At 39.8% G+C, this 40,980-nt stretch carries 37 protein-coding genes and 4 riboswitches; of the genes, 28 read left to right on the plus strand and 9 right to left on the minus strand.

The genetic code is table 11. From position 1 onward, the window contains the following. Positions 1 to 177: 177 nt before the first annotated feature. Entirely contained in the window at positions 178 to 336 is a 159-nt protein-coding gene (locus tag LMF89_RS20785) for a helix-turn-helix domain-containing protein (protein ID WP_229536752.1), read from the minus strand. Further along, complete coding sequence (locus LMF89_RS20790; RefSeq protein WP_229536753.1) at positions 285 to 884, minus strand: Crp/Fnr family transcriptional regulator; 600 nt, start codon at positions 882 to 884, stop codon at positions 285 to 287. Before LMF89_RS20790 ends, LMF89_RS20785 begins: the two co-directional genes overlap by 52 nt. A 201-nt stretch (positions 885 to 1,085) precedes the next feature. Between LMF89_RS20790 and LMF89_RS20795 the strand changes: the two genes are divergently transcribed. The 4 genes from LMF89_RS20795 to LMF89_RS20810 all read left to right on the plus strand — a co-directional run bounded on the left by LMF89_RS20795 (position 1,086) and on the right by LMF89_RS20810 (position 5,461). Then, a complete protein-coding gene (locus LMF89_RS20795) occupies positions 1,086 to 1,865 on the plus strand; it encodes an SDR family NAD(P)-dependent oxidoreductase (RefSeq protein WP_229536754.1) in 780 nt (259 codons plus the stop codon). A 303-nt stretch (positions 1,866 to 2,168) separates the two neighbouring features. After that, positions 2,169 to 3,467 (plus strand): NCS2 family permease, encoded by a 1,299-nt coding sequence (locus tag LMF89_RS20800; RefSeq protein WP_229536755.1) that lies wholly within the window; start codon positions 2,169 to 2,171, stop codon positions 3,465 to 3,467. Between the two features lie 194 nt (positions 3,468 to 3,661). Continuing rightward, complete coding sequence (locus LMF89_RS20805) at positions 3,662 to 5,005, plus strand: DEAD/DEAH box helicase (RefSeq protein WP_229536756.1); 1,344 nt, start codon at positions 3,662 to 3,664, stop codon at positions 5,003 to 5,005. A 93-nt stretch (positions 5,006 to 5,098) separates the two neighbouring features. Beyond that, complete coding sequence (locus tag LMF89_RS20810) at positions 5,099 to 5,461, plus strand: VOC family protein (RefSeq protein WP_229536757.1); 363 nt, start codon at positions 5,099 to 5,101, stop codon at positions 5,459 to 5,461. Between the two features lie 218 nt (positions 5,462 to 5,679). Here the strand turns inward: LMF89_RS20810 and LMF89_RS20815 are convergent, their stop codons facing one another. Beyond that, positions 5,680 to 6,816 carry an HD-GYP domain-containing protein gene (locus LMF89_RS20815; RefSeq protein WP_229536758.1) on the minus strand — a complete coding sequence of 379 codons (1,137 nt, stop codon included), beginning with the start codon at positions 6,814 to 6,816 and terminating at the stop codon, positions 5,680 to 5,682. Between the two features lie 195 nt (positions 6,817 to 7,011). Here LMF89_RS20815 and LMF89_RS20820 point away from each other — a divergent pair, with 195 nt between their 5' ends. The 5 genes from LMF89_RS20820 to LMF89_RS20840 all read left to right on the plus strand — a co-directional run bounded on the left by LMF89_RS20820 (position 7,012) and on the right by LMF89_RS20840 (position 11,554). Next, positions 7,012 to 9,045 carry an LTA synthase family protein gene (locus LMF89_RS20820; protein WP_369412669.1) on the plus strand — a complete coding sequence of 678 codons (2,034 nt, stop codon included), beginning with the start codon at positions 7,012 to 7,014 and terminating at the stop codon, positions 9,043 to 9,045. 80 nt (positions 9,046 to 9,125) lie between these two features. Beyond that, positions 9,126 to 9,326 carry a hypothetical protein gene (locus tag LMF89_RS20825; protein WP_007937084.1) on the plus strand — a complete coding sequence of 67 codons (201 nt, stop codon included), beginning with the start codon at positions 9,126 to 9,128 and terminating at the stop codon, positions 9,324 to 9,326. 55 nt (positions 9,327 to 9,381) lie between these two features. Then, positions 9,382 to 9,579, plus strand: a complete 198-nt coding sequence (locus tag LMF89_RS20830) for a YwbE family protein (RefSeq protein ID WP_007955975.1) — start codon at positions 9,382 to 9,384, stop codon at positions 9,577 to 9,579. Between the two features lie 104 nt (positions 9,580 to 9,683). Next, positions 9,684 to 10,037, plus strand: a complete 354-nt coding sequence (locus LMF89_RS20835) for a poly-beta-1,6-N-acetyl-D-glucosamine biosynthesis protein PgaD (RefSeq protein ID WP_229536760.1) — start codon at positions 9,684 to 9,686, stop codon at positions 10,035 to 10,037. Positions 10,038 to 10,180: 143 nt separating this feature from the next. Next, complete coding sequence (locus LMF89_RS20840; protein ID WP_229536761.1) at positions 10,181 to 11,554, plus strand: MATE family efflux transporter; 1,374 nt, start codon at positions 10,181 to 10,183, stop codon at positions 11,552 to 11,554. A gap of 175 nt (positions 11,555 to 11,729) precedes the next feature. Here the strand turns inward: LMF89_RS20840 and LMF89_RS20845 are convergent, their stop codons facing one another. Continuing rightward, positions 11,730 to 12,548 carry a MetQ/NlpA family ABC transporter substrate-binding protein gene (locus LMF89_RS20845; protein WP_229536762.1) on the minus strand — a complete coding sequence of 273 codons (819 nt, stop codon included), beginning with the start codon at positions 12,546 to 12,548 and terminating at the stop codon, positions 11,730 to 11,732. A gap of 26 nt (positions 12,549 to 12,574) precedes the next feature. Beyond that, on the minus strand, positions 12,575 to 13,765 hold the full coding sequence (locus LMF89_RS20850) for a pyridoxal phosphate-dependent aminotransferase (protein WP_229536763.1): 1,191 nt from the start codon (positions 13,763 to 13,765) through the stop codon (positions 12,575 to 12,577). Positions 13,766 to 13,839: 74 nt separating this feature from the next. Then, positions 13,840 to 13,944: riboswitch (SAM riboswitch) on the minus strand. A gap of 173 nt (positions 13,945 to 14,117) precedes the next feature. Between LMF89_RS20850 and LMF89_RS20855 the strand changes: the two genes are divergently transcribed. From LMF89_RS20855 to LMF89_RS20880, 6 genes are all read left to right on the plus strand, one after another. Beyond that, positions 14,118 to 15,404 carry an MFS transporter gene (locus tag LMF89_RS20855; protein ID WP_229536764.1) on the plus strand — a complete coding sequence of 429 codons (1,287 nt, stop codon included), beginning with the start codon at positions 14,118 to 14,120 and terminating at the stop codon, positions 15,402 to 15,404. Between the two features lie 12 nt (positions 15,405 to 15,416). Then, entirely contained in the window at positions 15,417 to 16,712 is a 1,296-nt protein-coding gene (gene larAH10 / locus LMF89_RS20860) for an NPN-dependent 2-hydroxyacid racemase, LarAH10 family (RefSeq protein WP_229536765.1), read from the plus strand. Positions 16,713 to 17,004: 292 nt separating this feature from the next. Beyond that, positions 17,005 to 18,390, plus strand: coding sequence for a class II fumarate hydratase (gene fumC / locus LMF89_RS20865; protein WP_229536766.1), 1,386 nt, complete (start codon positions 17,005 to 17,007; stop codon positions 18,388 to 18,390). An 80-nt stretch (positions 18,391 to 18,470) separates the two neighbouring features. After that, positions 18,471 to 18,643, plus strand: a riboswitch (Lysine riboswitch). Positions 18,644 to 18,789: 146 nt separating this feature from the next. After that, a complete protein-coding gene (locus LMF89_RS20870) occupies positions 18,790 to 20,073 on the plus strand; it encodes a diaminopimelate decarboxylase family protein (RefSeq protein ID WP_007955963.1) in 1,284 nt (427 codons plus the stop codon). Positions 20,074 to 20,400: 327 nt separating this feature from the next. Next, on the plus strand, positions 20,401 to 21,489 hold the full coding sequence (gene buk / locus LMF89_RS20875) for a butyrate kinase (protein WP_229536767.1): 1,089 nt from the start codon (positions 20,401 to 20,403) through the stop codon (positions 21,487 to 21,489). Positions 21,490 to 21,533: 44 nt separating this feature from the next. Continuing rightward, positions 21,534 to 22,436: a phosphate acyltransferase gene (locus LMF89_RS20880; RefSeq protein ID WP_229536768.1), complete on the plus strand. Its 903-nt coding sequence runs from the start codon at positions 21,534 to 21,536 to the stop codon at positions 22,434 to 22,436. Between the two features lie 67 nt (positions 22,437 to 22,503). Here LMF89_RS20880 and LMF89_RS20885 read toward each other — a convergent pair whose 3' ends face one another. Then, the gene (locus LMF89_RS20885) at positions 22,504 to 23,571 is read right to left on the minus strand and encodes an HD-GYP domain-containing protein (protein ID WP_229536769.1); all 1,068 of its coding nucleotides are present in this window, start codon (positions 23,569 to 23,571) and stop codon (positions 22,504 to 22,506) included. Positions 23,572 to 23,691: 120 nt separating this feature from the next. Beyond that, positions 23,692 to 23,778, minus strand: a riboswitch (cyclic di-GMP riboswitch). 170 nt (positions 23,779 to 23,948) lie between these two features. Here LMF89_RS20885 and LMF89_RS20890 point away from each other — a divergent pair. Together LMF89_RS20890 and LMF89_RS25935 are read left to right on the plus strand one after the other, a co-directional pair. Continuing rightward, a complete protein-coding gene (locus LMF89_RS20890) occupies positions 23,949 to 24,377 on the plus strand; it encodes a metal-dependent transcriptional regulator (protein ID WP_229536770.1) in 429 nt (142 codons plus the stop codon). Next, the gene (locus LMF89_RS25935) at positions 24,374 to 24,499 is read left to right on the plus strand and encodes a hypothetical protein (RefSeq protein WP_255711563.1); all 126 of its coding nucleotides are present in this window, start codon (positions 24,374 to 24,376) and stop codon (positions 24,497 to 24,499) included. Before LMF89_RS20890 ends, LMF89_RS25935 begins: the two co-directional genes overlap by 4 nt. Before the next feature lie 92 nt (positions 24,500 to 24,591). Here the strand turns inward: LMF89_RS25935 and LMF89_RS20895 are convergent, their stop codons facing one another. Genes LMF89_RS20895 through LMF89_RS20905 form a run of 3 tightly spaced genes read right to left on the minus strand, consistent with a single transcriptional unit; the run spans position 24,592 to position 27,063 of the window. Then, a complete protein-coding gene (locus LMF89_RS20895; RefSeq protein ID WP_229536771.1) occupies positions 24,592 to 25,995 on the minus strand; it encodes a nucleoside recognition domain-containing protein in 1,404 nt (467 codons plus the stop codon). Then, positions 25,992 to 26,771 carry a FeoB small GTPase domain-containing protein gene (locus tag LMF89_RS20900; RefSeq protein ID WP_229536772.1) on the minus strand — a complete coding sequence of 260 codons (780 nt, stop codon included), beginning with the start codon at positions 26,769 to 26,771 and terminating at the stop codon, positions 25,992 to 25,994. The genes LMF89_RS20895 and LMF89_RS20900 overlap by 4 nt, the downstream gene beginning before the upstream one ends. Before the next feature lie 46 nt (positions 26,772 to 26,817). After that, positions 26,818 to 27,063 carry a FeoA family protein gene (locus tag LMF89_RS20905; RefSeq protein WP_007955951.1) on the minus strand — a complete coding sequence of 82 codons (246 nt, stop codon included), beginning with the start codon at positions 27,061 to 27,063 and terminating at the stop codon, positions 26,818 to 26,820. Between the two features lie 292 nt (positions 27,064 to 27,355). Between LMF89_RS20905 and LMF89_RS20910 the strand changes: the two genes are divergently transcribed. From LMF89_RS20910 to LMF89_RS20960, 11 genes are all read left to right on the plus strand, one after another. After that, positions 27,356 to 27,616 carry an STAS domain-containing protein gene (locus tag LMF89_RS20910; RefSeq protein WP_007936964.1) on the plus strand — a complete coding sequence of 87 codons (261 nt, stop codon included), beginning with the start codon at positions 27,356 to 27,358 and terminating at the stop codon, positions 27,614 to 27,616. Between the two features lie 142 nt (positions 27,617 to 27,758). After that, a riboswitch (cobalamin riboswitch) is annotated at positions 27,759 to 27,939 on the plus strand. 119 nt (positions 27,940 to 28,058) lie between these two features. Continuing rightward, complete coding sequence (locus tag LMF89_RS20915) at positions 28,059 to 29,609, plus strand: ABC transporter substrate-binding protein (RefSeq protein WP_229536773.1); 1,551 nt, start codon at positions 28,059 to 28,061, stop codon at positions 29,607 to 29,609. After that, on the plus strand, positions 29,557 to 30,546 hold the full coding sequence (nikB, locus tag LMF89_RS20920; RefSeq protein ID WP_229536774.1) for a nickel ABC transporter permease: 990 nt from the start codon (positions 29,557 to 29,559) through the stop codon (positions 30,544 to 30,546). Before LMF89_RS20915 ends, nikB begins: the two co-directional genes overlap by 53 nt. Further along, positions 30,543 to 31,376 carry a nickel transporter permease gene (gene nikC / locus LMF89_RS20925; protein WP_229536775.1) on the plus strand — a complete coding sequence of 278 codons (834 nt, stop codon included), beginning with the start codon at positions 30,543 to 30,545 and terminating at the stop codon, positions 31,374 to 31,376. The genes nikB and nikC overlap by 4 nt, the downstream gene beginning before the upstream one ends. Beyond that, positions 31,354 to 32,205: an ATP-binding cassette domain-containing protein gene (locus tag LMF89_RS20930; RefSeq protein WP_229536776.1), complete on the plus strand. Its 852-nt coding sequence runs from the start codon at positions 31,354 to 31,356 to the stop codon at positions 32,203 to 32,205. The genes nikC and LMF89_RS20930 overlap by 23 nt, the downstream gene beginning before the upstream one ends. Then, positions 32,183 to 32,989 carry an ABC transporter ATP-binding protein gene (locus LMF89_RS20935; protein WP_229536777.1) on the plus strand — a complete coding sequence of 269 codons (807 nt, stop codon included), beginning with the start codon at positions 32,183 to 32,185 and terminating at the stop codon, positions 32,987 to 32,989. Before LMF89_RS20930 ends, LMF89_RS20935 begins: the two co-directional genes overlap by 23 nt. Before the next feature lie 36 nt (positions 32,990 to 33,025). Next, entirely contained in the window at positions 33,026 to 33,544 is a 519-nt protein-coding gene (locus LMF89_RS20940) for a GNAT family N-acetyltransferase (RefSeq protein ID WP_229536778.1), read from the plus strand. Positions 33,545 to 33,853: 309 nt separating this feature from the next. Beyond that, entirely contained in the window at positions 33,854 to 34,042 is a 189-nt protein-coding gene (locus LMF89_RS20945) for a hypothetical protein (RefSeq protein WP_229536779.1), read from the plus strand. A 51-nt stretch (positions 34,043 to 34,093) separates the two neighbouring features. After that, entirely contained in the window at positions 34,094 to 34,729 is a 636-nt protein-coding gene (locus LMF89_RS20950; protein ID WP_229536780.1) for a P-loop NTPase family protein, read from the plus strand. 287 nt (positions 34,730 to 35,016) lie between these two features. Beyond that, entirely contained in the window at positions 35,017 to 36,759 is a 1,743-nt protein-coding gene (locus LMF89_RS20955; RefSeq protein ID WP_229536781.1) for a ShlB/FhaC/HecB family hemolysin secretion/activation protein, read from the plus strand. Between the two features lie 59 nt (positions 36,760 to 36,818). Continuing rightward, on the plus strand, positions 36,819 to 40,980 hold a 4,162-nt coding region (locus LMF89_RS20960; RefSeq protein WP_229536782.1), incomplete at its 3' end, for a two-partner secretion domain-containing protein.

Raw genomic sequence — 40,980 nt, forward strand, 5'->3', positions numbered from 1 at the left:
ATTGAATGAGATATGTTAAGGCTCATGTCTAAAAATAGGGGGTTAGACCGGTTCAAAACGGTTATGTTTTAGAAAGTATTATTGTTTCTCTTCCATCTTTTCTCTATGTTCTCTGCGTCTCTGTGGTTTCTTGCTGTTTTACATGTTTTAAAGAATGTAAAGATCACATAATATATATTAATTTTCCAGTGTAGAATGATGCCTTAGTTTATCGAGAATTAGTAGTTGTTTGGGGCTGATGATTGTTATGAAACCTTCTGTTTGTAGTTTGGAAAACTTACGGCTTAATGTTTCTCTTGTAGTGCCGAATAAGTTAGCCAGTTCATGTCTTGGCAAGTTATGGTGAGTCGGATACCTTGAGGTGTGACAACCCCTTCTTTTTCTCCCATAATGAGCAGCCAAGTAATCAGGCGCTGTTCGATGGTTTGTAAGGTAAGATTGCTGATGAATTTTTCTGCATAAACGAGTCTTTCGGTCAATGCTTGCATAATACGGGTTGAAATCTCTGGATTTTGGTGCATAATCATTTTTAAATCATCACGAGACAGAAGACAAATTCCAGTATCATCTAATGTTTCTGCATTTAGAAAATAGTGTTGTTCATCCATAAATAAAGCGAGTTCACCAAAAAAATCACCAGGTTCTAATAGACGCACGATTTGCTGTCGCCCATCCTCTGACATTTCATAGACTTTTACCCGACCAAAGCGCACAATATAAAGATGCTTAGCTAGATCTCCCTTCGTAAAAAGAATTTTACCCTTTTCATAGCTTTTCTTCTTGATCAAGGTATTAATTTTTTGTAATTCCGTAAGATGCAGCATCTTGAAAATAGGAACAATACTCGCGCAGATATGCTCTTGAGAATTTGTACATGTATCCATAGTCATACCTCAATTATTTAATCTTTTTACTTATATTATAACGTGAATGATTCATAGTAAAAAGTTTATTTTCAAAATCGATTTGTATCACGTTTGATCTTTATTTCACTTTTTTGGGTATGGCAGGAAATTAAGTAATTATGTAGAAAGATAACCAACAAGGTAGAGGTAATGATATATAAGTAGAAGGAGATTTGTCGAATGAAAACATTGAAAAATAAAATTGTCTTTATTAGTGGTGCCAGCGGTGGTATCGGCAAAGCTTGCGCTGACTTATTTGCAAAAGCAGGGGCAAAACTAATTATATCTGCAAGAACTGTAGAAAAGGTCCAAGAAGTAGCTAATGAAATAAAAGAGAAGTATCAAACAGAAGTATTGGCGCTGCAATTGGATGTGCAAGATAAAAAGGCTGTCAATGAACTCATCGATACATTGCCTTTGGATTGGCAGAAAATTGATATACTCGTCAATAATGCTGGTTTAGCCCGAGGCTTGGACAAACTTCACGAAGGAGATCCAGCAGATTGGGAAGCTATGATTGATACAAATGTAAAAGGATTATTGTATCTTACCAGAAAGATTGTTCCTGAGATGTTAAAACATAATTTAAATGGTCATGTTATTAATATTGGTTCTACTGCAGGGATTATAGCTTATTCTGGGGGAACGGTATATTGTGCTACGAAAGCAGCGGTTAAGTTCATTAGTGATGGACTTAGAATGGATGTCGTAGATACTCCAATACGAGTAACTAATATTCAGCCAGGTATGGTAGAAACTAATTTTAGTGTAATTCGTTTCCATGGCAACCAGCAGCAAGCAGATAATGTATATAATGGTATTGAGCCATTAGTAGCGGAAGATATTGCTGATATTGTTGTTTATGCAGCCAGTGCACCAGCTCATGTACAAATATGCGAGGTAACCGTCACTCCTACCCATCAGGCAACAGGCGGTATTGTACATAAAGAGAAAAAATAAAAAAGACTAGGGTCACGATGACTGTAGTCATCAGATCCGTTTGTTTGTAAGGTAACCATTTAGATATAATCGTCTAAATGGTTATCTTTTTTATAGTCTAGAAAGTAGGAGTATTTAAGTGCGAAAAATAGATTTTATGAACCACAAAGGCGCAATTAGTTTTATTTTCTTTAGGGGGCGTCAGCATTTTCTTATTTCACAAAAAATTCTTTGTATACAAGGGTACGTCAATGTGATAAAATAAATTTTGGTCTTTTGGAGAAGATAATGAAAGCAAGAAAATAGAATAGAGGTGTTTCATGCGTGGATTCATGGTTTAAATTAGAAGAGCGAGGGACAACGGTATCTACAGAGATAATGGCAGGTATTACGACTTTTTTGACAATGGTATATATCGTTATTGTCAATCCTGCGGTTTTACATATTGCTGGTATGGATTTTGATGGTGTTTTTATGGCTACCATTTTAGCAAGTGCATTGGCTACTTTGATTATGGGGATATTCGCCAACTATCCTATTGCTATAGCACCAGGAATGGGAATGAATGCATACTTTTCTTATAGTGTTGTATTAGCAGGGGGACATTCATGGCAGGTCGCATTAGGAGCAGTATTTCTAACCGGGATTATCTTTTTGCTTCTTTCCTTAACAAAATTTCGTTATATTTTGATTGATTCGATTCCGACAAGTTTAAAACATGCGATTACCGCAGGAATTGGCTTATTTATATCTTTCATTGGATTACAAAATGCGAAAATTGTCATTGCATCGCCCGCGACATTAGTTACTCTAGGAAATTTGGCAGAACCGATTACCTTAATGACAATTATCGGTCTTGTGATCTCCTTGATATTAATGGTCTATCGTGTGCAGGGAGCCTTATTTGCTGGCATGCTGATTACTTCCGTTATCGCCTATTATAAAGGAATGTTGGTGCTGCCAGAAAGTTTGTTTATGCTGCCCCATGGTTTAGAGAATACTGCCTGGCAAATGAATGTATCTGGAGTTTTTGAACAAGGACTCTATGCAGTCGTATTTACCTTTTTACTAATTACCTTATTTGATACTACAGGAACGATGCTTGGTGTGGCAGAGCAAGCAGGATTACTAAAGGATGGCAAGTTTCCTCGCGTGCGGGGAGCACTGCTGGCAGATGCTGTTGGAACTACCGTTGGTGCTGCTCTTGGTACAAGTCCTACTTCCGCATATGTTGAGTCAAGTTCAGGAGTTGCTGTAGGCGGACGAACCGGTCTGACGGCTGTAGTTACTGCCATCCTGTTATTAATTACTTTGTTTTTTGCTCCTATTGCCAAAATGTTGGCTAGCATTCCTGCAGTTACTGCGCCTGCTTTGATTATTGTCGGTTTCTTTATGATGAGCGGTTTGCGCAGTATTGATTGGAATGATCTGGAGGAAGCTTTTCCCGCCTTTTTGATTGTAATTGCCATGCCTTTGACATATAGTATTGCTACAGGGATTGGTGTTGGCTTTATTGTATATCCTATTTTAAAGGTGCTAAGAGGTAAAGGTAGAACCGTTCACCCGATCTTATATGTATTCGCTATATTGTTCTTTATACAGTTAGGCTTTTTTAGCCATTAGGAAAAAGAGTGTTAGGCCATGAGACTAACACTCTTTTTCTAAAGAGGTATTGTAATATTTCCAGGAAATATAGCGAAGATTTTTTGTAAACAATTAATATTCATGTTTTTAAATACATTGTATCGTATATTTTTGAAATCAGATCTGCTGTTTAGTGAAACATATCGTCTATACGGATAAGAAGAGGTGTTTATATGCAAAAGGATTTTACAGCCCTAGGTATTCGACGGGAAATAGGTGCGATTCTAACTGAGAATGGTATTACAAAGCCCACAGAAATACAAGTTCAGGCTATTCCTGCGATCATGTCCGGCAAGGATGTTGTTGGGCAGTCTCAGACAGGAACAGGCAAAACATTAGCCTTTATACTGCCGATTTTAGAAAAAATTGAAATCAGCAAACCTATCGTACAAGCATTAATTATTACACCAACCCGGGAATTAGCCCTCCAGATTACCCGAGAAGTGGCAAAGTTAGCTGATCAATTAGGAATACAGGTGTTATCTGTATATGGTGGACAAGATGTGGATCGACAAATTAAGAAGTTAAAAGGCGGAGCCCAAATCGTCATTGGTACTCCAGGACGATTAATGGATCATCTGCGGCGAGAAACGATTCAGCTTGAAAATGTTACGAAACTCGTTTTGGATGAAGCGGATCAAATGCTGCATATGGGTTTTTTGGAGGATGTGGAGGAATTAGTTCGACAAACTTCGAGTAAACGCCAAACTATGCTGTTTTCAGCAACGATGCCTTCTAAAATTCGCGGATTAGCCGACCGTTACATGCGAAAACCATTGGATATACGCATACAAACAAAAAATATTACATTAGATGAAATCAAACAGATTATGGTAGAAGTACCTGAGTCCGAAAAAATTGCCAAGCTAAGTAGTATGATTGATGAATATCGACCCTATTTAGCAATTGTTTTTTGTCATACCAAAAAGCGTGCAATAGCCGTAAATATGGCTCTTAGTCAAAAGGGTTATGAAACAGATGAACTTCATGGAGAATTGTCCCAGCCGAAACGGGAACAGGTTATGAAGCGTTTTCGTGAAGCTAAAATACAAATTCTAGTGGCTACTGATATTGCTGCCAGAGGTCTGGATGTAGAAGGTGTTACTCATATATTTAATTACGATATACCTCATGATGTAGACAGCTACATTCATCGTATCGGACGTACAGGGCGTGCAGGGCAAGCTGGTATGGCCATTACACTGATTGATCCTCACGAGCAGCCTTATGTAAGATTGATCGAGCAAGGTATTCGCGCAGCAATCGAAAAGCATAAAGTCAATGATCAAAAAGTGGTTAGTACCGATAAAAGAAGACTGTTTAATGCAAAAGGTGAAGAGGGAAAAGCAGGAGTAGAAAAAAAAGAGAAAAAAAGAGCCTTCGTTTTTGGAAAAACGGATAAGAAAAAAACGGGAAACCACAGCGGAGCAAATTCAAGAAGCCGCCGCAAGCCAAAAGAGAATGAAAAAGGTGAACAGCAGGTTCAGCCAGGAAGAGAAAAAAGAAAAAATAGATAAAGGTAATCGAAAAAGAGTGGTAATTGTGTAATACCTTGACAATTACTCACTCTTTTCTTATATAATGTAGATAACAACAAAGGAGGTAGAATTGTGAATTTTAAATTAGCACATAATAATATTAATGTCTTGGATCTAGAGCGAAGCATGAATTTTTACAGTAAGGCTCTTGGGTTGGTTGAGACATCCAGGAAGGATATGGATGGATTTACCTTGGTTTACCTGGGAGATAGACAGACTCCTCATAAACTGGAATTAACATGGATGAAAGACCGAAAAACTGCTTATGATTTAGGTGAAAATGAGTTTCATTTGGCCTTTATCACAGATGATATGGAAAAGGCACATACTTTACATAAAGAAATGAATTGTATCTGTTATGAAAATAAGGCGATGAATCTTTATTTCATTCAAGATCCAGACGGTTACTGGCTGGAGATTATGCCAGAGCGATAAATACATGATCAGTAAAGAGGACAGGGTTGTTAAACGTTAACAATCCTGTCCTCTTTACTGGTTTTCCTACTATAGAATTTATGAACCACAAAGGCACAATGCCGCTAACGCGGCACGCAAAGGAGTGCACAAAAAATAAATAAACCCCCTTTGTGTCCTTTGCGTCTTTGTGGTTCCATTCGTTTTATCGGTTTTTTAAAGGACGCATAGCGTTTTTCTTACACTACTAATTTTGCAATAAAGAGATCTTTATTTTTGCTGAGGTCAATAAATTCACCATTAGCAGTACGTACAACAAGAGACATATAAAAAGGATGATTATAAACGACTTCTGCTGTACGGCCATCGTTTAGTTCTACATTCACATTGAATACAAAGCTTTCTAAATAATGGTCAAAAGTGTCAATGATAGCAGTGTCAAACTTAGTGGCACCATCTTGGGTTAACCTTTTGCGAATCGCAAAGAAATTAGGCGGCGTATTCTTTTCATGAAGCAGAGAATCAAAGAAGTTGGCAAATGCAACAATTTGGGCGTATGAATGAATCTTAGTAGTGGCTAAATGCAGAGGAAACCCGCTGCCGTCTTGATATTCATGGTGCTGCAGCAAAATCAGATTGGCTTCTCTAGGCAATCTCAAACTTTTAATGATTTCATAGCCAGCTTGTACATGACTTTGATATTGTAATTCTTCTTCCGCTGACTGACAGTCACTCTTATAAAAGATAGTTTCTGGCAGCTTTATTTTGCCGATGTCATGGAGTAATGCCCCTAAGGCAATGATATGTATTACTTCGTCAGGATGCCCTAATAGTTTAGCGATTTTGGCAGAAATAATGGCCACCGATATGCTATGATTTGCCAAATTCTCCTGCCTGGAAGGAGTGATTTCTCTTTTGAGTGTATAAGCAAGCACTCCTACGGTCGTTGCTGCATAGTGGCAGATGATATTTGCCATGACGGTAAGAGGCATAATATCTTTTGTTTGTGGCAGCTCAAATAGTATTTTTGAGAATTTATCAGAAATATCATGATACTGTTGAGTGGATTTTTTATTAAAGATGGTAGGCAGCTCTTCTACAGGAGGAGAATCACTGTCAGCTATTTTTTTAATTTTATCAAAAAGCTGAGAATTTTTGGAGACAATTTCATCGAATTGTAAGGATAGGCGAATGTCATCATCTGTATCTTTTTCTTCTCGTACTCTGATTTCTTGTATCTCCCATAGTTTTAATAAACTGATGGTTTTATCAGTGAGACTGGTGCCAGCTGCTAGTAAGACTTGTCCTTCGGGATTTAAGATATGCTCGGCGATGACATCTCCCTTTTTAAGTTCATTTATTTTGACTTTTAACATATTTATATCCTCCTAAGTTAAAAAATCAGTAAGAGTGTCTGCTTTGTAGTTCTTTTTTCTAGAGTGAAACTAATTCTATCTAAAATAATATAACAAAATATAAGAATTGGCGAGAAAAAAATCTAAAATCAAGCAAACTTTAATGTCTAAAGATACTCTATAAAGGATAAAAAAGTAGAAAAATGCAGGATAATGATGAAAAAAGTAGAAATGAAGGAGGAATATGCTTATGAGGGGATGTTTTTTTTAGTGTCAAGGTGGGAAGAATTATTTAAAAATATTCAGCAGGATATAAAGCTATTTGTGTTTGTATTGGGAATATTTTGCTTATTTCGTATTGGCTTTATTATTATATTAAATTCTTATATTAGCGAAGCTGCAACCTTTCAGGATATTGCTATGGCGCTTTATTATGGGATACGGATTAGTTTAAAGAGCACGGGTTTAGTGGTTGCAGCTTCTTTTATACTTTGTACCTTACTCAATGTATTTAATAAAGGTGCCATAGGAATCAATCTACGTTATATTCTGGGCTGTACTTATATTAGCCTTCTTAGCTTATTATTTTATGCTAGGATTCCTTACTATGAACAATTTCATATGGGGTTTAATCAATTGTTATTTAATACGTTTAATGATGATGTTCATGCACTGTTTTATACCTTGGTAGAGCAATATAAATTGCCTGTACGTTTGCTATTGACTGGAGTGACAGCACTGGCATTATGCCGCTTATTGAAAGTATGGCTGGGAACAAAGACATACCATCTGCCGTGTTTTTCCAAGTGGTACGGCAATATTGCTTTTCGTACTGCGCTCCTAATTATCGCATATTATCTCGTTCTCTTTATTCGCTTTGGCGGCAGCATGACCTATGCCTATAACATTGACTGGGAAAATTCAGGCGTCACTAAGGATGAATTTTTAAATGAAGCCATTTTAGATGATGTTCAAGCCTTATATCGGGCTTATACACTCCATGAGCGGATAATGGCATCAACAGGGTTAGATATGGACCCACAGAGGATGGTAGAGTATGGAACGTATGTGGCTGGTCATCCAGTAGACTCCCAAAAGGTAGACGATTTCTTAAAAAAAGAAGCCCAGGGAGGAAAGATTAAGAAACCGCAGCATGTGTTTTTAATCATAGGGGAAAGCTATGCCAATTGGCCGCTGCTGCCTCAATATAAAGATCTGAATATCGCTAATGGTATGCGAAATATTATAGCTCAAGAGGATGCGGCCTATGTGCCTGCTTTTCTGCCCAATGGCATGAGCACTATTTCAGGAATCATGGGAATTGTTACAGGTCTGGCAGAGGCGAATCTGTATCTTACTTATTTGCCAGAGTCTTACAAGGAACCTTATTCCACATCTCTTGCTCCTCAAATGAAAAAACTTGGCTATAAGCCTCGGTTCTGGTATGCGGGACCCACATCTTGGGAGCGAGTAAAGGACTTTACCTTAGCTCAAGGATTTGAGGAATTCTATGGCATGGGGGATATAACGAGCCAGTCTGGTAATGTTTGGGGCTGTGACGATAAATATTTATTCCAAGCGGTTGCCTCTGGTGTAGATCATCCCACGCCAACTTTTGATGTGATTATGAATATTTCCAATCATGCTCCTTATACAGTGGATTTAGAGAAAGAGGGATTTGATAGGGACAGTGTAATTAGTGGATTACCTGATAATGTAAAAGAAGATCAGGAGCTTATAAAAAAACTAGGACATTTTTGGTATGCTGATAAGGTTATGGCTGAGTTTATTAGGGATATGCGCCAGCAATACCCCGATAGCCTGTTTATTATTGTCGGTGATCATGCAGACCGACTCAATATCCAATTGAATCCTAGCTTATATGAACGTTATGGGATTCCCTTCATTGTCTATGGAAAAGGAATTGATAAGAATGTGTTTTCTAAAGAAGTGGCAGGCAGTCATATTAATGTGTCACCTACGATCCTAGAATTACTGTCTCCTCCCGGCTTTGTTTATTATTCACTAGGGGAAAGCATGACACGGGGGAATGGAGTAGGTTTTAATTACGGGTTTTGGGTTACTCATGATTCTATAGGGAAAATTGGCAGCGATAGCAAAGAAAGTATGGAGGGAATAAAAATGACGTCTGCTTTGGAGGAGAATTTCATTCAACGGGATATTGATGCGAGAAGGGCGATGTCTTGGTGGCGTATAAAAAATGGAAAGAATATGAAAATCATAGAATAACATACAGGACTTAGCAAGGATAATGTGGAATAAATATAGTTAAGCCAAAGAATGATCAATTGCAGAGAGGAAGAATATGAATGACAAGATCCTTTACGTTATATCGTGATCAATTAAAAAAACTCTTAGCGCAAGTGGAAAACAATGTTGAAAAAAATCCGTTGGCTACTGATGGGATTACGATTATGATTTCAGATAATGATCGTTGTTTAAAAGTGTTTCAAAAGGTTGGGCATGATTGGATTTACTTGGATCAAGAAGAATTCTGTGAGTGGTATTAAAATAAACCCCGTTCATTTCCTTTATGAGCAGGATCCAAAGTGATAGGAGGAAGCTATGCTGAGTGGAACAGAGCGTAAAAATATAAAAGCAGGCAGCAGAGTAAAAGTTGTACAAAAACAACATCAAGGTACTGGACAACTGACAGAAGGTGTGGTAAAAGATCTGCTTACTAATAGTGCGATTCATCATCGGGGCATTAAAGTTCGATTGGAAAATGGCACGGTAGGCAGGGTTCAAGAAGTGATTCGATAGTTTGTTATAGACTAGTATATTACGTCATTTAGAACATTAGATAAGTGCAAAATTACCATTGCTTTTAGGTGACGTAATGTAAGTATCAAGGAAGGACCAAAGGCATGAGGGATATAGTTGTTACCCAGTCAAGAAGAAGTCGTAAAAATAAGGAATTGGCAATTGGCAGGAGAGCATTATTTGGTGGTGTGAAATCGATATTATACATTGCAGCCTGGGCCTTCTTATTATATGTATTGCAGCCTTTTATTACGGCGGTAGCATGGTGGAAGGGGCATCAAATGATGATGGAGAATGTCTTGTCTTTATCTGTAATTAATACAATTTTTACTGTAATGGAATATATCGTTTGCTTTGGTATGGTTACCCTTTTCGCAATGCTCTCCTGGTCAGAATGGAATCATTGGCGTTTATCCCGCCCTGTACAAAGTAGTTTATTTGTAAGATTACAAAAATAAGTGAGGCAGGAGAAATAAAAGAAACTCCTGTCTCACTTATTTCTTTTAGTAGCTCAATGATGTGATGTGCTTTTGATTAGGGAAAAAATATAGTAGAGTCAGAATCTTAAGTTATAAGATTCTAGAATAAATAGGTGTGAGAGATGGAACAAACATATTCCTTACGGGAAAAAGTAAATCAATTCTTAATTATTTTATTACCGATTTTAGTAACACAAGTATGTATGTGCGCTATGACGTTTTTTGATACGATGATGTCGGGACGTGTCAGTCCCAATGACCTAGTTGGTGTTGCCATTGGATCTAGTATATGGATGCCTGTTTTTACAGGGCTAAATGGGATTCTTTTTGCTATAGTTCCTATTATTGCCCACTTTTTGGGAGCGCAAAAAAAAGAAAAGGTGCCCTTTGCGGTCATTCAAGCCGTATATTTAGCCATAGCAATATCCATTGTAGTTATTATTTGCGGCTTTTATGTGATACATCCTATATTGAATAAAATGGAACTCAATGCTTTATCCTATCAAATTGCTCATGATTTTCTAGCAGCAATTTCTTTTGGGATTATTCCACTGTTTATTTCCACAGTTCTTCGCTGTTTTATTGATACCTTAGGTTATACAAGGGTAACGATGCTAATTTCTATGGTAGCATTACCAATCAATGTACTGCTTAATTATGTATTGGTTTTTGGTAATTTCGGTTTTCCCCAGTTGGGTGGTGTTGGAGCAGGATGGGCTTCTGCTATTACCTATTGGTGCATTGCCATTATTAGCGTGTGTGTTATTCAAAGCAGAGAACCTTTTAAATCCCATCAGATATTTAGCTCTTGGTATCGCTTTTCTTTAGCGGCCTTAAAAGAGCAGTTAAAGATTGGTATACCAATTGGTATCGCGATTTTTTGTGAAACGAGTATATTTGCAGTGATTACTTTGCTAATGAGTGAATTTAGTGAAGTCACAATTGCAGCCTATCAAGTAGCCATTAATGTGGCGGCCCTAATTTATATGATGCCACTGAGTATTTCTATGGCTTTAACAATTGTAGTAGGCTTTGAAGCAGGGGCTAAGCGGTATCAAGATGCTAAACAATATGGCTATCTGGGTATTGGAATTGCATTGCTTATGGCAGTCATGGCTGCCATCATATTATATTTTGGTAACGAGCAGATATCCAGTTTATATACAGCGGATATGGATATTAGGCATCTTGCGGAGCAATTCTTGCTATATGCGATTTTTTTTCAATTATCAGATGCTATCGCAACACCGGTCCAAGGCTGCTTGCGGGGCTATAAAGATGTTCGGGTTACATTTATTATGGCAATGATTTCTTACTGGGTTCTTGGATTGCCCCTAGGGTATGTATTATCCCATCATTCCGGGTTGGGAGCCTTTGGTTATTGGATCGGTTTGATTGTAGGTCTAGCCTTTGGTGCAACTTGTTTATTGGCAAGACTAATGAGAGTGCAGCGTAAGTATGGTGAGATTTTAAAAAAAATCGTCTCCCTGTTATAAGGGAGACGATTTCTTTTAAAGCTAAAGTTTATAAGTTTTAGAAGGAAACGTTGAACACAGTGAGCACAGAGTATGCAGAGGACACTGAGGCGATTTTATTATCATATCTATCTTTTCTCTATGTTCTCTGTGGTTCGGCTCTATTATAGGGTGGTTAAAGGGTGCACGACTTTTCTTACCAGGCTGCTGCTACAGAACCTTTAAAGTGCTCATTAATGAAGGATTTTACTTCATCAGAGTGATAGGCTTTGATGAATTTTTGTACAGCTGGATTTTCTTTATCTTTAGAACGGACAGCAATAATATTAGCATAAGGAGAGTTGATATCTTCAATGGCAATTGCATCTTTAGTCGGTACTAAACCAGCGGTAATTGCGTAATTGGTGTTAATGGCGGCAACATCCGTATCAGCTAGGGAGCGGGGGATTTGTGCTGCATCTAACTCTTTGATTACTATTTTTTTAGGATTTTCAGTAATATCAGTAACAGCCGCTTTCAGTCCGATTCCCGGTTTTAATTTAATAAGACCAATTTTCTCTAGCAATAATAAAGCTCGTCCTCCATTGGTTGGATCGTTAGGAATGGCAACGATGGCTCCTGCTTGTATATCCGCTATATTTTTCAGCTTGCTTGAATAAATACCCATTGGAAAAATGACTGTGTTGCCCACTGAGACGATATCATAATTGCGGTCTTTAATAATATTGTCAAGGTAAGGTTTATGTTGGAAACTATTGACATCAATATCACCTTGGTTTAATGCTACATTCGGTTGAATATAGTCATTAAATTCAACGACTTCGATCTTTAAGCCATCCTTTTCGGCAATTTTCTTTACTACGTCCATTACTTCAGCATGAGGGCCGGCTGTAACACCAACTTTTAGTGTTTTCTGTTCTACTTTTGCAGTACTTTGTTGACCGCAGCCAGTTGCTAAACCTAGAATAAAGACAAGGGATAGGAAAAGGGAAATGGATTTTATGGATTTTTTCATTTATATGCCTCCTAAAAATATATGATTTATTTCAATTTTTGCAGTCTTTCGATTGCTGCTTCTAATGTTGCAAATTGTTTGCAGAAACAAAAACGGATAAAACGATGTTTGTCATTGGCATCGTCCTGATAAAAACTAGATCCCGGTACGACTGCAACCCCTACTTTTTCAGCTAAATGACGGGCAAAGTCTACATCATTCTTCCAGCCAAAAGGCGCTATGTCTGCCATAATATAATAAGCTCCGGCTGGGCGAATGCAATTAAAACCGATAGCAGCCAATTCCTTTAACATAAAGTCGCGACGCTTACTGTAAAAATCTGCTAACTTTTCATAATAGGTGGTGGGAAAGTTTAAGGCCTGGGCGGCGGCTACTTGCAGGGGAGCGGCTGCTCCTACCGTCAAGAAGTCATGCATTTTACGTATGGATCGGCTGATTTCGCCGGAAGCAATCACATAACCAATGCGCCAGCCTGTTACGCTATAGGTTTTCGAAATGCTATTGATGGTTATGGTTCGTTCTGCCATGCCGGGCAAGGTAGCCAGAGGAATGTGTTTTATTTCATCATAGATGATGTGTTCATAGATTTCGTCTGTAATTGCCAAGACATCATATTGAATACATAGTTTGGCAATGAGATCCAGCTCTTCACGGTTAAAAACCTTACCAGTAGGGTTATTTGGAGTATTAATAATAATGGCTCTGGTGCGGTTTGAAAATGCCGCTGTTAATTCTTCCTTATTAAAGCTAAATTCTGGTGGATGCAGTTGGACGTATTTGGGACTAGCGCCACATAATACGGCATCAGGACCATAGTTTTCGTAAAAAGGCTGAAATATAATGACTTCATCCCCAGGGTTAATAGTGGCTAAGAGGGTTGCTACCATGCCTTCTGTTGAACCGCAGCATACGGTGATTTGAGTTTCCGGGTCAATATCAATGTTATAGTCTCTTTTGTTTTTCAAAGTAATAGCATCTCTGAGTGACTTAGTCCCCCAGGTAATTGCATATTGATTGTGATCTTCTAAAATTGCTTTAACAGCGGCCTCTTTTATTTGATCCGATGCCGGAAAATCAGGAAAGCCTTGTGCAAGATTAATGGCTTTATGAGCGGCAGCAATACGAGACATTTCTCTAATAACTGATTCTGTAAAACGACCAGCTTTTTCTGAGGCATATTTACGCAGAGTTTGAGCTTGTTGTGAATTTTGATTCATAGTATTGACTCCTTTGCATTTACAATAAAAAAATCTTCTTCATAAGATGAAGAAGATTCTATTTTCAAAAATGATCTTCATCTCCCAGGAAATTCCTGTTGGAATTGGCACCGTTCGCATTGCGCGGTGGTTGCCGTAGCTTCATCGGGCCAATACCCTCGGCTAACTCTTGATGAATGTATGTAGTTGATGAAAGTAATAGTAGCATGAGTTTCTACTTGGTGTCAAGGAGAATTGAGAAAATAGTATCACTCGTCAATTGACATGTAAACTTAACGAAAGTATAATGTGTTAATATGAATGGAAGTCCATTGTAAAAACACTTATATTCATAATTGAGGAGGATTATCGTATGGGGCAGACAAAAACAAGTTTTCGATGGAAATTAGCAGGACTTATGTTTTTTATTAGTTTTATTTCTTACATGGATCGAGTCAATTTATCAGTAGCCACTCCCACTATTATGCAAGAATTAGGCTTTACCAAAATGGATATGGGATTTATACAGACGGCTTTTTTTGTTGGTTATGCTTTGATGCAAATACCAGGTGGAATCATGTCTGAATTTTGGGGGCATCGCAGGGTGCTGGCGATAGCAGCTACTTGGTGGTCCGCCTTTACAGTATTAACAGGGGCATGTAGTAACTTTACCTCATTTATTCTGGCGAGAAGTCTGTTTGGCATAGGCGAAGGTCCTATGGCACCTGCTTTTGGAAGATTTATTTACCGTTGGTTTAATAATAATGAAAAGGGACGTGCTTCTTCGTTTATGTTAAGCGGTGTATTTTTTGGACCGGTTGTTGGTCCAACGCTTACGATCCTATTAATGATGAATTTTGGCTGGCGTTCCGTATTTATTATTTTTGGTGGAGTGGGTTTACTATTGGCAGCACTTTGGTATTATTTAGCTAAGGATACTCCCCATGAGAGTAAGTTTACCAATGCTGCAGAGGCAGATTACATAGAAGAAGGTCTGATGGTAGATAGTGATAAAAAAGAACTGGCACCTTGGCGTGCTTTTTTGGGATCTTCCCAGTTTTGGGCCATTGGGATTCAATATTTTATAACTGATTATATTATGTATGTATTTTTAGCTTGGTTGCCATTATACTTAATAGAGGCTCAGAATTTTTCTTTGCAGAAAATGGGGATTGCTGCTTCTTTTCCTTGGGCGGCATTATGTATAGTAACGGCTACATGCGGCTATATCAGTGATAAATTAGTCGCTTCCGGTGTGTCAAGGCATAAATCCCGCACTTTATTTGGTATTCTAGGATTAATTATCTGTTGCATAACTCTTTACCTGGGAGCAGTGGCAACTGTGCCTTGGCTGAATGTATTATGGCTAACGATATCCTTAGGATCTCTTGGACTTACTTTTAATGCTTCATGGGCAGCTTGTCTTGATATTGGAGGTAAATTTGCTGGATCTATAACTGGCTGGATGAATTTCTGGGGGAATATGGGCGGCATTGCTGCTCCAGTTGCTACAGCATGGGTTGCAACGAATTATGGCTGGCAGGCAGCCATTCTCACAACTGCAGCTTCAGCCGTGATTGGCATTGTTGCATGGTTAGCTGTCAAGCCTGATAGACCTTTAGTATTAAAGGAAAATAATAATCTTGAAAAAATTGCATAGGAGAGATGCTAGATGTTAAAAGAATTTTCATTTGGTTTTGGTGATAGTGAAATTAAAGTAGCTTTGCCGGAAGAACGCGTTGTGAATGTTGTGGAAGGTAAACCAGCGAAAGCAATTTTAGATGTAGAAGCTGCTGTTCGTGAGGTACTGAACAATCCAATTGGTACTCCACCTCTAAAGAATGTAATACAGCAAGGTGATAAAGTGGTCATCGTTGCTAGTGATATAACTCGTCAATGGGTACGTCATGACTTGTTTTTACCTACGTTGCTGAATGAACTGAATAAAGTTGGTATACCTGATGAAGATATTTCCCTTATTGTTGCACTTGGCGCCCATCGCCATCATACTCATGAGGAAAATATACTGACTTTTGGTCAGGAAATTGTGAAACGTATAGCGATCCTACAAAGTCATGCGCCAGAAACGGATGAATTTGTTTATGTGGGTCAAACTTCACGGGGAAAAGATGTCCACTTGAATAAGCACGTAGTAAACGCCGATAAAGTCATTTTAACGGGTGGCATTGTTCACCATCTAATGGCTGGCTTTGGTGGTGGACGTAAAGCCATCATGCCAGGGATCTCCTCTTATAGCACGATTCAGGAAAATCATAGTTTATGTCTTCATGCAGTAGTTGGAGAGGGGGTAAGTCCAGAATGTACTGTTGGCAAATTGGAAAATAACCCTATGCATGCAGATATGCTGGAAATGGCAGAATTACTTAAACCAGCCTTTTTATTAAATGCAGTGTTTACACCAGAAGGTCAGTTTGCCTCTTTTGTTGCCGGTCATTGGTATGAAGCTTGGCTCCAAGGTTGCAAAACGGCTAATGAGATATTTGGTGTTCCCATAAGCGGAAAAACTGACTTGGTCATTGCTTCTGCTGGAGGATTCCCGAAAGACATCAATCTGTATCAGGGGTCGAAAACCATTGGAAACTCCTTCATGGCGGTAAAATCCACAGGTGTAGTGATTTTACTGCTGGAATGCCGTGATATTATGGAGCCGCCTGATTTTAGTGGTTGGTTTAACTATGATTCTCTGTATGAGCGAGAATTGGCTTTACGAAAAGGTTTTACCGTTCCAGGCTTCATTGCATTAAAACTGGGATATATGGCAAAGGAAGTTCCTCATATTGTTGTTTCATTGCCCCAGAATAAGGGCTTTTTTGAAAAAGCAGGCATGCTGACTGCTGCCAGTTTGGATGAGGCAATCATCATGGCTGAAAAAATAATAGACAAGAAAGAATACACGATCACCGTCATGGCTCATGGAGCCAACACAGTACCAATCGAAAGTGCTTGATACGAAAGATAAATAGAGGAAGGGAGTTTATAATTGGTGGGATTATAAACTCTCTTTTTTGTCTATATTTATAATAGACAAAAAAGGGAGCATGAGAATATAAATAGAACCCTTTGTGTCCTTTGCGTCTTTGTGGTTCAAATAGCTTTAATTCTTTTTGTCAAAAGCTAATATTAGCAGCAGGATTGCTACTGTTAATGGGGAAGAGATAGAGTAATGGTTTATTATCTCTTACGTATTAGTCTGGATTACAGCAAAAGCAGATTCAATCGATAATGAGGAGGGTTTTTGTATGGAATATCGTATTGAGAAGGATTCAATGGGGGAAATACGTGTACCAAAGGATAAATTGTGGGGAGCACAAACCCAGCGTAGTTTTGAAAATTTTCGTATCGGCATAGAAAAGATTCCTTATGAATTAGTTGGCGTATTTGCTACTTTGAAGAAAGCCGCTGCTATAGTAAATCATAGGCTGAATATATTGGATGAGGAGCGAACTCATGCTATTGTAGCGGCGTGCGATGAAGTGCTGGCAGGAAAATTGGATGGAAATTTCCCTTTGTCTGTGTGGCAGACAGGCAGTGGTACACAGTTTAATATGAATGTGAATGAAGTAATTGCTCATCGAGCAAATCAATTATTAACGGAAAATGGGAAAACAGTAGTTGTTCATCCCAATGATCACGTAAATAAATCCCAAAGTTCTAATGATATTTTCCCTACCGCTATTCACGTTGCTGGTGTTAGTTTAGTCATTGATAAATTGCTGCCGGCAATTGCAGCGTTGAAACAAACTTTACAGCAAAAGTCAGAGGAGTATAATCATATCATTAAAATTGGTCGAACCCATCTGATGGATGCGACTCCCCTTACTTTTGGGCAAGAGATAAGCGGCTGGGTACGGATGCTGGAAAGAAATGAAGAAATGCTAACTATTGGTATTAATTTCATGCGCGATTTGGCAATGGGAGGGACTGCTGTCGGTACAGGTATTAATTCTCCAGTCGGGTTTGGTGAGTTAATTGCTGCAGAAATTACTAAGCTAACAGAAAAGCAGTTTCATACTGCACCAAATAAATTTCATGCTTTGACGAGTAAGGATGAAGTCGTGGCAGTTCATGGCATCATCAAAGCCTTAGCTGCAGACTTAATGAAAATTGCCAATGATGTTCGCTGGCTGGCAAGTGGTCCACGCTGCGGTATAGGCGAGATTAAAATACCTGAGAATGAACCGGGCAGCTCTATCATGCCAGCGAAAGTAAACCCTACCCAATCAGAGGCTTTGACCATGGTTGTGGCGCAAGTGTTTGGCAATGATACAACGATTTCTTTTGCTGCTAGTCAGGGAAATTTTCAATTGAATGTATTTATGCCTGTACTTGTGTATAATTTATTGCAATCGATTAACTTATTAGCTGATGGGATACATTCCTTTAACGAAAATTGTGCCATTGGCATACAGCCGAAGGAGGATGTTATTGATTTTTATTTACACCAATCATTAATTCTCATTACTGGTTTAGTACCCCTTATTGGCTATGATAAAGCAGCACAGATTGCAAAAAGAGCTGCAAAAGAAGGTATTACATTAAAAGAATCTGCTTTGGATACTGGAGAAGTCAGTGCCGAACAATATGACTTATATATGAATCCAGCTATTTTGGTCAAACCAAGGTAGAAAATGAATAAAAGAATAGAATAAGAGTTGACATGACAAACTAGATTAGTCTATACTTATAAAAATAACAAGATAAATAGAGATAAGATAGAGGCGCGGTATATTAAGAATATGTATCTAGAGTTGCCAGCGATGAAAGATGCAAAAAGGAATATCCGCCGAAGTAGAAGGGTTTGGCAAGACCCGTTTATTGGTTTTGTATTGAATAAGTGCAAGACTGTCATCCAAGTTTGGATGGAGTGCTATCTGCATTGCTGGTTGTGAGATAATTTAAATTCTTATGGCGGTTTGCGGAATAGTTTTCCGCAGGCCGCTTTACTTTTTAATAGAGGCTTGCTTCATAACGATGAGGAGAAGTTTTAGATTCTATAATAACAATTCAGGAGGGAAAATATTACTATGGCAGAAAAAACATTACCATTTACTAAGCTTGAGCTTGAGGAAATCATTGCGCATTATCCGACTCCTTTTCATATTTATGATGAACAGGCGATTCGGAATAATGTCCGCAAATTACTAGCGGCTTTTTCCTGGGCACCAGGATTTAAAGAGTATTTTGCTGTAAAGGCTACTCCTAATCCACATATCTTAAAAATACTGCAGGAAGAAGGCGTTGGTGCTGATTGCAGTTCTTTACCCGAACTCATTTTATCCAAGCAATCTAAAATTGTGGGAGAAGACATTATTTTTTCGTCTAATGATACTCCTGCCGAAGAGTATCAGGCAGCCAAAGACTTAGGAGCTATTATTAATCTTGATGATATTAGCCATATTGAATATTTAGAAAAACATGTAGGCTTACCTGAATTAATTTCTTTTCGCTATAATCCAGGTCCTTTGCTGGAAGGCGGAAACGATATTATCGGTTATCCGGAAGAAGCCAAATATGGCTTAACCAGAAAACAAATTTTTGAGGCATATAAAATCATCCAAAGTAAAGGGGTAAAACGCTTTGCTTTGCATACCATGGTAATTTCCAACGAGTTAAATCCTGACAGTTTTGTGGCTACGGCAGCAATGATGTTTGATTTGGTAGTTGAAGTATATCAAAAACTAGGGATTCGCATTGAGATGATTGATTTGGGTGGTGGGATTGGCATTCCTTATCGTCCTGAACAGCAGGCTGTAGATCTAGATGCTGTCAGTCAAGGTGTACGTAAAGTTTATGAAGAAAAGATTGTGGCTAATGGACTGCATCCTTTAAAAATCACCATGGAATGTGGCAGAATGGTTACAGGCCCTTATGGATATCTGGTTTCTACTGTGCTTCATAAAAAAGAGATTTATAAAAATTATGTAGGACTTGATGCATGTATGGCAAACTTGATGCGCCCTGGCTTGTATGGTTCCTATCATCATATTACGGTTGCAGGAAAAGAAGCTCTGCCTCTTGATCATGTGTATGATGTGACAGGTTCTTTATGTGAGAATAATGATAAATTTGCCATTGACCGCAACTTGCCGCGTATTGACATTGGTGACATTGTTGTGATGCATGATGCAGGTGCTCATGGACATGCAATGGGTTTTAATTATAATGGTAAATTACGTTCTGCTGAATTGCTGTTAACAGCTGATGGAGCAGTTAAGATGATTCGTCGTGCAGAAACAATTGAAGATTACTTTACGACTTTGGATTTTGAAAAATGTGAAATGAATTTGGCTGCGGCAACCAAAAAATAAAGAATGATGTTTAGAGTAGACAGGTATACCTGTCTGCTCTTTATTTTAGCATCATATACTAGAATTTATAAATTTTGTAAGTGAAAAAATATAAGATATTATGAACCACAAAGACGCAATGCCGTTGATGCGCCCTTTGTGTCCTTTGCGACTTTGTGGTTCGATTGTTTTATATGTTGTAAAAGGGCACGTAGCGTTTTTCTAATTTCTAAAAAGTATATATAGAGAATATAGTTAGTAAGCAGGATATTCTGAAAGAATAAGGAAATAAATAGTGAGAAAGAAGTCTGAATGTTGAGATATTTATATAGTATCTGGAGGGGAATTATGGTTGATAATTGCCTGTTAAAAGAGAGAATCTTAGTGATTAACCCTGGAGCAACTTCTACAAAATTTGCTGTATATGATGGAGAAACGCTGCTTATCAAAAGGACTGTGGAACATTTTGCTGATGATACCAGCCCATTTGTGAAATTGTTAGATCAGTATGAGTATCGTTTACGAATTATTTTACAACAATTAGCAGTAGAAAAGATTGATCTTTCTACATTTAATGCGGTTGCAGCGCGCGGGGGGATATTAAAGCCTCTTAAAGGTGGAACCTATGAAATTACCCAAGAGATGGTGAATGATTTAAGAGAAGCTAAAAGAGGTGAACATGCTTCTAATTTAGGTGCTGTAATGGCTTATGGGTTAGCCGAATTTTTAAAAATTCCTTCCTATATTGTAGATCCAGTTTCTGTGGATGAGATGGAACCTGTGGCAAGGATATCCGGTTTACCTGATTTGCCAAGAATTAGCCTGTCTCATGCTTTAAATACGAAAGCCGTAGCTCGTAAAGTAGCTAAACAATTAGGCAAAAAATATGAAGAGATGAATCTGATTGTGGCTCATTTGGGGACAGGAATTTCTGTAACACCTCACAAACTGGGAAGAATGATTGATGTTAATAATCCGAAAGAGGAAGGACCTCTTTCACCCGATCGTTGCGGCGGGCTGCCGGTAGGACAGTTTTTAAGGCTTGCTTTTTCTGGTGTCTATACCTTTGATGAATTAAAAGAAGTGCTTAATCATAAAGGTGGAATGTATGCGTATCTTGGTACCGCTGATATTCGGGAAGCTTTTTCTATGGCCGCTCATGGAAATAGGGAGGCTAGCTTAGTATTGGAAGCTCTTTCCTACCAAGTAGCAAAAGAAATTGGAGGTATGGCTACGGTATTATCAGGTCAAGTGGAGTGTATTATTCTCACTGGGGGAATTGCTCATTCAGAACCCATTGTTAACGCTATTAAAAGCCGAGTGCAGTTTATTGCTCCTGTAATTGTAATACCAGGGGAAGAAGAATTAGAAGCATTGGCATTTGGAACTTTAAGAGTAATTCGAGGCGAAGAAGAAGTACAGATGTATTCAGTATAAATGAAATAAACAGTTCTGATATTGGTCTTTTAGGAGGTTGTCCTTTGTATTCTAATTATCATGAAATCATGGCTGAACTTAAAACTCGTTCCCTAATAAGGATTAGTGTTGCTGTAGCACAGGACAAAGGAGTCTTGGCGGCCGTTAAACTTGCCCAAGACGCGGGGATTGCCGAGGCTGTTTTAGTAGGAGATGCTGCTCTCATTGCGCCTTTAATGGAAGAGGTTGGCTTATCTGTCGACACGCCAATTCTGCATGAGGCAAACAGTGGGAAGGCAATAGTGCAAGCTGTTTCCTTAGTAAAGAACGGTCAAGCTCAAGTACTGATGAAGGGATTAGTAAATAGTAGTGATTTTCTGCGAGCAGTATTGCATAAAGGGGAAGGACTGCGTACTGGAAGGCTATTAAGTCATTTAGGTGCTTTTGAGGTTCCCGGTCAGAAAAAGCTTTTATTTATTACTGATGGAGGTATGAATATTGCTCCTACCTTATTTGAAAAGAAGCAGATCTTGGTGAATGCAATATTGGCACTGCATGGAATGGGGATCGTGGTTCCTAATGTAGCATTGTTGACGGCCAATGAAGTAGTCAATGAAAAAATGCCTGCCACGTTAGATGCTAAGATTTTAGTAGAGATGAGAAGCAATGGAGATTTACCTGCTAGTCTGATAGAAGGACCGATTGCCCTTGATGTGGCAGTAAGTCAGAAAGCAGCCCAGTACAAAGGGATTGACAGTAAAATAGCAGGTAATGTTGATCTAATCATGGTACCTAATATTGAGACTGGTAATGCATTAGGAAAGTCTCTGATTTATTTTGCTAAAAGTAAAATGGCAGGTATTGTCCTAGGGGCAACACACCCCATTGTCATGACTTCACGATCTGAGACACCAGAGGGAAAGATGAATTCCATTGCCTTAGCTTGTCTGGTCAAGCCGTTAGGGTAGAATGTGAAAAAACGATATAAATAGAGGGAATCCTTGATGGACACAAGGATTCCCTCTATTTATATCGTTAGATATGGGATGCGCTTACAATGGAAAGATGGGCATTTTCTGCTAGGTTAATTTCTATAGGTGGAGAATAGGCGGTTCCATCAGGGTAGGCAATAAGACGGATCATCGGCTGGCGAGGGGTATTTTCCAATAAAGAGACTACAATAGCCTTTTCCCCTGTATTTAGCAAGACCTCCATTCCTGGAAAATACAAAGCCATCTTAGATAAGAATATTTTGCCGAAATGCTCGTCAAAAGCAGTTCCTAAACCAGAATGAATAATATCATATGCCTCTTCCAAATTCATAGCTTTACGGTATGGACGGCACCCTGTAATCGCTTCATACACGTCGGTAATTGCCAATAAACGGGCATAATTTAGAATTTCTTCGCCCTGAAGTCCTCGCGGATATCCTGTACCATCTATTTTTTCGTGATGCTGCCATGCCATGTGAGCAACAAGGCTTGATAATTCCCAGCGTTTTTTTACCAATAAATTAAATCCAGATTGTGGATGCTGCTTAATAATGCCAAATTCTTTTTCCGTTAAGCGATCCGGTTTATTGATGATTTTTTTATCGACGTTCATTTTGCCGACATCATGAAGTAGGGCACCACAGGTGATTTCTTTGATTTGGGGAATGGAAAAACTACAAGAATGAGCCAATAAAGCAGCATAAATAGCACAATTTAAGGAGTGATCTAAGGTATAGTCATCATGAGTTGCAATTCCAGTTAATTGGATGCTTATGGAGGGTTGAATAATTAATTCTTCAACGATATCAGAGGCAATAGAACTGATGGAGTCTATGGCAAAGGCTTCTTTATTATGAATTTTTTCCATAGTGGAACTTAATATAGAGAAGGCTCGTTGCTGAGTTTCTATAGATAAATATTCTGGAATCGCGATATCTGCATATCTTTCGTCGTGAATAAAGAGCGTTTTTACTTTCAACCTTCGTAACTTGTGAAGATAGACTTCCGTTAGCCTGACTCCTGAAGCAAGCAAGATATGTCCTTTTCTGCTGTAAAGGTTTCGTGCTAATATCATACCTGGGTGTACTTCCGTTAACCTAATCTGTCGCAAAATGAGAGCTCCTTTATTTTCAAAAAAATCAGTAATACATGCTTTACCTAGTATATACGAGGGAGAGAAATCACACAAAAAAAACTTAACCGCAGATATGAGGCAGTTAAGCTTTTCATCATATGCAGCGTGGCGATCATAGATTGTAAATCCTTAGACCCTATAGCTTTGCGTCCTTACCTTTCAGTAAGTTTGCCAATATATAATTTAAGAAAATAAGAATAATTGTAGTATTAAAACAAAATAATACCACATGAAAAGGGCGAATTATGTCGTAATTTGAAGAAAAATAAAAATAATTTTAGAGATTGGTATATTTTTTACGATATCATCATAGAAGTAAATAGTGGGTTTCTAACGTACGGGAGGCGGCTGTTATGCTATCACCCAGTTTGGAAGATTATTTAGAAGAATTATATCGCTTTTCTTTATATAATGATATTGTGCGGGTTACCGATATAAGCCGAAAATTGAATGTATCGCTGCCCTCTGTAAGTAAAGCGTTACGCAAATTAAAAGCTGGACAATATATAAATTATCAACGCTACGGTATTATTGATCTGACTGATAAAGGAAAAAAAACGGGAAACTTCTTAGTCGAGAGAAATAAGATATTGCAGGAATTTCTCACTTTGATTTGTGCTGATTGTGATATAGCAGCAGAAGCAGAGGCTATGGAGCATTATCTTTCTAAACAAACGATCAAATCGATTCAATTGCTCGTAAAATTTATGCAAAATCATACTGAATGTTATAATATTTTTTTAGAGCACGTGATGAATCAAGAAGAGAAGGAAGAGGAATGATTAACTATTCTAACATTGCTAAAATTAGTGCAGCCCACCAACAATCATTCGATGGGACAATTGCTGACTTTACTCGTAAAGATAGGGCAAAGCGTTATCGATATGCAGTGTCAGCAAGATGAAATAATGAGTAGTACTCCTTACTAAAACTAAAGCAGGCTGCTAAATTTAGTTCACAGCAGCCTGCTTTCTGTCTGTAATGACCATGCATTCTCTATACTAAGTTGAGCAATCGTGCTGACTGAGCTACTAAAAAGCATACCGTGAACGCAATGATAGTAGGAATCAGAAAAGTCAAAAAGGTCCACTTTTTACTGCCTGTTTCTTTATAAGCGGATAGCAAGGTTGTGGTGCAAGGCCAGTGAAGCAGGCAAAAGAGCATTGTGCAGACAGCAGTTAACCAAGTCCAGTTATTATTGATAAGTATATCCCGTAATTCCTCTAAGGTGCCATATTTCATCATTTGACCAGTTGATAAATAGCACATGAGAAGAATTGGCATAACGATTTCATTAGCAGGCAGACCTAGGATGAAGGCTAAAAGAATAAAACCGTCTAGGCCAATGGCGTAAGCAAAAGGCTGCAGCCAAGCTGCTAAATGACCAATGATGCTTATTTCGCCTATGTAAATATTGGCAAGCAGCCAGGTAATGGCACCTGCTGGTGCTGCCATGATAATTGCCCGTTTTAGGACGAAGATCGTGCGATCAATGAGAGAACGGTAAAAAATAGCGCCTAATTGGGGTTTGCGGTAAGGAGGCAGCTCTAAGACCATAGAAGAAGCTTCTCCCTTTAGCAGTGTGTGTGATAAAGCCCAAGATACAGTAAAAGTTATAAAAATTCCTAACACAACTAAGCTTGTTACTACTAGTGAGGCTACTGCAGTTTGTAATTCTGATACCACCATGCCGCCCATAAAAATAGTGGCGATCGCAATCAAGGTAGGAAATCGTCCATTGCATGGTACAAAGTTGTTAGTCAGCACAGCAATTAATCGTTCACGAGGAGAATCAATGATACGGCAGGAAACGACGCCAGCAGCATTACAGCCAAACCCCATGCACATGGTGAGAATTTGTTTGCCGCAAGCACGGCATTTCTTAAACATATTATCAAGATTAAAGGCGACTCTTGGCAAATATCCTAAATCTTCTAGCAGTGTGAACAAGGGAAAGAAGATTGCCATAGGTGGCAGCATAACCGCGATAACCCAAGCGAGACTTCGAAACATACCTAAGACTAATATACCAGTTAACCAAGAGGGGGTTCCTGCTAATTCAAACCAGATTAAAAGCTGATCCTGAAATGCAAAAAGCGTGTCGGCAATCATTTGCGAAGGAACGTTTGCCCCTGCAATCGTAATCCAGAAGATGATGCTAAGTAAAGTAAACATGATAGGATAACCAAATAATCGGGAAGTTAAGATATCGTCAAGTTTATGATCCCAGCTGCATGAATTAGTGGAATTTTTACTTACGGCTGGCCCTGCTATCATTTCGGCATTTTTATAAATATCAGATACAATTTTATCACCTAAGTTGGGATTACTAAGGCGGATTTTTTCCGCCTCAGTGCATATTTCCTCTAGGGTGATCATAGGTTTTATAGCAGCACTCATACAGCAACCTCCTGTAAGCGTGTCGAATGCAGATCAAAATCAAGATATTGACTGATGCTGTTGATAAACGCTTCATCTCCATCTAATAACCGCAGTGCGACCCAACGAGGGTTGAGATTCGATCCGATTAACCTTGAGACTTTTGGTAGAAGTTGTTGAATGGCATTTTCTACTTCAGAAGAATAGTTAATTTGCCTGGGGGCTACGGTGCAAAGTCCTGTAGACATTTCATATAGCTTTTGACGCAGGATGTCGAGACCTTTTCCATTACGGGCAGCAGTGGCAACAACTGGTACACCTAAATCTTTTTGCAAAGCAGAGATATCGATCTTAATATTTTTCTTTTCTGCTTCATCAATCAGATTGACGCAAACAATAATCTTTGGTGTGATTTCCATGACTTGCAACGCCAAATTAAGATTGCGTTCAAGGCAAGTAGCATCTAATACTACTAGTGTTGCATCCGGTTTGCCAAAACAAATAAAGTCTCTGGCAACTTGCTCTTCTACTGTATGGGCTAAGATCGAATAAGTACCAGGTAAGTCGATCATTAAAAAAGAACGATCTAAATACGTAAAACTTCCTTGGGCATTATCAACCGTTTTCCCAGGCCAATTTCCTGTGTGCTGATGTAAGCCAGTTAGCGCATTAAAAACAGTACTTTTTCCCACGTTTGGATTACCAGCTAAAGCTACCGTAAATTGCCCAGGAGTCGTTGTAACTCCAAAATGCTCACTCAGAAGTTTATGATGTTCTTCAATCGTAGAATTGCTCATTCCCATTCTCCCCCCCTAAATTTGTTGGCTATAGTTATAGCCCAGATTACATCGGATTAACATGAATTTGACTGGCGTCTTCACTGCGTAAAGCAATGAGAGTATCACGTACCATATAGGCTACAGGGTCACCTGTTGGGCTCTTGCGAATACATTGAACAGGCGTTCCTGGTACCATACCTAAGTCTAGAATGCGGCGGCGCAGCAAGCCTTGTAAATTAAGGGATACGATCTGGCATACAGATCCTATGCCCAGTGTTGATAATGGAATTGTTGTTAATGCAGTATTCATTATAAATCCTCCTTTGGCAAAATGGTTTAATATTAGCCAGGGCTAACATTAGTAGGAAAAAATATGGTTAGCCACGGCTAACATATAAGTAAGGGAATCTAATTTAGTATATGAACAGTAAAAGATTTGGTTACATACACTGATTGAGAATTAAAATATTTGACAGATGTTTTAATTATTGTTAAAATGATAATGATTATCAATATTAAAAGAAAAATAAGATTGTAAGCTCATAAAACATATGAAAATAAAGTGAATTTGTTATTTTAAGGTTGTAAAAGGAGGAAGAGGGATGTCTGTATGGGTAACAACTGATAACCGACAAGTATATATGAATGTAAGCGGTGACGTATTTGTAGAGCATCTTAATTTTCTGGAGCAAAACATGCTGAAGCATTTGCAGTATGGGTATCGGCGTATTGTGGTTAATATTAATAATATCGGACATTTGGATCATGATGGTATCCACGTTTTTCAATATGTGCGTGAAAAGATGCTAAAACATGGTGGAGAATTAATTATTGAAGATGAAAAAGGGAAATTAGCCATTTAATTCATACCGGATCGAATTACATCTTGCTTAATGATAAAAGATTTAAAAGGATTTCCTCCATTTATCTATATGTTGCAAAAAAACCAACAGTTGACAAAGAGAGGATTCTATTGTAAAGTATCGATGAGAATGACTATTACAATTAGATATTGCTGGTATAGGTGCCCTTCGGGGCTTAATAGGGAAGTTCGGTTCAATGCCGACACGGTCCCGCCACTGTAATGAGGAGCAAACCCATGTTGTGCCACTGAGATGATATCTTGGGAAGGTTTGGGGGAGCAATGATCCAGAGTCAGGAGAACTGCCTATATAACAAATCACCGATATAACCTGCGAGAGATGGGGATGGGATTTATGCGAATTTTCGTATTGTTTTCTGCTTGCGTTTTACTCTCGGTTTATACCGAGAGTTTTTTTATTATAACTAGAAAGGCGGAGAAAAATGAAAAAACGTTCTTATTTATGGATTATTTTGGGGTTAATCAGCTGTTTGCTGATGGCAGTGGCTGGCTGTTCTTCTGACAAGAAGAGCAGTAGTGGTGCGAAGGAGAAGGTACTTAAATTTATCACGGTTTGGCCTGCGAATACGATGGACCCTCATCGGTGTCATTTTAGTTTTATCTTAAACTCTGGAGCGATGGAAACCCTGGTTGGATTGGACCCAAAAACAACAGAACTCTATCCTTGGCTGGCAGAAAGCTGGAAATCTGACGATGGTCAGCATTGGGAGTTTAAAATCCGTAAGGGAGTGAAATTCCATAATGGAAAAGATCTGACTGCAGAGGCTGTTAAGGCTAGCTTAGAGCGCTCTATTTCCGTAAATCCTGGCGTAAAAGCATCTTTAAAAATTGCTGTAATTGAGGTAGTCGGTGATATCTTAAAAATTACCACTGAAAATCCATATCCGGCTCTGCCGTCGGAATTAGTTCATTATAATACGGTGATTATGGATGTGATGGTGCCAGATGGTAAGCCGCCTATTGGAACGGGTGCATTTATGTTTGCCAGCTTTGATATTGCTAAAGGTGCAGAATTGGTAAAATTCCCTAAATACTGGAATGGTATAGCGAAATTGGATCGGGTTATTATGACATTTAATGATGATGCAAATGCTCGTCTATTGGCGTTGCAATCCGGCGATGCGGATATCATTTATCGTCCGGCACTGGATACGCTGCAAACTTTGCGCAAGGATAGCAAGGTAACCGTAGAGAGTGTTCCAGGTAAACGAGTGTATCATTTAATTTACAATTATGCTGGTAACAATCAAGATTTATGGGGGAATGAAGAATTCCGCAAAGGAATGGATGCCCTCATTAATCGTCAGGAAATAGTTGATAAGGTTATGGGGAAAGAAGCCGTTGTAGCCTACAATCCTTTCCCAGGAAATTATCCTTTCTCTCCTGATCCTAAGCCTCATGTCTACAGTTTGGACAAGGCATTGCAGCATTTTCAGGCTGCTGGTTTAACGGTGCAGGATGGTAAGGTACTTAGAAATGGTCAGCCGATCAAACTTCGGATGGCTACCTATATTGCTCGTCCCGAATTGCCGCAAATCGCTCAAATTGTTCAAGCAACGGCTAAACAAGTGGGAATTGAAATGGAAATTCAGGTAGCTGAGAATATTGATGAATATTTGCCCCAAGGAAATTGGGATTTAGTGACATACTCTTTGCTGACTACTACCAGAGGAGATGGAGCGTTTTTCTTAAATGCTGCTTTTTCACCGAAAGGTATGCAAAATCATGGCCGCCTCAATGTACCAGAATTAATTTCTTTATTGGACACCTATAATCAGACGATCGATAAAGCAAAGCGAAATGAAACGGCAAAGGCAATTGCTACGATAATAGAAGACAGAGCTTATAATGCCTATATAACTTCCCCATATGAAACGGCTGCATATCGTAAAAACGTGAAAGGCTGGGTGACTCCATCAAATGAATTTGAGTTCCAAATGGTTACCAAGGATTTGGATGTGGTTTCAGAATAAAAACTGGCTATTGAAACGGATAAGTGAAGGCATTCTCCTTTTATGGATTATCTCATTGGTTAGCTTTGCCATTGTTCAAGTTGCTCCCGGAGATGCGGCATTGTCCCTGCTCCGGGTGGATACAGTGGCTGTGACCACAGAACAGGTAGAAGCCTTAAGACAGGAAATGGGTATGAATGATCCCGTTTACCAGAGGTATTTTCGCTATATGAGCAACTTGCTGAAACTAGACTTAGGGGAATCCGTAATGACGGGGCGCCCTGTTGCTGCAGAACTTTCCCACGCTTTTCCTGCCACTTTTTTGCTGGCTGGTACTTCATTACTGTTGACAATAGTCCTTGTTGGCGTTTTTGGGTCATTATCTTCCCGTTTTGCCGGGAGTTGGATTGATAAATTCTCTACTGGTTTTTGCCTCATGGGGGCTTCCATTCCGAGTTTTTGGCTGGGGCTGCTGCTCATTGATTTATTTTCTGTTCGTCTCCACTTACTGCCGGCAGTAGGAATGGCTAATGGAGGGCTTATTTTGCCCTCTCTTTCTTTAGCCATCGCTATTGCGCCTCCCTTTATTAAAATTTTTCGCAATAGCTTAATTGATTGTGCCCGCCAGGATTTTATCCGGGCAGCACGTTCTCGGGGCATTTCTGAAAAAGTGATTTTTATGCGGCATGTTTTGAAAGGCAGTCTAATACCCGTTGTGACAATCTTGGGAGTTAGTTTTGGAAGTTTGTTGGGCGGATCAGTGGTAGTGGAAGTGATTTTTGGACTTCCTGGCGTTGGTAAACTGGCAATTGAAGCCGTTACCCGTCGGGATTATGCTATTGTTCAGGGCTTTGTACTGTCCATTGGCATTTTGATTTTCTTAATTAATTTAGCTGTAGATTTATCGTATCGTTATTTAAATCCTACAATTTCCTTGAAGGAGGCTGAACGTCAATGATACAAAAAACTTCTTGGGGCGTTTGGCTGACTGTTATTTTTATGCTAATCATTTTATTTGGACCTTGGATAGCGCCGATGGACCCTAATGTAGTAGATCTTTCCAAGCGACTTCAATTGCCAAGTGCGGAGCATTGGCTAGGGACAGACCAATTGGGCAGAGATCAGTTATCCCGAATTTTGACAGGCGGGCAGATGACTGTTGGAATTAGCTTGATGGCTTTGGGTCTATCGATTATGGTTGGCGTACCCATTGGCCTTTTTGCTGGCTATTTGGGTGGACGTGTAGATTGGGCGTTGATGCGTTTGGTAGATGCATTCATGGCTTTTCCGGAATATATCGTTGCCATTGTTATTAGCGGCCTTTTGGGTGCGGGATTTTTTAATCTGATGTTTGCGATCCTTATTGTGAAATGGGTGGGGTATGCTCGGCTGGTACGCAGTGTGGTTCTTCAAGAAAAATCCAAAGACTATCTGTTAGTTGCTAAAATTAGCGGCGCCGGCAGCTATACTACTCTTAGACGTCACTTAATTCCTCACGTGATTGGTCCCGTGTTGGCTTTGGCTACCCTTGATATCGGCAAGGTCATACTTTTGGTAGCTTCCCTTTCTTATATCGGTCTTGGTGTTCAGCCTCCTCATCCTGAATGGGGCTCTATGCTCAACGAAGGGCGAGCTTATTTTACACAGGCATCCTACTTAATGATTGTGCCAGGAATGGCTATATTCTTAGTGGTATTTGTCATGAATCTACTAGGGAATCGTTTAGTAGAAAAAATTGGTTCAGATCGCCAGGAGGAGGGACGAGATGGAATTACTGAATGTTCGTGATTTAAAAATTTTTTGTCCCGATAACCGTCCTTTGGTGCACGGTATTGATTTTTCTATCCGCGCTGGCGAATGGTTTGCTCTGATCGGTGAAAGTGGCAGCGGTAAAAGTATCAGTGCCTTTTCTTTAGCAGGACTGCTGCCAAACGGACTGCGGCGAGAAGCTAAGGAAATACAAATGCTGGGTCAAGATTTAGCAAGTATCTCCGAAGGGAAATTGCGGGAGCTTCGTGGTACGGATATTGCTTATGTCTTTCAGGATTATCAGAGCGCTTTTACTCCTTACTTTACATTAGGTAAACAAATAGATGAAGTCATGCGGGCCCATAGGGGCTGGACAAGAGAAGAACGGCAGAAAAAAGCTTGGGATGCTTTAAATGAAGTCGGATTAAAAGGAGCAGAAGCCTACGGGCGATATCCTTTTCAATTAAGCGGTGGTCAACTTCAACGGGCTGCTTTGGCTCTGGCGATGATGATGGAACCGAAATTACTGATTGCGGATGAACCCACAACTGCTCTGGATGCGATAAGTGCCGCTAAGGTCCTGGATCTGATGGCACGACTAAAAAATGAAAAAGGCTGTGCAGTACTATTCATTACCCATGACTTGCGCTGCGTTCGCCGTTATGCCGATCGAATTGCTATTATGCAGAATGGTTCCATTATCGAATCTGGTGAAAAAAGAAAGATTTTTGAAAATCCACAGGAAATTTATACTCGCAATTTGCTGACATCAGTGCCACCCCTTCATAATGTACCACGGCGTCTGCCCATCGTAGGGGTAGATCTTTTGGAAGGGGGTGCTCTTTGTGCCGCTACAAGAAATGCATGATATAGGTCGACCAGAGGTGTTAAGGCTTACAGATGTCTGGAAAACTTACTATGGCGGTCATCAAGCCGTGAAAGGAATCTCCCTTACCATTGGGCAGGGAGAATGCCTGGGGCTGGTTGGCGAAAGCGGCAGCGGTAAAAGCACTTTGGCTCGCTGCCTTCTAATGTTGGAACGGATGGATAAGGGCGAAATCTGGTTAAATAACCGTCCTCTTCATGAATTAGGAACTTCAGAGCTTCGTAATGCCCGCCGGGAAATGCAGGTAGTATTTCAGAATCCGTCGGGATCATTTAATAGCAAGCTGACGATAAAGGATTCTTTATTGGAGCCGATTCGTTGCCAAAATAAAGGCTGCCCTAGCTTTTTAGGCGATACAAATAATATTGAGGAAGAAATTGCTGCTAAACTCTTGGAAAAGGTTCATTTGCCTGCAAGGTATTTGAATAGCTATCCTTCAGAACTTAGTGGTGGTCAAAAGCAGCGGGTCGCTATTGCACGGGCAATTAGTGTCGAACCATCCTTAATAGTCTTAGATGAGCCGACTGCCAGTCTTGATGTATCTATACAGGCAAGGGTGCTGAATCTCTTAAAAGACCTGCAAGAGGAATTGGGTCTGTCTTATCTTTTCATCTCCCATGATTTAAGTGCGGTTAACTTTATGAGTGAACGGCTGATGGTCATGCAGTATGGTAAAATGGTGGATTTATGTCAGCGTAAGGAACTATTTGCACCAGAGAGGCATCCTTATACCAAGCAGTTGCTGGAACTTTTTGATGTGAAATAAGTTGCTTATATTTAAATGTGAAAGGATTGAAATCATTTGAGCACACAGGATATTATAATCAGAAAAATTGTAAAAGAAGATATTTATGTTGTACAAAACTTCTTGCAAGGTCAGCTTCAAGATCTTTTTTCTCAGGAAGGGCAATTGGCAATCATGGATGATATTTGGGGCTTAGAAAAATTGTATATCGAACCTGATCGTAATCAAATGTGGGCAGCCTTTGCATCAGATGACAGAGTGATTGGGACCATTGCCACTTGTGAATATAATGATCGAATTCAGGTCTTGAAAAAACGTTACTCTCATCATATTACAGCGGAAATTGGACGCTGTTATATTGAAAAAACACTGAGAAGACAAGGGATTGGATCGAGACTGCTAAAAGAAGTTGAAGCCTTTTGTTGTGAAAAAGAGTATGAAACCATATATCTGCACACACACCGATTCTTGCCAGGCGGCTTTCATTTCTGGGAGAAGCAGGGGTTTCGCATCGTAGTTGAAGAACAGGGAGATGCTCAAATTGTTCATATGGAAAAATCAGTTGCATCTAAGTAAATAGTGTATAAACGTTAAAAAGGTCTGCAAAAACGAGAAGTTTTGCAGACCTTTTTAACGTTTATACACTAGAATTGAACCACAAAGGAGTGCACAAAAAAATAAAAAAACTTTGTGTCCTTTGCGTCTTTGTGGTTCAATTCGTTTTATATGTTTTAACAAAAATCTTGCAATATCCCCCAGGGGGGGATAAAATAAAGAAAAAAGATCCTACCAAAATTAACTATTTTTATTGAAAGATATGTTTTGGAGAAAAGGTACATTAGGCAGTTTTCATATTGATTTTCATAGCTAGAAGGAGGTAGAAAGATGAGAGTAATTCGACTGATGATAGTAATGCTTGTTATACCGGCAATAGCATATGCTCACTCTGGCACCTTGGTTAGAACATTAGCAAACTATGTTCCGATAGCATTGGCCTTTATACCGCTTCTAATCAATCCAGTTCTTAAGCTTTTAAAAAAAATCAATTCTTTCTTTAAAAGCAGGCAGGATTAAGCCCAATGTAATGTACCTTTTCTACTACTCGTCTCAGGCAGGAGTCTAAGTATGCTTAAGAATCTTCTTAATCCAAATATAAAGAAAAAAGTAAAAGTTGTATTAACACTTGCGGTACCGACTGTAATTGAGAATTTTTTAATTACGATCGTCGGGTTTGTTGACACTCTTTTTGTATCTAAAATTGGTTTGCACGAAGTATCGGCCGTTGGCATCTTGCTGATGATTACTGGAGCAAGAGGTGAACTGCAAGGTATGAAAAAAGGAGTCATTGAATTAGCGGATGCCATTATAATTAATAAGGCAGACGGTGATAACAAGCAGAAGGCTTTGATGGCGAAAGTAGATTATGACCGCATCTTGCATTTTTTGCGCCCCGCTACGGAAGGATGGGTTACCAAAGGACATACTTGTTCCGCATATACTGGTGAGGGAGTGGAAGATGTTTGGCGGATGATTGAAAAGTTCCAGAAAGTAACTGCAGCATCCGGAATCTTTGAAAGACGACGTCGGACGCAAATGTTAAGCTGGGTACAATCAATGGTGCAAGAATATTTGCAAACCTTATTTATGAATCATCCCGAAGTAATTCAGAAGAAGCCGATAATCGAACAAGATGTGATAGAAGGGCGCATTTCCGCAACCATGGCAGTGAAGAGCTTAATTGAGATCTTTGAAGGACATTGAGCCTTTTTAAAACAAAAGTAAAATCCCATGACTAGGCAAAAAGTCATGGGATTTTACTTTTGCGACAAATTTCTACAAAAACCGTTGAAATACAATATTCATGTATATGAAAAATTTGAAATTTCTTTGAAATCTATACCTTTTGATATAGGCGGTAGAAGTTGAAATGATCTATAATAAGACCTAATTTCTAGGACAATTATCCATATCTTAGTTATTCATTATAACGAATTTGCAATCATTCTGAATATAATCAAATCGTCCCAGCAAAACAGGAGGAATTATTCATGCACGATTTACAGCTCTTTACGAAGGGCTTACCAACTAGTGGTAGGCGAAAGCTACTGAAGACTATCATTGTGACCTGTATCCTATCTTTTTATGGACTAAGTAATGTACAGGCCATCACTCCTGCAGAGCAAGAGGAAAGCAGCCGTCGCATGCAGCAAGAAGAACTTCGTCGCCGCAGTCAGCAAGAAGCACAAGAGAGGCGGAGTCGAGAACAATCCAAAGACACGTTTTTGCAACCTGAAGTAAAGTCGACACAAGAAACAACGCTGCCAGTGGAAGAACTCAGTTTTTTGATTCATACCCTAAAACTAGAAGGGGATAGAGTTGAAAAGTTTTCTTGGCTAGAGGATATGCTGCTTCCCTATCAAGGTCAGAAAATTGGTAAAGACGGAATCAATCTCATCGTCAAGCGCCTGACCAATGCCTTAATTGCCCGTGGCTATACCACGACACGCATTGGCATACCCGAGCAAGATCTCTCAAGCGGTACCTTAAAACTGATGCTGGTTCCTGGCATTATAAGAAATATTCACTTTACGAATCCTGATACCCGTGCCAATTGGTATACAGCCTTTCCCACTCGTCCAGGAAATATCCTCAATCTGCGTGATCTAGAGCAAGGATTAGAACAAATCAAACGAGTACCCTCACAAGATGCGGATATGCAAATTTCTCCAGGAGAGAATCCTGGTGAAAGTGATGTTAACATTACCATGAAATCCAGTAATCCTTTTCGGATGACTTTTTCCTTAGATGATTCTGGTAGCAAATCCACTGGGAAAATCCAAGCATCCACATCCTTATCTTTTGATAACTTATTTGGACTCAATGATCTGTTCTACATATCCTTCAATAAAGATGCCCAGCAAGAAGGGGACCAATATGGTACTCGGGGAAACAGCTATCAATTTTCAGTGCCCTATGGGTACTGGACCTTTACTTTATCCGGCAGTTCCTACAACTACCATCAAACGATAAGAGGAGCCAACGAAACCTTTCTCTCTTCGGGAAAGAGTGACAATACAGAATTTCGCGTGCAGCGGCTTATCCATCGTGACCAACAAAGTAAGACCAGTTTGGAATTTGGCATCATAAAGAAGCATAGTAAAAGTTTTATCGCCGATACGGAAATTGAGTCCCAGCGCAAGAATGTTACCGCTAATGAAATGGGTATTAGTCACCGGCAGTACTTTGGGAAAACAGTGCTGGATGTAAAGTTGGGTCATCGACAGGGCGTACCGTGGTTTAATGCTCAGCCAGAAACAGGGGGAGCAAATGACCTCACAACCCGCTATAAACTCTGGACCTTAGATACGACGGTTTCCACTCCCATGAAAATTGGTAATGTAGAAGGGAAATATTCTTTTACCTTTAGCGGGCAATACACCAAGGACTTACTGTATACGGCGGATTACTTCAGCATTGGTAACCGCTACACCGTTCGGGGCTTTGATGGAGAACAAACCTTACTCGCCGAAAAAGGATTTTACATACGCAATGAATGGAGCATGCCCGTAGCCCAAGGAAAAGAAGCCTATATAGGACTTGACTATGGACAAGTAAGCGGCTCTGGAACCCAGTGGCTTCTAGGAAAGAAATTGGCTGGGGCAGCTCTTGGTATCCGTGGCAATGAAGGAGGTATATATTATGATATTTTCACCAGCTGGCCTCTTTATAAACCAGAAGGGTACCAAACCAGTCCTTTTTCTCTCGGATTTCAGCTTAGTTATCAGATTTAATAGTAGATCTGAAAAATAAATCCATAGTATTTTTTCATGATACTTAAGGAGGTTCTACCATGATATCATCCAACTCAGCCTATTTTTCATTAATTAACCAGTCTATTTGGCGTAAGAAGCTAGTAGCTTGGATTATGCTCCTACTAATGGCCACTCAGCCTATGACCGCAGCGGCAGAAGTGGTTGCTGATTCAAAAGCAGCAGGAGGAAATAGACCTCTTGTGGAGACTTCTGCCAATGGATTACCCATAGTGCAGATAACCCAGCCCTCTGCTGCAGGGATATCTCGCAATCAGTATCAACAATTTAATGTTGATTCGCGAGGCTTAATACTCAATAATTCAGGAATCATTACCCAAACCCAGTTAGCCGGGTATATTACGGGTAATCCTTTTATTGGACATGGTCCATCTGCTCGAATTATTCTAAATGAAGTCACCAGCAAAGATCCCAGCTACTTACGCGGCTATACCGAAGTAGCTGGACAAAAAGCGGATATCATCATTGCCAATCCCAATGGCATCTATGGTGACGGTTTTGGTTTTATCAATACAAATCGCGCTGTATTGACTACCGGTACTCCTGTTTTTGGTGGCAGCGGAAGCCTTGATGCCTTTCGTGTAAGTGGCGGGCAGATTTCCATTCAAGGGACAGGAATGAATGCTGCTAATGTAGATCAGGTGGATTTGATTAGTCGCAGCGTAGCCATAAATGCACAAGTATGGGCAAAGAATCTCAACGTGGTTACTGGGAGCAATAAAGTAGACTATAAAACAATGGATACCAAAACCTTTGACAGTGATGTTGCTAGTCCCCAGGTAGCCATAGACGTAGGACAACTAGGTGGAATGTACGCCCAGAAAATCTACATGGTGGGCACGGAAAAAGGATTAGGAGTCAATAGTACAGGTACCATAGCAGCCCAAGCTGGGGATATAACCATCACCAGCGCTGGTAAATTATTGCTTGCCAATACTTCAGCAACAGGCAACATACAGGTAGCGGCTGCTGAGGATGTTACCAATCAGAAGGCATTATATGCGCAAGGAAATGTCGATATTACTACGTCCGGTACTTTACATAATTCCGGTATCTTGACCGCTAGACAGAGTACCAACATTACAGCGCAAAACGTACAATCAATTGGTATCGTTGGTGCTGGGATAAAAAATGATGGTACCGTGGGTACTGCGGGTAACCTTACAGTCAATGCTGCAGGGACCATAGCAATGAATGGCCAAAATTTAGCCGCAGGTGACTTAAACATAACAGGCAGTACTCTTAGCCTTGCAAACAGTAAGACACTTGCCAATGGTAACGCCAATTTGACGGCTGTCATAGGTGATATGGACCATACCAAGGGATCATTACAAGTGAATGGAGATTTGAGTGTCACTGCTCAAGGAGCCATTCATAATGATACTGCTAATGTTGAAGCTAAAAAACTAAGCCTTATAGCCCATTCGCTTAGTAACCGTTCCGGTGCCATAACGCAACTAGGGAAAGAGACAACAACCATTAAAGCTGCAGAAGGTGTGGATAACACGGCTGGCATAATAGCCACCAACGGTGATTCACTGCAGATAAAATCTAATTCTCTACAAAATAGTCAAGGGCAGATTCAGCACGCAGGAACAGGCGAACTGTCATTAGAAATGGCAGGAGATATACAGAACGATGCTGGTAAAATGGCAACAAACGGACAATTGCAGCTTTCAGCACAAAATCTTAATAATGCAAACGGCCAGATCATAGGGCAAAAAAAGGTCAATATGACTACCCAAACCCTAAGCAATCAAGCTGGAAGAATTACCGCTCAAGATAATCTTACAATTACGGCAACTAATGGAATTGATAGTAACTTAAAAAGTAGCGATGTACATGATACAGGATCTATCGTTAGTGGTGGTGACTTACTACTTACCAGTACGGGGAAAATGCTTCTGTCAGGTACTACCTCAGCTAACGGCGACATCCAAATACACGCACGAGATGGTCTCAGCAATTACAGTAGCTTGTATGGACAAGGTAAAACCGATATTTGGACGCAAAGCGTACTAGAAAACTCCGCTAATTTGATTACTGCCCAGAATATGAATATAACTGCCCAGAGCATTAAATCGAGTGGCACAATCGGTGCTGGGATACAACAAGATGGAAAACTGGGTAAGGATGGTGACTTGACGATTCACGCTGGTGGCACCATAACTACTCAAGGGCAAAATGTAGCAGCAAAAGATTTAACGATAACGGGGAGTGCCCTTACTTTGGCAGGTAGCAAAACGATTGCAGGCGGCAATGGAATTCTGACCGCTACGACAGGGGACATAGATCATAACAGAGCCACATTACAAATCGGCAAAAATTTAGCGGCGACTGCCAAGGGAATTATTTATAATGACAATGGTACCATTTATACTGAAAACTTAAGCCTTGTAGGGAAAGGGATTAGCAATCGTAATGGTACCATGTCTCAATTAGGGAAAGAAGTAACTATTCTTAGCGCTTTGGAAAATATTGATAATAGAAATGGTATAATAGCCACCAACGCTGATTTATTGCAAATAAAAGCCGATTCCCTAACGAATAGTCAAGGAAAGATACAACATGCAGGAACAGGTGCACTGTCAGTACAAACGATAGGTAATATACAAAATGATAAAGGCACACTGGCGACAAATGGGAAACTACAAGTAGATGCCAAAAATCTTGACAATACAAAAGGCGAGATCATTGGCCAAAAACAAGTCAATATTATCACTCAGGCAGATATTATAAACAGCCAAGGAACGATTAAAGGTAGTGATGCAGTAAATATTGCTGCCCAAGGTAACATGAATAATGAGCAAGGTACCATAGAAGCCAAGAAAGGTATGGGTATCAACGTTCAAAGCTTAAATAACCAAAGCGGGCTAATTGCCAATTTGGATGCTAGTAGAATGCAGGTGAAAATCAGCCAAGGTATTCAAAATCAGTCTGGAAATATCAGCAGCAATGGGAAAGTTGATATTACTGCACAAGATTTAAGCAACCAAGGTGGTCAAATTACGGCGCAGGGCGATTTGACCATTGCCGTAACAAAGGGGATAGACAGCAATCTTGCAGCTGCCGATGTGAAAGATGATGGGACCATTGCCAGCGGCGGTGATCTAACACTAACTAGTACAGGTAAAGTACTCCTGTCAGGCAGCACTTCGGCAAATGGGAGTATCCAGGTAAATGCCCAAGATGGCCTTACTAATTACAGTGAACTATATGCTGCAGGCAATACCGCCCTTACAACCGTTGGCACCCTGCAAAATTCCGGTGCCATCCTTTCCGGACAGAATACCAGTATGACGGCTGAGACCGTAACTTCTGCGGGTATTCTCGGTGCTGGGATTCAAACCAATGGAACGGTGGGCAGCAGTGGTGACCTGACGATTACGGCTACAGATAAAGTGACGACTCATGGCAAAAATCTGGCAGCTGGTAATCTCAAGGTGAAAGCAGGTGCAATCGATCTTTCTGGCAGCACGACCTATGCTGGCAGCAGTGCAGAACTCACTGCCGTAGCCGGAGATATTAACAATACGGGTGCTTCCTTGCAGACCGCTGGTACGCTGACGGCAATTGCCAGCGGAACCATTCGTAATGACCAAGATGCAAACCAGGTAAAAGGAGAAATCAAGGCTGGTCAGCTAACTCTTACGGCAGATGCAATTAGTAACCAAGGTGGCAGCCTGGCTCAAATTGGGTCAGGGATTACGACACTCACGGCTAACACCAGCATAGACAATACTGGCGGTGAAGTATTCACCAATGGGGAAGCCATTCAAATCAAAGCCAATTCCCTGATTAATAGCCAGGGAAAACTAGAGCATGCTGGCACAGGAAATTTAGTAGTAGAAACTATTACCAATGTAACTAATGATGATGGTAAGCTGGCTACTAATGGGCAGCTGCACCTTATCGCGCAGAAAGTTGACAACACTAGAGGAATCCTATCTGCAAAAAATATGGATATTACTTCCCGAGACGCAATTGATAACCGTCAAGGCTTAATCACTAGCAGCGGCGACACCCTTCTTAGCGCCCAGGGTGCTGTAAATAACGAACAAGGGTCAATCGAAGCCAGTAAAAGTTTAATCGTTACCGCTCAATCTCTGAATAACCAGAAAGGGCGTATTGTGAGTCTCGGGACGAGCAATATGAAAGTAACTACCAGTCAAGAAATACAGA

Source organism: Pelosinus baikalensis, from assembly GCF_020819555.1.
Taxonomy (GTDB): Bacteria; Bacillota; Negativicutes; order DSM-13327; family DSM-13327; genus Pelosinus; species Pelosinus baikalensis.

Coding starts and splice junctions, on each gene's coding strand:
- LMF89_RS20835 (WP_229536760.1), top strand. CDS start 9,684: ATGAGGGATATAGTTGTTACCCAGTCAAGAAGAAGTCGTAAAAATAAG.
- LMF89_RS20945 (WP_229536779.1), top strand. CDS start 33,854: ATGAGAGTAATTCGACTGATGATAGTAATGCTTGTTATACCGGCAATA.
- LMF89_RS20820 (WP_369412669.1), top strand. CDS start 7,012: ATGAAAAAAGTAGAAATGAAGGAGGAATATGCTTATGAGGGGATGTTT.
- LMF89_RS20915 (WP_229536773.1), top strand. CDS start 28,059: ATGAAAAAACGTTCTTATTTATGGATTATTTTGGGGTTAATCAGCTGT.
- LMF89_RS20950 (WP_229536780.1), top strand. CDS start 34,094: ATGCTTAAGAATCTTCTTAATCCAAATATAAAGAAAAAAGTAAAAGTT.
- LMF89_RS20790 (WP_229536753.1), bottom strand. CDS start 884: ATGGATACATGTACAAATTCTCAAGAGCATATCTGCGCGAGTATTGTT.
- LMF89_RS20795 (WP_229536754.1), top strand. CDS start 1,086: ATGAAAACATTGAAAAATAAAATTGTCTTTATTAGTGGTGCCAGCGGT.
- LMF89_RS20805 (WP_229536756.1), top strand. CDS start 3,662: ATGCAAAAGGATTTTACAGCCCTAGGTATTCGACGGGAAATAGGTGCG.
- LMF89_RS20855 (WP_229536764.1), top strand. CDS start 14,118: ATGGGGCAGACAAAAACAAGTTTTCGATGGAAATTAGCAGGACTTATG.
- nikC (WP_229536775.1), top strand. CDS start 30,543: ATGATACAAAAAACTTCTTGGGGCGTTTGGCTGACTGTTATTTTTATG.
- LMF89_RS20955 (WP_229536781.1), top strand. CDS start 35,017: ATGCACGATTTACAGCTCTTTACGAAGGGCTTACCAACTAGTGGTAGG.
- LMF89_RS20900 (WP_229536772.1), bottom strand. CDS start 26,771: ATGAGCAATTCTACGATTGAAGAACATCATAAACTTCTGAGTGAGCAT.
- fumC (WP_229536766.1), top strand. CDS start 17,005: ATGGAATATCGTATTGAGAAGGATTCAATGGGGGAAATACGTGTACCA.
- LMF89_RS20850 (WP_229536763.1), bottom strand. CDS start 13,765: ATGAATCAAAATTCACAACAAGCTCAAACTCTGCGTAAATATGCCTCA.
- LMF89_RS20890 (WP_229536770.1), top strand. CDS start 23,949: ATGCTATCACCCAGTTTGGAAGATTATTTAGAAGAATTATATCGCTTT.
- LMF89_RS20905 (WP_007955951.1), bottom strand. CDS start 27,063: ATGAATACTGCATTAACAACAATTCCATTATCAACACTGGGCATAGGA.
- LMF89_RS20840 (WP_229536761.1), top strand. CDS start 10,181: ATGGAACAAACATATTCCTTACGGGAAAAAGTAAATCAATTCTTAATT.
- LMF89_RS20930 (WP_229536776.1), top strand. CDS start 31,354: ATGGAATTACTGAATGTTCGTGATTTAAAAATTTTTTGTCCCGATAAC.
- LMF89_RS20825 (WP_007937084.1), top strand. CDS start 9,126: ATGACAAGATCCTTTACGTTATATCGTGATCAATTAAAAAAACTCTTA.
- LMF89_RS20895 (WP_229536771.1), bottom strand. CDS start 25,995: ATGAGTGCTGCTATAAAACCTATGATCACCCTAGAGGAAATATGCACT.
- nikB (WP_229536774.1), top strand. CDS start 29,557: ATGAATTTGAGTTCCAAATGGTTACCAAGGATTTGGATGTGGTTTCAG.
- LMF89_RS25935 (WP_255711563.1), top strand. CDS start 24,374: ATGATTAACTATTCTAACATTGCTAAAATTAGTGCAGCCCACCAACAA.
- LMF89_RS20845 (WP_229536762.1), bottom strand. CDS start 12,548: ATGAAAAAATCCATAAAATCCATTTCCCTTTTCCTATCCCTTGTCTTT.
- buk (WP_229536767.1), top strand. CDS start 20,401: ATGGTTGATAATTGCCTGTTAAAAGAGAGAATCTTAGTGATTAACCCT.
- LMF89_RS20910 (WP_007936964.1), top strand. CDS start 27,356: ATGTCTGTATGGGTAACAACTGATAACCGACAAGTATATATGAATGTA.
- LMF89_RS20830 (WP_007955975.1), top strand. CDS start 9,382: ATGCTGAGTGGAACAGAGCGTAAAAATATAAAAGCAGGCAGCAGAGTA.
- larAH10 (WP_229536765.1), top strand. CDS start 15,417: ATGTTAAAAGAATTTTCATTTGGTTTTGGTGATAGTGAAATTAAAGTA.
- LMF89_RS20815 (WP_229536758.1), bottom strand. CDS start 6,816: ATGTTAAAAGTCAAAATAAATGAACTTAAAAAGGGAGATGTCATCGCC.
- LMF89_RS20870 (WP_007955963.1), top strand. CDS start 18,790: ATGGCAGAAAAAACATTACCATTTACTAAGCTTGAGCTTGAGGAAATC.